Consider the following 45,129-nt stretch of genomic DNA (forward strand, 5'->3'; position numbering starts at 1 on the left):
GGTTCGGCATCGTGCACGTGGACTACGACACCCAGGTGCGCACGCCGAAGGCCAGCTTCCACTGGATGCGGGACTTCATCGCCGACCCGGTCGTCACCGCCCCCGTCACCGCCCGCCCCGCGACCACCGGCCCGGTCGACATCCTGGTCGCCGGCACCCCCAAGAAGGAACGCTGAGGACCGGGGCCGCTTTCCCAGGCGCCCGAGGAATCGACGTGACGGTCCCCAGCGTCGCCCGGATCTACGACCATCTCCTCGATGGCAAGACCGACTTCGCCGTCGACCGGGCGGCGGCCGAGAAGCTCATCGAGCTGACCGCTCCTCCCGATCGTGTCGCGCACAGCCCGCCGATCCGCCAAGGCCTACCGGCGGGCCGTGCAGGAAACCCTGCGCGGCCCGCACCGGGCGACCGGCCTCGCGTGCGGGTCGGCTGCCCATAGCCGGTCTGCCCTGTCTCAGATGTCGTCGACGGTCATCGCGCCCTCGTGGGGGCGCCGGGACAGGTCGATGCCGAGCTCCTCCGCCGCGCGGAAGACGTCCTCGTCGGTATCCCTCATCTCGATCGACATGCCGTCGCTGGAGAGAACCTCGACGTTCAGGCAGAGCGACTGCATTTCCTTGATGAGGACCTTGAAGGACTCGGGAATGCCCGCCTCGGGGATGTTCTCGCCCTTGACGATGGCCTCGTAGACCTTCACGCGGCCCAGCACGTCGTCGGACTTGATCGTCAGCAGCTCCTGCAGCGCGTACGCCGCGCCGTAGGCCTCCAGGGCCCACACCTCCATCTCGCCGAAGCGCTGGCCGCCGAACTGCGCCTTACCACCCAGCGGCTGCTGGGTGATCATCGAGTACGGGCCGGTCGAACGAGCGTGGATCTTGTCGTCGACCAGGTGCAGCAGCTTCAGGATGTAGATGTAGCCCACCGAGATCGGGTGCGGGAACGGCTCGCCGGAACGGCCGTCGAACAGCCGCGCCTTGCCACTGGGCATCACCATCCGGTCGCCGTCGCGGTCGACGAGAGTGCTGCCCAGAAGACCGATGATCTCCTGTTCTCCGGCGCCGTCGAACACCGGCGTGGCGACATTGGTCCAGGGCTCGACCCTGTCGATGTCCTTCTCGCGCAGGCGCTCGGCCCACTCCTCCCGCACCTCGCTGATGTCCCAGCCCTGCGCCGCGATCCACCCGAGGTGTGTCTCCAGCACCTGACCGACGTTCATACGCCCGGGGACGCCCAGCGGGTTGAGAATGATGTCGACCGGGGTGCCGTCCTCGAGGAACGGCATGTCCTCCACCGGGAGGATCTTGGAGATGACGCCCTTGTTGCCGTGACGGCCGGCGAGCTTGTCCCCATCGGTGATCTTGCGCTTCTGCGCCACGTACACCCGGACCAGCTCGTTGACGCCCGGAGGAAGCTCGTCGCCCTCCTCGCGGCTGAACACGCGCACCCCGATGACCTTGCCGGACTCACCGTGCGGCACCTTCAGCGAGGTGTCACGCACCTCACGCGCCTTCTCTCCGAAGATCGCACGCAGCAGCCGCTCCTCGGGCGTCAGCTCCGTCTCACCCTTGGGCGTCACCTTGCCCACCAGGATGTCGCCCGTCTCCACCTCGGCGCCGATCCGGATGATGCCGCGCTCGTCGAGATCGGCCAGCGCGTCCTCGGAGGCGTTGGGGATGTCGCGGGTGATCTCCTCGGGGCCCAGCTTGGTGTCGCGGGCGTCGACCTCGTGCTCTTCGATGTGGATCGACGACAGCACGTCGTCCTGCACCAGACGCTGGGACAGGATGATCGCGTCCTCGTAGTTGTGGCCCTCCCACGGCATGAACGCGACCAGCAGGTTCTTGCCCAGCGCCATCTCACCGTTGTCGGTGCACGGCCCGTCGGCGACGACCTGACCCTGCTCGACCCGGTCCCCTTCGGCCACGATCGGCTTCTGGTTGAAACACGTGCCCTGGTTGGACCGCTTGAACTTCGCCACCCGGTAGGTCGTCCGCGTGCCGTCGTCGTTCATCACCGTGATGTAGTCGGCCGAGACCTCCTCCACCACGCCGGCCTTCTCGGCCGTGATCACATCACCGGCATCGGTCGCGGCACGATACTCCATACCGGTCCCGACCAGCGGCGCCTCGCTCTTCAGCAGCGGCACCGACTGACGCTGCATGTTCGAACCCATCAGCGCCCGGTTGGCGTCGTCGTGCTCCAGGAACGGAATCATGGCCGTCGCCACCGACACCATCTGACGCGGCGACACGTCGATGTAGTCGATCTCCTCCGCACGCGCGAGCTCGGTCTCACCACCCTTCGTACGCACCAGGACGCGCGACTCGGCGAAGCTGCCGTCGGCGTTCAGCGCCGTGTTGGCCTGCGCCTTGACGTACTTGTCCTCCTCGTCCGCGGTCAGGTAGTCGATCTCGTCGGTCACCTTGCCGTCGACGACCCTCCGATAGGGCGTCTCGACGAAACCGAAGGCGTTGACCCGCCCGAAGGAGGCCAGCGAGCCGATCAGGCCGATGTTCGGCCCCTCCGGCGACTCGATCGGGCACATCCGGCCGTAGTGGGACGGGTGCACGTCCCGAACCTCGAAACCGGCCCGCTCCCGCGACAGACCACCGGGACCCAGCGCGTTCAGACGCCGCTTCTGCGTCAGGGCGGCGAGCGGGTTGATGTGGTCCATGAACTGCGACAGCTGCGAGGTGCCGAAGAACTCCTTGATCGACGCCACGACCGGGCGGATGTTGATCAGGGTCTGCGGCGTGATCGCCTCGACGTCCTGCGTCGTCATGCGCTCGCGCACGACGCGCTCCATACGGGCCAGGCCCAGCCGGACCTGGTTCTGGATCAGCTCGCCCACCGTGCGCAGACGGCGGTTGCCGAAGTGGTCGATGTCGTCGATCTCGACATCGGCCTCGCCGGCGTGCAGGCGCACGAGGTATTCGATGGTGGCGACGATGTCCTCGTCGGTCAGCGTGCCCTGGGTGATGTCGGCCTGGACGCCCAGCTTCTTGTTGATCTTGTAGCGGCCGACCTTGGCCAGGTCGTAGCGCTTCGGGTTGAAGTACAGGTTCTCCAGCAACGCCTGCGCCGACTCCTTGGTCGGCGGCTCACCCGGACGCAGCTTGCGGTAGATGTCCAGCAGCGCATCGTCCTGGCCGGAGGTGTGGTCCTTCTCCAGGGTCGCCCGCATCGACTCGTACTGGCCGAAACGCTCAAGAATCTGGTCGTTGGTCCAGCCGAGCGCCTTGAGCAGCACGGTGACCGGCTGCTTGCGCTTGCGGTCGACGCGTACGCCGACGCTGTCCCGCTTGTCGATCTCGAACTCCAGCCAGGCACCCCTGGAGGGGATGACCTTGCACCCGTAGAGGTCCTTGTCGGAGGTCTTGTCGGGATTCCGCTCGAAGTACACCCCGGGCGACCGCACGAGCTGGGAGACCACGACACGCTCGGTGCCGTTGACGATGAACGTGCCCTTCGACGTCATGAGCGGGAAGTCGCCCATGAACACCGTCTGGCTCTTGATCTCACCTGTGGTGTTATTGATGAACTCCGCCGTGACGAACATCGGGGCGGAGTAGGTCATGTCCTTGTCTTTGCACTCATCGACTGAGTACTTGGGCGGCTCGAACCTGTGGTCCCGGAACGACAGGGACATGGTTCCGGAGAAGTCCTCGATGGGACTGATCTCCTCGAAGATCTCTTCGAGACCTGATTGGGGCGGAATGTCCTTGCGCCCGGCCTGGCGAGCCGCCTCGACCCGGCCCTTCCATCTCTCGTTCCCCACCAGCCAGTCGAAGGACTCGGTCTGCAGGGCGAGAAGGTCGGGCACTTCGAGCGGCTCCCGGATGCGCGCGAAGGAGACGCGGCGGGGACCGGCGGGTACGGCGGAGGCGTTGCGCGAGGCTGCCAACAGATGTCCTTCCGGGGGATGGCGGACTGACGACACGCGCGCCGAACGACATCACAGCCGAAAACGAAGGAGTGGGATGCCGAGGGCGAGCATGATGGAAGGGCAGCATAAACCAAAAGGCAAACGAAAGTCCATCAATATCGAGCCAGTCAACCTCTATCCCGCAATCAGAATTCCACGCCGGCGAGGAATTCGTCAAGCCGAACTCGCGATTTCGCTAGTCGACGGCTGGCCCACCGGCGTCGCGGCCGGGTTCCGATGTGCCCCACGACAACTGGGCGGGCCGACGAGGATGAGCTCGCCGACCCGCCCAGGCAGCGGGAATGCGCGGTGGCCGGTTAGGTTAGGCGCAGTTGATGGCGGTGTAGGAGGGGTTGTAGGTCGAGGTGACCTGCCGGCCATCGATCGTCGCGGTCGCCGTCACGGTCGCACTGCCCGTGGCGATCTGCCCGGCCCTGGTGCTGAAGGACTGGTAGGCCTGCTTGCCTTGGGCGACGTCGGCCACGGCCTTCGAACCGTAGGGGGTGGTCAGCGTCACGTTCGCCGGCACGGCGGCGTTGTTGACCGCGGTCACGGCCACGTACGCCGTGGTGCCCACGCAGCGGGCGGTGGCGGTCACGGCCAGCGCGAGCTCCGGAGTGACCGGCACCGTGAATGACGCCGCAGCTTCCGACGCCTTCAGGTAGTCGAAGCCGAGGTACTCGGCCTTGACCGTCCGGGTGCCCGCAGGCAGACCCGCCGGCAGCGTGACCGTGGCCGCGCCGTCCTCCAGGTAGGCGAGCTTCGACCACGAGCCGACGCTGAACCGCACCTGACCGCCGGTCTCGAAACCGTCGGCCGCCTTGACCGTGGCGGTGGCCGTGGTCGTCTCGGCCCCGCTCGCGTACGGCTCGACAGCCACCTCAGTGGTGGTCGTGACGTCGCTGTTCGGGATCTTGCGGATGTCGTTCCACTCGCGGAGGGTGATCGGGGTCACGGTGCCGTGACGCGGACGGGCGACGCCCGCGTTGGTCATCGTGATCGCCTTGGCGTTCCAGGTCGGAGCCTCGATGTCGGCGTGGCACGCGGCCTGGTATCCACCACCGTTCGTGTACCGGTCACCCCAGAGGTAGAACTGGCCGGGGCAGGAGGTGTCACCAGGGTTGGCCTTGAAGACGATCGGCCCCTCGTATCCCTGGTTGGCGACCCACGTCGTGCGCCCCAGAGCCGGAGCGACCAACGTCCAGTTGTTGATGTTGCTGTCCAGGAAGTCGGTGTGCTTCTCCGAGAAGATGTCCGAGCCCTGGTTGCCGGCCTCGTTCTTGGTCACGCGGTAGTAGTGGTCACCGACCCGGATCGCGGTCGTGTCGATCCGCGACAGAGGGGCCGGGTTCTGCCAGACCTTGGGAGCGGAGAACGTCTGGAAGTCGCGCGTCGTGGCGTACCACATCTGCGCGTTGCCCTGACCGGTGCGGTTCACGGGGTCGTTCCACAGCGACTGTGCCCAGAACACGACGTAGGCGCCGATCTCCTCGACCCACAGCGACTCGGGCGCGAAGGCGTTGCCCGCGTTGTCTGGCGCGACTTTCACGTGCCGCTGAGGAGTCCAATGCACGAGGTCGTGCGACTCGAACACCTCGATGTACTGGGTGTCGTTGATGGCGTATCCGCCCTGGTCGTACCAGTTCAGGTCGGTGGCGATCATGTAGAACGTGTCGCCGTCGGGTGAGCGGACGATGTGCGGGTCACGAAGGCCCTGGTCGCCCAGCTGGGAGATGAGCGACGGCCGGCCTCCGGTCAGACCGGTCCAGTCCAGAGCGGTGTTTCCGTTGGACGTCGCGAACATGATCTGCTCGCCGTCGGCGATCCCCTCGCCCTTGAAGTACCCCAGGAAGTACCGCTCGTACTCCTCGGAACGGGGCTTGGCGGTGATGGTCACCGGGAACGACTTCGTCTTCGAGGCCGAGCCCTTGGTGATGGTCGCCGTCAGGACGGCCTCGACATCCGCACGGCCGAAGGCCGGGCGGGTCACCTCACCCTTCGGCGTGACGAGTTCGGTGCTCGACTTCCAGGTGATCGTGGATCCGAACTCGCCGGTTGCCGGGAGGTTGATGTTTCCGCGCACGTCGTCGGTGGCGTACAGGGACAGGTCGAACGTGTCCCGGTCGACCGCCTGCGCGTCGTCGAACTCGGCCTTCACCACGACGGGGATCTCCCGTGTGGCGACCTCCTGGGCGCCCTTGCGGACAGTCGCCGTGAGCGTGGCCTTCGCGTCGGGCTGCCCCTTCGCGGGTCGGGTGATCTTGCCGGTCACCGCGACCTTGCGTGCGCTGGGGAGGGCCGGCGGGGTGTAGACCTCGACGACCGACGGGTCCGAACTCGTCCACGTGATGGCCGAGCCCGCCACTGAGCCCACCTTGGGCAGAACGATGTCGTGCACGATCGCACTGGTCAGGCCGAGGTCGATGGCGGCGGCGTCGGCGCGAACGCCGTCGGAGACGGTCTTGTTCGCCAGGGCGAGTGTCTCGTCGAGGCTCACTGCCCGGTCGTAGACCCGGAAGTCCCGGAGCGTTCCGCGGAATGAGTAGTGGCCCGACGTCTGCGAGCGAGCGAGGAAGTTGCAGTTGGTCCCCGCGGCGTTCACCGACGGCGGCGTGGTCAGGTTCGTCGACGTCGCGTGCAGCACGCCGTCGAGGTAAAGACTGCCGGTCCAGCTCGTACCGTTCGCGTTCAGTGACTGCGTGTAGGTGACGTGCGTCCACGCTCCCTCGGGCATGCGGACCCGGTTCTGCTGGAGGTTCGCCGAACCCACCGCGACGCGGAACCGCTGGGTGTTCGACGCGAAGATGGAGCCCTGGGCGCCGGTGTCGACGTCGCACGAGCCGGATTTCGCGCCGAAGCTCCACATCTGGTGCTCGCCGACGTTCGCCGGGTCGATCCACACGTCATAGTCGACGGTGAGGTTCGACATGCCGGCGGTGAGATTGTTCGGCAGCGCCACGTACGCACCGTCGAGGGCGCTTTCGTAGGAGTCGGGGTTGAATCTGACTCCTTCGCCGGTCAAGGTCGCCTTTTCCGGATGCACGAGCATGGCGTTCGCCGCCGAGCCCGCGCTACCCGAGTTGACCAGCGTCGTCCCACCGGTCTCGTCGAGGGCGAAGTGGTGCACCAGGCCCTCGTTCAGCGTCTCCTCGGCAGCCTGCGAGGGCGTCGCCGCGAACGAGACCGAGAGAAGCGCGCCCAGTGCCAGGCCCGCGACACCTCTACCCTTGCGACTCAGCCTGTGACGCGACCTTTGCTGTCGCATTCTCAATTGATCCTCCTCGATCCGCTCGCTGTGGACACGTGGGGCACGGCCCGGTCAGGGGCGGGGCCGGACCCACGCGCGGGGCAGGCGAAGCCCGAAAGGGTGGTCAGCGTGCCGGCAAGGCCCGGCAGGATCAGGCCTCGTTGAGCGCTCTGACGAGACGAGGGCAGCACAGACAAAGGTTCACCTCGCTGTGGAGTGTGGGGGGTGGCGTGAACTGGGGTGGATGGGGCTATATGTCGCAGGTGTCCGGGTCTTGAATGCAGACCCTAACCTCCAGCCCCAGTGAAAGATAGCGCTAACATCAGTAAACTTTGTCAGTGGACTGATGAAAGCTACGTGAGGCCTGGATAAAGCTCTCACCCGATGCTGGTTGCCGGCTTCCTGCTGCTCACCGCATGACCGCTTGAGCCGACACGGCCGGCTGGAGCGACGAGTGGAGCGGCTGTCTGGGCGAGGCCTCGGAGTCCGCGGTACCGCGCTCGGCGAAGGCCTGGAGAGGACACGCGGCCTCGCAAACCCCCGCTCGGTCATGAGCTTGTTCACCGCGACCTCGGCCTCGCCGGACCGCGAAGTACGCCCGGCCCGGGAATTCGGGGACGGGGTCGCCGACAACAAGCCGGGCGCTCCCCTGCTCGTACGCCAGGTCACCTTGGCCTGGCCGCCACCGGGCATCTTGGCAACGACACCCGAAAACGGACTTTGACCCTGATTTCGCGCGTTGACCCGCCTCACTCGGCGAGGAGGACGCGTTTGCGTCCGTACCCGCCTGTTATCCCATTGAAGGGGTTGCCGTTCCAGGGCGCGACGTGAGGAGGCCCGTCGGGAAACCGTCTGATTCCGATTCCGACACCCCGAGAAGGCACCACAGCGCGGTACTGGATGAACCCTCCAGGCCCGTGGCGCGTCCCTTGGACATGCAGAGATCGCGTTGGATCGTCATCGCTGTGCTCGCGTCGTTGTGCGCCTGCGGCCAGTCTGGTGCTGGTCCGGTACTCACTGCGGCCGGGACCGAGACGATCGTGTTGCCGCGCATCACCGTCGAGGTCACGCTCTCCGCCGAATCGATCGCCGTTCGCCCGCAGTGAGAGTCACCGAAGCTTTTGACGGCGAGACCTGCGCGGAGCCACTCCACGCCGGGCAGGATGAGCGAACCTCCACCCGCGGGCTCATGCCGTCTCCTCCTCTGGGGTGATCAGCGCGTTGAGGCGCCGGGCCTGTTTGACGAAGGCGCTGCCGCCGGTCCGCTGCGCGACCGCGGCCAGCCGTGGGATCCGTAGGCGGGCGCCGGTGAGGGAGGCGGCCGTCGCGGCGACGATGAGCAGGTCGGTCGTGCCGGTGCGGGGTCGCTCCCCCGCTTCGGGGAGGAGCTCGGTGAGCATGCGTGCGACGGCGTCCCAGACCTGGGCGTGCGCATCGGCCGCAAGAGCGTCCGCGAGCGCGGGGACAGCGCGGCCGAGCCTGGCCGTGTCCGCCGCGACGAGCACGGCCAGGAATCCTCCGAGGTCGCCACCGTTCAGGTCGCCGTGGGCGGCGTGGACCAGCAGCGCGTCGACCGCGATGCCCCGCGCGCCGTCGTCCTCACAGGCAAGGCCGTGGGCGAGTGCGGCGGCGGTCACCGCGCCGACCGGCCCCTGGCCGCAGGCCAGCCGGTACAGCGGCGCCAGGTCGGCCCGGCGGGATCTGATCAGCGGGGGCAGTCGCGGCAGGATCCAGGCGGTGATCACCTCCCGGTGGGACGGCATGAGCAGGGGCCACCAGCCCATCGTCTGGGAGGCGGTGTTCACCGCATCGGCGGGATCGACGACGCACATGCGCCGGACGAGGTCCGGCAGGTCATCATCGCGAGACCGCACGGCGGGGAAGATCCGCGTCACGATCGTGGCGGAGCCTTCATGGGGATGCAGCCGCACGACCCGGTGGCCGATCACCGGGTCGGCGAGCCCGCCCCGCCGCAGCCACGCCGCCAGCTTCCGCCCCGCGGTCGATGTCAGCGTCCCGGCCCGGGCGACCGCCGCCGGGGGGATCGTCCGCGGTAGCCGCAGGAGCGCCTGCTGGAAGTCGGCTTCCAAGGGCTCGGCGCAGGCCGCTTCCAGCCGCTCCATACGCTTGACCAGGGTCATCGGGTCGATGTGCCCGGACGTGACGGTGGGCGTGGCCAGCAGTACCGGCACCTGCGCGGTTTCGAGCTCGCGGGCGATCTCCCGCAGGCGTGTCACGACGAGGACGTCGGGAGCCGGGTCCCAGTCGCGGAAGGGGTAGAACTTCACCAGGCCGCGGAGTTTTCTACCGGCATCGGGTGCCACCGCGGCGAGCACGGCGCGCATCGTCAGCAGATGCGGGTCGTCGTTCATCCCGCCGATGCCGTGGGCGGCGAGCTCGACGTCGAGCAGGAACGGGTAACTCGCGCGGAGCACCGGCTCGACGACCGCGCGAACCGCCTCGCGGTCGCGGTGGACGAGCGCCACCAGCCCGGCGAGCAGGCGTTCGACTGTCAACGGGTCCCGCGCGGTGACGGCCAGTTCGGCGAGTTCCTCGGGCGACTCGACGGCAGGGACCGGCTCAGCCTCCTCTGCCGGTGGGGCCGGCAGGGCGGCCGGCGCGGGAACCGGCCGCCCGTCCAGGTGAAAGGCCGGGGTCAACCGGTCCCGCAGGTCGGCGGGAAGGGCGTCCGCCGCCGCGCGGACGGCCGCATGACCGTCTTCGTCCGAGTGGCCGGCCAGCCGTGACGCCGCCGCGACGGCGCGTTCGGCGATGTCACGGTGAGCGCTGCCGAAGGCCGCGGCGAATGCTCGCAGAGCGGCGCCGGTCCGCTCCCGCCTGCCACGGGCGCCGGCCTGCGCCCAGGTGAGGGCCGCACGGACGATTTTCTTCTCCGGACGGAACATCAGTGTCTTGGTCGCTTCGGCGAACAGCTCGTCCGAGAGCAGCCCGGCGTCGTCCGCGCGCCGCAGCTCGCTCACCGCGAGCTGGACGACCGGTCCCGTGGCGGTGGGCACCAGCCGCGCCAGATCCCTGACAGGGATCTCCCGCGGGCTCGGCCGCAGGGCGGAGTAGAGGTCGGTGAACGGCCGGCTCTCACCGTCGAAGAACGCGCCTGCGCAGCCCTCCAGCAACGTGCCGCGCTCCAGGACGCCGTCGCCCGCCTGGTGCGCCACGGCGGCGGCCCATGCGGGAACCAGGTCTCCCGTTCCCCGCAGCCGCGCCGCCAGACCCCGGCTGCGCAGCAGGCTTCCGGCCAGATGACGGGTCAGCCGCTCATCGGTGACACCGCCACCGGAGTCGGCCACGGCATACAGCCAGCCGAGCACGAAGGCGGAATGGCCGGGCGGCTCGATGCCGGTTTCCGCCACCAGGCGGGCGGCCGGATACCACGCCGACAGCCGGTGCGCCCGTCCCCCATCGGCCTCGTCCCTCCACGCGTCCTCGTCCGCCAGCCGGCGGACGAGTTCCGCCCGCCACCGCGTCGACCGGCCGCGCACCACCCTGGCGATGCGGCGCGCGTCGTCGTCGTGCCCGTCGAACAACCACAGGTCGGGGAGGGTCAGCCAATATGCCACCTCGGCCGCGTCGTCGAAACAGGCCGCGCCGGCCACACGCAGCGCGGGCGCCTGCGGGTCATGCGGCGGACCGTCCCACCAGCCTCTCCCGAGCCCGCCCTGTGCGGCGAACGTCCGCAGGCGCCCGGCCAGCGCGCGCCTTGCCTCGTCATCCGCCCGCTCCAGTAGATCGGCGGCGCCTTCCGCATCCGCGGCCCTGATACGGCCCGGCAACCCGCCCGGCTGCCCGGCCCGCTTCACGATCGCAGCCCAGAAGCTCACCGGCTCACCTGCTGCTGAAGACGGCGGGCCTCCTGGACCAGCCGGCTGGATCCCCCGCGCGCCGCCACCTCGGCCAGCCCGGGAATCCCGGCACGTTCCCCGCTGAGGGCGGCCGCCTTGACCGCGACCGCGAGCACCTCCCCCAGCCCGGCACGGGGCTTGTCCCCTGTGCGCGGAAGCAGGGGCGGCAGTGCCGTGAGGAGAACACGCCACACAGCCGCGTGCGCGCCCGCCGCGGTCGCCTCGTCCAGGGCGGCGGTGATCCGGTTGAGCTTGACCAGACCGGCGTCGACCAGCCGCGCGACGGCCTGACCGAGATCGGCGGCGGGCAACTGCCCGCGCGCCGTCAGGGTGACGAGGGCGTCGACGGCCGCGCCCCGCTGTGCGGGGTGCTTGTTCCCCATCCCGACGGCGAGCGCGCTCGCGGTGGCCGCTCCGACCGGGCCGTCACCGTGAACCAGCGCCGCGAGGACCTCGCCCCCGCCGCCAGAGCTGTCGATGTCGAGGGTCAGGGTCTCCAGCAGGTGGGCGGCGACGACCTCCCTGTGGGAGGGCATGACGGCCGGCCACCACACCGTCTCCCCCGCGCCGTACAGGCCCGTCGCCGGCCCCGTGCAGAGCTCGGCGACGGGCTCGGGAACACCGGCCGGCGGCGCGATCCGCACGGACATCTCCCGCACGCTGATGTAGTGGTCCGGGCTGGTGTTCCAGTGCGCGTACGGCCGCTGCACCGTCTCGATGCCGACGGTCACCTCGGGGTCGGGCAGCCCGCCCCGCCGCAGCCACTCCGCCAGCGTCCGGCCCGCCCGCGAGGTCAGCCCTTCGGCTCGTACGGCGGCCCTCGGGTCGATCTCGCGCGGCAGCCGCAGCAGCGCCTGGTGGAAGTCGGCCTGAAGCGGCTCGGCGCCCTCCAGCCGCTCCATCCGCTCGATCAGCGTCTCCGCGTCGACGTGGCCGGTGGGGGAGGTCGGTGTGGCCAGCAGCACCGGCACGCTGCGGCCCGCCTCCAGCATCTCCATGACTTCCCGCAGCCGGCGCTGCACCAGCAGCTGGATCGGCGAGTCATGGTCAGGCCGGCCACGCCGGTAGTCCGCCAGCAGGGCCGACAGCTTCCTGCTGTCGGCGGGCGCGACGACCGCCAGCGCGCACCGGCTCATCAGCGCGTGGGTGCTCCGATCGAAGCCGCTCATGCCGTACACGTAGGTGGTCGGGTCGAACGGCTGCCGCCAGTGCTTGTGCGACCCCGGCCGCAGTGCCTGTGCCACGGCGTCCCGGTCGCGGTGGGTCAGTTCGACCAGCGCGGCGAGTATGCGCTCGAACTGCGGCGGCTCGTCCGGCCACCGCAGCGTCTCGAGTTCCCAGGCCAGGTCCTCCGGCGAGGTGAGCAGGGGCGGCAGGGCGGGCAGCGGGTTCACCGCAAGGGTGGCCGGGGCTACTGTCGGCGGCTCGGCGGCCTCCACTGGACCGGCGACCGCCGCGATCTTCTCGCGCAGGTCGGCGGGAAGCCAGCAGGCCGCCGTGCGGACCATGTCCAGGGCCGGGCGGGAGGCGTGCGGAGCGAAATTGACCGCCAGCCGCACGGCCCGGTCCCGCAGCGCGGGAGTGTCCTGGTCGAACACGGCCGCCAGTGCCGGCAGCACGCCGTCGGCCCTGGACGGCGCCGCGCCTGCGATCCAGCGCAACGCGGCCGTGACGTACTTCTTCTCCGGCCGGAACGCCAGCGCCGCGACCGCCTCGGCGAACGGCTCGTCACCCAGCAGGCCCGCCTCGTCGAGCCGGCCCAGCTCCTCCAGCGCGAGCTGGACGAACGGCGACGCGGCCGACGGCAGCAGCCGGACGAACTCGACGGCGGGAATCTCCCCCGGCTCGGGCCGCAGACCCCGCCACAGGGTCACGAACGGGGCGATTTCGCCAGCCTCCCCGCCCGCCAGGAACCGTTCCACACACCCGCTGACGAGCACCTGCCGCGGCACCCGGCCCTGCCCCGCGAGCGTGACCAGCGCGGCGACGACACCCCTGTCTTCGTTCCATCCGACGTCCCAGGTCAACGCCTGGGCGGCGCCTCCGGCCCGGAACGCCCGGGGCAGCAGGTGCCCGAGCAGTGGGTCCCCGGCGAGCGCGTCGGGCGTGCCCTGGTTCATCCAGTGCCGCCTGACCAGCCGCCACAGCCAGCCGGCGGTGAACGCGTCGTTGTCCGGCGGCTCGATGCCCGTCTCCAGCACCAGGCCCGCGGCCAGATCCCACCCCGGCACACCGTTTTCCATCAGCCCTGACGCGGACCCCGACGGCGGCCGCAACCGCTCCACCAGGCGAACGGCCAGATCTTCGCGCCATGCGGCCGGCCGGTCCCCGATCAGGGCCAGGATCCGGGCGGCGTCGGCCTCGGGCTCGCGCACCCAGCGCAGGTCCCGCCGGTTCAGCCATGCCGCGACCTGCGCGGCCCCCCTCAGGCAGGCCGCCCCCGCGATTCGGAACGCGTCCGTCCGGTCCTGCGCCCAGCGCTGGCCCTCCCACCCCTTGGCCAGCCGCTCGGACAGATATCCGGGCAGCCGATCGGCGACCGCCCGCCGGCCGTGCTCGTCGAGCGTCACCAGGAACGGCGCCAGCTTCCTGGCATCGCCCGCGTCGATACGGGCGGTCACCTCCTTCCAGGGATTCACCGCGTGCCGTCCTTCGGGTCCGTCTGGGCCTGGTCGCGCACCTGCTGGGCCGCCAGCACGTGCTTGCACGGGCCGCGGCTGCCTCGGAAGTCGGCGTACCAGGGGCACGTGCAGACCGGGCCGCCCGGGGTCAGCCGGACCCGCCGCTCCCCCACCACCGCGGTGTCGGGAGCGGTGAACCGGACGGCTCCTCGCTTCACCAGGTCCCGGGCCGCCTTGAGCCGGGGATTCATCGTTGCCACCCGGCCCGGGTCGTAGGGCAGCTCCCGATGGAAGTGCGCCGCCTCGGCCACGTCGTAGCCGACCCGGCCCGCCGTACCGAGCTGGGTCAGCGCGGCGCGGACCCGGTCCCTGGGCAGCCCGCACCGGTCCGCCAGCAGATCGGCGTCCAGGCGCGGCTCGAACGCCAGCATCGCACCGACCAGGTCGGCGTCCTCCTCCGCGTGCGCGGTGGCCAGGTCGTCCAGCACCGCGCCCTCCCCCGAAAATCCCCTGCGCGGCTCCGGCGACAGGGTCAACACGTAGCGCATGCCGGGCAGCTCCAGCTCCCAGGCGCTCGCGACCGCAAGCCCGTGCGCCGGGACGGCCGGGCCGTACACCCGCAGCCCGTCGGCGAAGCGCAGCAGAGGCAGCAGGGTGGCCAGCCGATCGGGGCCGGGCAGGCAGACCGCGCCCGCCGCAGGACGGGCCGACAGCCGCAGCGACCGGCCGGCGGGCACCGCCCACAGCACCCCGCGCCTGGGCAGCGACCGCAGGAATCGCACCGCCTCCGGCCCGGGCAGCTCCGCGCGCAGGTCGAACCCGGAGGCGATGACCTGCACCTCGGCGAAGCCCCGCACCCACCGCGTCGGCAGCGGCACCTTCTTCTCCACCACCGCGCCGTCGAGCGTGGTGGCCACCAGTTCCTCGACGCCTACCCGCAGATGCAGAGGGTCGTTCCCGCCGACCCGGACCAGCGCCCGCCGCAGCGGGTCGTTGACGTCCACGTTGGTGGTGCCGAGCTCGACGACCTCGCCGTCGAGCGCCTGCTGCAGGACATCCAGCCGGGCGTAGACGCCGCCGCAGGCGGAGAAGGACTCGAAGCGCAATCGGTCACCGTTGCACGTCACCACCGGATCACGAACGATCCCGGTGGGCCGGGCGTCGTAGTAGCGGGCCCTGGCCACGTCGGCGACCCCGAGCAGCCCGGCCGCCGCCGGCGCCGCCCGGGTCAGCAGGCCGCTGAAGAACGCGGGGTGGCAGGCAGGCCCGCTGGGGGTCACGCCCCCGGAGGTGGACAGGTCGAGCTGACCTGAGGACAGGTCGAGCCCGGAGGAACGCGCATAGGAGTACGCCAGCACCGCATCAGCCATGGCCCGGGACGCTACAGATCATGACCGACATTCCGCCGGCCTGACGGCGATCATGCCGGGCCTGACGAGGCGTCCCGGCCGGCCTGGGCCGTACACGTCGTCGGCTCGGCACAATTGCTGACGTGCGAGTCGGATTGCTCGGGCCGTTCGAGGTCCGGAACGGTGATGGGGCCGTGGTGGAGGTTCCCGGGATTCGGCTGCGCGCACTGCTCGCCGCGCTCGCCCTCGAACCCGGCCGGATCGTCACGCGTACGCGGCTGGTGGACTGGATCTGGGGGCGACGGCCACCCGCGGACGAGGCCAACGCCTTACAGGCGTTGGTGTCCAGGCTGCGCAAGGTGCTGCCGGACGGCGTGAGTGCCGTCCGCGACCAGTTCCCGGATGATCTCCCACATGGTGCGGCGGCTGCGCGGGTCGAGCCCGGTCGTGGGCTCGTCCAGGAAGATGACCTGCGGCTTGCCGACCAGCGTCATGGCGAGGTCCAGCTTGCGGCGCATGCCGCCGGAGTAGGACGCCGCCGGTCTGCCCGCCGCTTCGGCCAGGTTGAACCGGTCGAGCAACCGGCGGGCGACCGCTCTACCTCCTTGGGCAGGTGCAGGAGATCCGCCATCAGCAGGAGGTTCTCCTCGCCGGTGAGCAGGTCGTCCACCGCGGCGAACTGCCCGGTGACCCCGATGGCCGCGCGCACCGCCCTGGTCTCCGTGACCACGTCGTGCCGGCGACGACCGCTTTGCCGGCGTCGGGGGTCAGCAACGTGGTCAGCACGTTCACCGTCGTCGTCTTCCCCGCGCCGTTGGGCCCGAGCAGGGCGAAGACAGTGCCGGTCCGGACATCCAGGTCGACGCCGTCGAGCACGATCTTGTCTCTGTATGCCTTTCGCAGCCCCGAGGCCGTGATGGCTGATCCGTTCATGGCGTCCACGATCTCCGGCCGCCCTGACACCGGGCCGTCGCCGTGCTGACGCGGCCGCTGATACGCCGGGTCCGCGTGCGCTGATCAGGTCAGCCGAGGACCATCGGCAGTCTCGCGGCCAGCTCGCCCAGTTCCGCCTGCTCCGCGGCGGTCGGCGCACGCCGTCCCGTGCCGGCCAGCAGCGCGTCTTTGTCCGAGAACGACGCGGGGAAGGCACTCGCGGCGATCTTCTCGAGCATCTCGCGGGACCGGGCGAGTCCCTCTGCGGGCGGCTCCGGAGCGTGCGGCAGGTGCGCGACCAGGTCCAGGTGGTGCAGCGTCCACTCCAGGACGTACGCCGAAAGGTAGTCGCCCGCGGTGAGGACCTCCCCGCGGGTGCCGACCCGGAGGTCCGGGTCGGCGAGTTCGGCGGCGCGGCCCGCGGCGGAGCCGACGTCGTCGAGGTGGAACTTGAGCAGCCGGGGCTCCTCGTAGGCGGCGGCCAGCCGGACGATCAGCGCGTCGAGCGGGTCGTCGCCGCTCGGCGGCGTTCGGGCGACGTCCCAGTAGGTGATCGCGTCGCGGGTCGGTTCGGTGCCGGCCGGGGTCACGAGGGTGATCAGGACGTCCTGGGCGTCGATCACCAGATGGCACACCAGGTCCCGTACGAGCCAGCCGGCACAGCCGGACGGCCGCGCGAAGTCCTCGTCCGGTAGTTCGGCGACCACCCTGCGCAATGCCGTCCACGAGCGCGTGAAGAGATCCACATTCGGCACGGTAGTGCGCGGCGCGACGGGCCCGCCACCTACGTCGACCGGCGACTCGGCGATCAGCCGCCCGGCGCGACCCACAGGCGGACCGCCAGGCCGAGGCCGATCAGGGCGACCAGCCAGCGCAGCAGCCCGGCCGGCAGGCGCCGGGTGACCCGGGGACCGAGCGTGGACCCGGCGAACAGGCCCGCCGCGAGAGGGGCGACGGCCGCCCAGTCGACGGGCCCGAAGACGGCGAACCCGGCGGCGGAGACCAGGGCGCCGGCGCCGAGCAGCATGTTCTTCAGGGCGTTGGCGGCGGGCAGCGTCGGCTCGGAGGTCACCAGAAGGAGGGCGAGGATCATCACCCCCGATCCCGCGCCGAAGTATCCGTTGTAGACCGACAGGGCGGTCAGCCCGAGCAGGAGGACGGCGTCCGCGGTACCACGCCGCTCGTGACGTACGGCGAGCCGGGGCTGCGCGAGCAGCGCCAGCGAACCCGCGGCCACGAGGAAGGGCACGACGCGGGCGAAGACACCGGGCGGGGTGGACAGCAGCAACGCCGACCCCGCCGCCCCGCCGAGCGCCGACAGCGGCAGCCACCGCCGCAGCCAGGGCCCCTTCCCGCGCAACTCGGGCCGTGAGGCGAGGGCCGAGCCGGGCCAGCAGGCCACGAGCGCGACGATGTTGGCCACGTTCGCCGCGAGTGCGGGAAGGCCCGCCGCGAGCAGCGCCGGATAGGAGATGAGGGAGGTGATGCCGCCCGCGGTGCCGACCAGCCCGGCGAGGACCCCGGCGGCGGCCAGCAGCGCGAGGTCCCCGACGCCGGTCACGCCCCGGCGTGGGTCCCGCGCGCCGAGCGCCGCCAGGCGTCGATCACGGCACGCTCCTCGGCCGGGTCGAGCCCTGGCGGGAACGCGGGAACCTCCCCGGACCCGCTCAGCCACGCCCAGGTGTCGGCGACGGTCTCCACCACCGGGCGGCACCGCAGCCCCGTGGCCACGGCCCGGCCGACGTCGGTCCGGATGAGCCCCGCCAGCGCGGGCCCGGGCGGGATCCATCCCGGCAGCGCCGCCCAGCGGTCGATCCCGGCGGCCTCGATCGCGTCGGGCTCGACCCACACCGGCTCGGCGAGCCCGCCGGTGACCGCGACCGCGGACTCCAGCAGGTCGCGGGTCGTGCAGTGCCCCTCCGGGTTTACCAGGTTGACCGGACCCCGCACGCCGCCCTCGGCCGCGTCGAGGAGCCAGGCCGCGAGGTCCCGCACGTCCACGTAGCGGAACGGCTGGGCGGCCGGGCCGGGGGCGAGCATCTCCCCACCCCGCGCGGCCCGCAGCAGCCAGTGCGGCAGCTGCCCGGGAAGCTCATGCGGGCCGAGGATCAGCCCGGCCCTGGCCAGCACGGCGCGGTCGCCGAAGGCCTGCTCCACCGCGATCTCGCCGCCCCGCTTGTTGGGGGCGTAGTCGACGTCCTCGGCGTCCGCCGACGCCTCGACCGTGGGCCAGTCCTCGTTCAGGCCGGCAGGCATCGGAGGGGCGTACACCGCCCTGCTGGAAACGTACACGTACCTGTCCGCGCTCCCGGCGAGCGCGCGGGCGCTGTCCCGTACGACCCGGGGCGCGCCGGCCCAGGTGTCCACCACTGCGTCCCACCGGCTCTCCGCGAGCGGGGCGAGGTCGGCCGGGCGCAGCCGATCGCCGGTCACCGCCTCGGCCGCGGGGTGGGCCCATCCGGCCAGCCCGCGGGTGAACGTGGTCACGTGCCAGCCGCGCTCCACCGCGGCCGTGACCACCCACCTGCCGACGAACGTCGTGCCGCCCAGCACCAGCAGTCGCATGGCGCTCACCCCTGCCTGCGGACGCGGTACAGGACGTGCCGGCGCAGCGGGTGTCCCTCGGGGAGCACGGGGTGGTCGAAGTCCCCCGCGGGGTCGTGGGTCATCCCGATCCTCCGCATCACGGCCTGCGAGCGGACGTTGGGCACCGCCGTGAACGAGACGATCTCGGTCAGGCCGAGGCGGCCGAACCCGTCCTCCAGCGACGCCCGTGCCGCCTCCGAGGCGTACCCATGCCCCCAGGCGGAGCGGGCGAGACGCCAGCCGATCTCCACGCACGGCGTGAAGTGCGCGGTGAACCTGGGGACCTGCAGTCCGGTGAAGCCGATGAACTTCCCGTCCGCCTCGACCGCCCACCAGCCGAACCCGCGCTCGTCGAACCCGGCGTCGGCGCGCTCGGCGAGCGCGTCGCTCTCCTCGCGGGACAGCGTGGCCGGGAAGTGCTCCATGACGACCGGATCGGCGTTCAGCGCCGCGAACGGCTCCTTGTCCTCCTCGCGCCACCGCCGCAGCACCAGGCGTGCAGTATTGATCGAATTCGTCACCCGCCGACGATAGTGCACGCGGGCTTCTTGGGGCGCTGATGACGGACCCCGATGCGGGGGGCGGGAGAAAGCAGGGGCGGAAGTCGGCTAGAGTCGTTCATGGCCGATGTGGTTTGTGTCCCCCGGGCCGCAATCACCGCCTTCACGGAATACCGTTCGGCTGGAGCCGTGTTGTGCATCTCGCCGAGGAGGCGACCGCCACATCGGCCCTCGACGTGGACGCCCCGCGAGACTCGGTCTCGCGGGGCGTCGTCTCGTTCCGGGGCCGTCACCAGGTCCGGCCCGCGGGCAGGCTCGTCAGGCCGGGCGCGGACAGGTGCAGCACCTCGTAGCGCTCGGCGTCTCCGTGGAGGCCCGGCGCCTCCCGCTCCCACAGCGCGAACGTCATCAGCCGCCAGTCGTGAGGGTCCACGGCGAGGGCCGCGGTGTGCAGGCCGCCCTCGCCGCCCAGCTCACGCAGTCCGGTGAGGGCGGCCGCCACCTGCTCCGTCAGGTCGGCCGAGTGGGGCAGCGAGACCAGCCGCCGCGACGCCGCGCGGGGCGCCGTCCCCCTGGCCGGGCCCGCCTCGACGGCCAGCCCCGTCCAGTGCCGCACGGCCGGGCGGCCGAAGTCGGCGACGATGCCCTGGAAGCCGCCCCCGCCGACCAGGAACTCGCCCATCCTCCCGGCGTCGTTCCAGAGGTAGAACGGCGCGTACTGGTTGACCGGGGAGCCGGCGGCGCCGCGCTCGCGGACCAGGTAGGCCTTGAGCCCGAGTCCGGGCCGGTCGTCGAGGGCGTGGCCGCGGGTGGCCACCCGCTCCCGGATGATCGTCATGTCGTAGTCGGCGGGCAGAGTGATCTCGTACTGCATCGCGTACACGGGCGGTTCTCCTTGTGCGCTCAGGCGCGGGACAACAGGGCGAGCACCCCGTCGACGGCCTGGTGGAACGGCTCGGGCGAACCGGCCGCGCGGGCCAGGACGTAGCCGCCCTGCAGCACCGCAACGACCGTCGCGGCGGTCCGCGCGGGATCGAGGCCCGCGTCGAGCTCGCCCCGGTCGCGGCCCTCGGCCAGCACCGCCGCGAGCCGGTCGCGCAGCCACCCGAACGTCTCCTCCAGCGGCCGCCGCAGCGCCGGATCGGCCATGATCTCGGGGTCCTGGGTGAGTCGGCCGATCGGACAGCCCCGCAGCACCTCCCGCTCGCGCCGCAGGTAGGCCGACACCCGCTCGACGGCCGTGCCCGGGCCGCCCAGGATCTCCTCCACCCCGGCGCGCATCTCCTCCGCCGTACGGCCGATCGCGGCCAGCGCGAGGTCAGGCTTGCCGGAGAAGTGGTGGTACATGCTGCCCTGCCCGGCTCCCGCCCGCTGCTGGATGGCCCGTGGGCTGGTCCCGACGTAGCCGCGCTCCCACAGCAGTTCGCGGGTGCTCTCGATCAGGCGGTCCGATGTGCTCATGCCGTACATACTAGTAGGTACAGACGGGCCATGGTGAAGCCGCACAAAACACGAAGGGCCCCGTTGCAGGGGCCCTACACCTGTGCGGGGGTCAGGTCGCCCTAGGGTATGTGCGTCGGACCGGAGAAGGAGAGGCCGTGCTCTACCCCGCCCTGAAGCTCGTCAGCGTTCCCGTCATGCACGCGCTGTGGCGGCCGCGGACGGAAGGACTCGAGCACGTTCCCGCGCACGGGCCCGCGATCCTCGCCTCCAACCACCTGTCCGTCCTCGACTCGTTCTTCATGCCGGCCGTGGTGCCGCGGATGGTGCGGTTCGTGGCGAAGAAGGAGTACTTCACCGGCAACCCCGTCGTGGCGGCATGGATGCGCTCGATGGGGGCGATGGAGATCGACCGCGAGAACGTCACCGCCGCCCAGGACATGCTCGACGCCGCGGTGGAGGTGCTGAAGGCCGGCGAGTTGTTCGGCATCTATCCCGAGGGCACCCGCTCCCCCGACGGCCGTCTCTATCGGGGGAAGGTCGGCGTGGCCTGGCTCACGCTGACCACCGGCGCCCCGATCGTGCCCGTCGCCATGCTGGGCACCGAGAAGGTGCTGCCGCCCGGCGCGTCGGTGCCGCGCCTGCACAGCATCGGCGTGCGGTTCGGAGAGCCGCTGATCTTCACCGGCGACGCGGGCAACGCCCGGGACCGGCGGCGGGTGACCGACGAGGTCATGGCCGCGATCCAGCGCCTGTCCGGCCAGGAGTACGTCCCCCGGTACGGCGCCAGCGTCAAGAGCGCCGGGGAAACAGGAGTGTAAATAACGATTTGGCCCCGCTAGGCTCTGGTCCCGACCGCAAGGCCGTCATTGGGGGTGCACGTGCCGCGAGGACGTACTGTCGCGATCTCGGCCGCCGTGGCCGTCGTGCTGGTGGGGGCCGCCGCCGGCGGCGCCTACTACGTGCTGCACACACGCGGCACGCCGCAGGAGACCGCTGCGCGGTTCACCGCGGCCTGGTCGCGGGGCGACCTCGCGGCGATGAAGGCCGAGCTGGCCGCTCCCGCCCCCGGCTTCGACGCGGCGTACGCCGAGCTCACCAAGAACCTCGCGGTGGCGAAGGTCTCCGTCCGCGACGTGCGGGCCGGCGCGGCGAAGGACGACAGGGCGACCGCGTCCTACACCGCCACGGCCACCGTGAAGAACGTCGGCGACTGGACCTACCGGGGCTCGCTGAAGCTGGTGGTCAAGGACCACTACTGGAAGGTCGACTGGTCGCCGGCCGCGGTCCACCCCGCGCTCGACGGGACCAACCACCTGGCGCTCAAGACGTCATGGCCGCAGCGGGCCGCCATCACCGGCGCCGGCGGCGGCCGCATCGACGGCGGCGACGTGGGCGGCTCGGTGCAGCAACTGGTCGGCTTCCTGGACAAGGCGACGGACAAGGACGTCGAGAAGCTGGGCGCCGCCTACAAGAAGGGCGACGCTGTGGGCCGCGGCGGCCTGCAGGAGACGTTCCAGAAGCAGCTCGCCGGCACGCCCACCACCGAGATCCAGGTGGTGGGCGAGAGCCGCGAGACCCTGCACGCCGTCGAGGGCTCCCCCGGCAAGGACCTGCGGACCAGCCTCGACCTCAAGGTGCAGGGCGCCGCCGCCGACGCGGTGCGCGACCTGGACAAGCCCGCGTCGCTCGTCGCGGTCAGGCCCTCGACCGGCGAGATCCTCGCCGTCGTCAACAACAAGGGCGGGTTCAACCGCGCACTGGACGGCAAGTACGCTCCCGGGTCCACGTTCAAGACGATCACCGCTGCCGGGCTGCTGGCCGAGGGACTCACCCCGTCGAGCCGCGTGACCTGCCCGAAGGAGGCGGTCGTCGGCGGGCTGAAGATCCGCAACTCCGACCACGAGGCGTTCGGGTCGCTGTCGTTCCTCGACTCCTACGCCCACTCCTGCAACACCACGTTCGCCCCGCTCGCCGCCGACAAGCTGGGCGCGGCCAAGCTGTACGACCTGGCGACGGACCTGGGCTTCAACCAGCCGCTGCGCATCGGCGTCCCGGCGACCGCCGGCAGCATGCCGAAGGCCACCAGCGACGCCGACCTGGCCGCGGAGTCGTTCGGGCAGGGCAGGATCACCGCCAGTCCCCTGGTGATGGCGACCGTGGCCGCGGCGGTGGCCGACGGCTCCTGGCGGCCGCCCACACTGGTCCCCTCGCTGAAGCAGAAGGCCGCTCCCAGGGAACTGCCGGGCGACGTCGTCACGGGCCTGCGGTCGATGATGAGAGCGGTCGTCACCAAGGGCACCGCCCACGCCGCCGGGCTGCCCGCGGGGACGGCGGGCAAGACCGGGACCGCCGAGTTCGGCACCGGGCCTGAACTCGACTCGCACGCGTGGTTCATCGGGTATCGCGGCGACCTGGCCTTCGCCGTCGTCGTGGAGGCGGGCGGCATGGGCGGCGGCGTGGCCGCGCCGGTCGCCGCGCGCTTCCTCAAGGGCCTGTCCTGACCCCGCGCGAGTGAGATGACGCCGGCGCTACACGGGGAGAGCGGCCGCGTCGTGCCGCAGGGCCATGACCAGCAATGTCGCGATCAACGTGGCGATGAGCAGCCAGCTCACCGCGATGATCACGGTCGAGCGGCCCGGCCGGCGGCCGGAGGCCCGCTCCTGCCGTCCACGCTCCGCACGGTGGTTGAACGACTCGAGCCTGGCCGCGAGCTTCGGATCCTCGTCCGTGAGGTGCCGCTCGATCATCGCCAGCATCCGCTCTTCGTCCTGCGACCAGGCCATCGCGCAACACTCCCAGAACGCAAGGTATGTGCCGACGTTCTGCCCAGCGATGAAGATCGTTAGCCGTTTCCAGGCTCGCGATTTACGACGTGTTGCATGTTGCGATCTCGATCGAACCTCTGTTCTAATCAGGGGGTGCGATGGGACGGGCTGCGCCTCGAGACCGACGAAGGCGGGCAAAGGGAGACGACACCCCTGTTCGCCCGGTCGGCCGTGATGAGGACCTTCGACACCCCCGAGTTCCGCGGCGTCACCTTCTACGAGATCCACGCGCGGTCGATCGTCAACCGGGTCCCCGCGGCGAGCCGGGTCCCGTTCGAGTGGACCGTCAACCCCTACCGCGGCTGCACCCACGCGTGCACGTACTGCTTCGCCCGCAGGACGCACGAATACCTCGACCTGGACTCCGGGCGCGACTTCGACTCGAAGATCGTGGTGAAGGTCAACGCCCCCGACCTCGTACGCAGGGAGCTGGCGGCGCCCCGGTGGCGCGGGCAGCCCATCGCGATGGGGACCAACGTCGACTGCTACCAGCGGGCCGAGGGCCGCTACCGGCTGATGCCCGGCATCCTCGGCGCCCTGCGGGACGCCCGCAACCCGTTCTCCATCCTGACCAAGGGCTCGCTCATCCTGCGCGACCTCGATCTGCTCGCCGAGGCGGCCGAGGTGACCGACGTGAGCACGGCCGTCTCGATCGGGTTCACCGACGAGTCGCTGTGGCGGGCCGTCGAGTCCGGGACCCCCGCGCCGCGCAAGCGGCTGGAGGTGTGCGCCGCCCTCAACGAGCGCGGCGTCGCGTGCGGCGTGCTGATGGCGCCGATCCTCCCCTATCTGTCCGACTCGCCCCGGGCACTGGAGACCACCGTCCGCCGCATCGCCGAGGCCGGCGCCACGCACGTGACGCCGATCGTGCTCCACCTGCGGCCCGGCGCGCGCGAGTGGTTCATGGCCTGGCTGTCCCGCGAGCACCCCCGGCTCGTCCCCCGCTACCTGGAGCTGTACGGCAGGGGCGCCTACGCCCCCAGGGCGTACCAGGAGCGGATCGGCGAGACCGTGCGGGCGCTCGCCCGCGAGCACGGCGTGGGCCGGTCGGCCCCGCGTGGCGCTCGTGCCGCGCGACGGCTCGGCGAGCGGTCGGTCCGCCCGCCCGCGGCGGCCGAGCAGCTCACGCTTCTGTGACCCGGAGGCGTGGCCCGTGCGGATACGATCGGCCACCGTGCAGGACGACGCCGGGAACACCGGAAACGCCGGGGATGCCGGGGATACCGAGGAATTCGTGCGCGCGCACACCGGGCTCGCGGCCGTGCCGTACGTGCCGGAGATACGGCTGCATGTGATCGCCACGCATACCAAGCGGGGCGCCGGTGAGGACGACCGCGTGTACGAGCTGTGGGAGCGCGCCGGGCGGCTGCCCTTCTGGGCCTGCCCCTGGGCCGGTGGGCAGGCGCTGGCCCGGCACGTGCTCGACCATCCCGAGATCGTGCGGGGGCGTACCGTTCTCGACCTCGCCACCGGCTCGGGACTGGTCGCGGTCGCCGCGGCGCTGGCCGGAGCCGCCCTGGTCGTCGCCAACGACGTCGACCCGTACGCGCTGGCGGCCGTCAGGCTCAACGCCCGCGTCAACGGCGTCGCGGTGCGGGTCGCCGGGGGCGACCTGCTCGACGGGACGCCGTCCCAGCAGGTCGTGCTGGCCGGGGACGTCTACTACGAGGAGCCGCTGGCCCGGCGGGTCACCCCGTTCCTGTCCCGCGCGGGCGGCGACGTCCTTATCGGGGCCCCCGGCCGCGCCTGCTGCTATCTCCCGGACGGCGTTTTCGAGCCGGTCGGCGTGCATGAGGTGCCCGCCGCGCTGGAGGACACTCCCAGCAAACGGACGACCATATATCGGCTTTCATGCACAACGTGACTTAGATCACAACAACGAGGCAACTGCCGGTTACGTCATAGGGAAAGGGGATCTTCGTCTGACACGAACGGGGCGTGACTGTGTCTTCTCTTCACCGCAGGGTGGCCAGGAAAGCGGCCAGGGTGGTCGTACGGGCGCTGGAGGCCCGTGACCGGCAGCGTGCCCGGTCTGCGCCGCCGCCCGACGGTCGCGAAATCCGCATCCTGCTGCTGCACGCCAACGGCATGGGCGGCACGATCCGCACGGTCTTCAACCTCGCCGGGTATCTGGCGCGCACCCACGACGTCGAGATCGTGAGCGTGGTGCGGGAACGCGAGGAGCCCTTCCTCCCCGTGCCCCCCGGAGTGCGCGTCCGCTACCTCGACGACCGGCTGCCTCGCCGCAGGGGCCTGCTGTCGCGGTTCCCGAGCAGGCTGGTGCCGAAGGACGAGGCGGCCTACCACTGGTTCACCCTGCGCACCGACCTCAAGCTGGTCCGCTACATCCGCTCCCGCCGCCGGGGCATCCTCATCGGGACCCGGCCCGGCCTGAACCTGATCGCCGCGCGCTTCGCGCCCCCGGAGATCATCACGGTCGCGCAGGAGCACGGGAACCTGTCCTCGCACCAGCCGCTGGTACGCAAGCAGATCACCCGCAGGTACGGCAGGCACGACGCGGTCGTCACGCTCACGCAGGCCGACCTGCGCACCTACGAGCGGTCCTTCGAGAAGGCGCGCAAGGACCTGCCCGCCGTGCTCGCGCAGGTGCCCAACGCGACGCCCCGCCTGAGCGGCGGCGTCTCGCCGCTCACCGCGAAGACCGTCGTCACGGTGGGCCGGCTGACCTGGGGCAAGGGCTACGACCTGCTCATCCGCGCGTGGGCCCACGTGGCGGAGCGGCACCCGGACTGGACGCTTCGCATCTACGGCGGCGGTCCCCGGCAGGAGAAGCTCCAGGCGTCGATCGACAAGCGCGGGCTGTCCGATCGGGTGTTCCTCGAGGGCCCGGCCGAGGACGTCGGCGCCGTCCTCGCGGACGCCTCGATGTTCGTGCTGAGCTCCCGCCACGAGGGCATGCCGATGGTCATCCTGGAGGCCATGAGCAAGGGCCTCCCCGTGGTCAGCTACGACTGCCCGACCGGACCCAAGGAGATGATCACCCACGGTCACGACGGCCTGCTGGTGAAGCCGGAGAAGATCCACGCGATGGCCGACGCCATCTGCACGCTCATCGAGGACGAGGACCTGCGCCGCCGGATGGGCGCCACCGCGCTGAAGACGGCGGCGCGCTACGACCTCGACGTCATCGGGGCGCGGTGGGAGGACCTGCTGTCCGGGCTGGTGGCCCGGCGGCGCGGTCTCCCGCCCGGCGGCCAGCTCGCGAACGGGGCGGCCCGGACGGGCGAGCACGACGCCGGGGAGCGGCCGGGTCCTCTCGACGCCGCCGCGCTGGACGTCGGCCGTACGCCGGAGGGCCGGACGGCACCCCTCAGCCAGAACGCGTGAGCGGCGCGAAGAGCACTGTCACCGTGGGTGGTCGGCGTCCGAGGGCCGACCGGCCCACTCGTGCAGGCGGCGGGCGAGCGCGCGCACCTCCTCGTTCAGTTCCGGCGGCCCCACCACGGTGAACGGCACGCCGAGGCCGGCCAGCATCTGCGCCATTCCGTCCAGGCGTTCGGCGCGGCCGGTCACCCGGACGCCGCCGTCCGCCGGGGCGAGCGCGGCCACCGTCGGCGGGATCCGCCGCCGCGCCTCCTCCATCGTGGTGGCCAGCACGACCTCGATCTCATGCCGGTACGGCACGCCCGCCAGCGACTCCATCACGTGGGCGACCGGGTCGAACTCCCCCGGCGCGGGAAACTCCTCCTCCGTCGCCGCCGCCTGGCCGATCCGGTCGATCCGGAACGTCCGCACCTCGCCCCTGCGGTGGTCGTGGCCGGTCAGGTACCAGCGGCCGGCGTGGAACACCAGCCCGTAGGGATCGACCGTCCGCTCGCTGTTCTCGCCCCGGTACGACCGGTAGGCCAGCCGCACGCGACGCCGGCGGCGGGCGGCATCGGCGAGCGTCAGCAGCGTCGCCCCGCTTGGCCGCAAGGCCATGGCGGCGGATCGGGCGGATCGGGAAGTCAGGCCGACCATGTCCTCGACGGCGCCGACCCGGTCGCGCAGGGCGTCGGGCAGCATGCGCCGGATCTTCGCGAGCGCGCTCTCGGCCGCCCCCTCGCCCACCGTCATGCCCGCCCGGCGGCCCGCGAGCAGCCCGAGCACCACGGCGACGGCCTCGTCGCCGGTCAGCATGAGCGGCGGCAGCCGGTATCCCGGCATCAGCCGGTAGCCGCCGTAGCGCCCCCGCTCGGCCTGCACGGGAATGCCGAGGTCCTCCAGTCTCCGCACGTAGCGGCGCACGCTGCGCACGTCCACCTCCAGGCGCTCGGCGAGCTCGGGGCCGGTGAGCCCGGGCCGGGCCTGCAGCAGTTCCAGGAAGGCGAGAACGCGATTGGTCGACATATCAGGACCGATTCTGCCCTGTTTCGGCTTTAGCGTCGACGCATGACGACTTACGTACTGGTTCCCGGATTCTGGCTCGGCGCGTGGGCGTGGCGGGACGTGACCGCCGCACTCCGCGGGATGGGCCACGAGGCATATCCCCTGACCCTCACCGGCCTGGCCGACCGCGCCCACCTCGCCTCCCCCGCCCTGGATCTGGACACTCACATCCGCGACATCACCGGCCTGATCGAGGCCGAGGCCCTGCACGACGTCGTGCTCGTCGGCCACAGCGGCAGCGGCGCCGCGGTCACCGGAGCCGCCGCCCGCGCGGCCGGCCGGGTGAGCCGGGTCGTGTACGTCGAGAGCGGCCCGGTGCCGGACGGCATGGCCCAGATCGACCTCACCGGGCGGGAGTTCGTCGAGAAGCGCCTCGAGGACGGCTGGCGCTATCCCATGCCCTCCTGGAATGAACTGGAGGAGTCGGGCGCGAGCCTCGACGGGCTGGGCGAGCGGGAGCGGGCGCTGATGGCCTCCCGGGCCACCGGCCAGCCGCTCGGCACGATCACCCAGCCCCTCGCTCTCGGCGGGGACGCCGCCGCGTTCGCCGCGCTGCCGAAGACGGTCGTGAGCTGCTCGTTCCCGCTCGCGCAGGTCAAGGAGCTGATCTCGGCCGGACATCCGTTCTTCGCGCCCCTGAGCGGGCCGGAGTGGGAGCTGCGTGAGTTGTCGACCGGTCATTGGCCGATGCTGTCCCGCCCGGTGGACCTGGCGGAGGTCCTCGCTCAGGTTTCGTAACAGGCCAGCGCCTTTACATTGTAGATCTCCGGGTGGGACATTTGTCCCGCCCGGGGCCGTATCGATCGATCTACTCGGGTCGGCGGCGCCCGCCTACCGTCGTCCCCGTGACCACGAACACCCTCGACGCCGTGTCCCTGACCTCGGCGACCAAGCACTTCGGCCGCGTACGGGCCGTGGACGGGCTCACGCTCGCCATCCCCCGCGGCCAGACCGTGGCGCTGCTCGGCCCCAACGGCGCGGGCAAGTCGACCACCATCGCGCTGCTGCTCGGGCTGCTCGCGCCCGACTCCGGGCGGGCCGTGCTGTTCGGGCTCGACCCCGAGCAGGCCGTGCGGCGTGGCCTGGTCGGCGCGATGCCGCAGGAGGGCGGCCTCGTCCCCCGGGTGACGGTCCGCGAGTTGCTGGCCTTCGTGGCCGGGACCTATGCCGCTCCCCTCCCCCTCGACCGGGTGCTCGCGCTGGCCCGGATCGAAGACCTGCGCGACCGCCGGGTGGACCGGCTGTCGGGCGGGCAGGCGCAGCGCGTGCGGTTCGCGACGGCCGTGTGCGGCGACCCCGACCTGATCGTCCTCGACGAGCCCACCGCCGCGCTGGACGTGGAGGCCAGGCGCGAGTTCTGGCACGGCATGCGCGGGCTGGCCGGCCAGGGCAAGACGATCCTGTTCTCCACGCACTATCTGGACGAGGCCGACGAGCACGCCGACCGCGTCGTCGTGCTCGGTCACGGCCGCGTGGTCGCCGACGGCACCAGCGCGGAGATCAAGCGGGCGGCGGCGCTGACCACGGTGAGCGTGACGGCCGACGGCGAGTCCGCCTGGCTCGCGGCCCTGCCGGGCGTGCGCCACATGGAGATCAAAGGCGGCCGGGTCCATCTGCGCAGCGCCGACTCCGACGCCACCGTCATGGCCCTCGCCCGCGCGGGCGCCGTACGCGAGCTGGAAGTCGTTCCGGCGGACCTGGAGGACGCCTTCGTCGCCCTCACCGCGAAGGAGAACGCGTGATGTGGGGATACGTACGGCTCGAACTGATCAGGACCATGCGCGACGGCGGCTACGTGATCTTCGGAATCGCCATGCCGGTCGTCATGTACCTCCTCTTCACCAACCTCGGCCTGGCCCCCGGCGACCGGCACGACGCCGCGATCTACACGATGGTCGGCATGGCGGCGTACGGCGCGCTGGGCGGCGCGTTCAACAACGGCAGCGGCATCGCCGAGGACCGCGCGGCGGGATGGCTGCGCCGGTTGCGGCTCACCCCGCTGCCCCCCGCCCAGGTGGTGGCCGGGAAGGTCGTCACGGGGATCGTCGGCGTCGTGCCGAGCATCGCGGCCGTGCTGCTGGCCGGCGGGCTGGTCAACCACGTCACGCTCGCGCCGCAGCGGTGGCTGGCGATCGTCGTGCTCCTGTGGGCGGGGACCGTGCCGTTCTCCCTGCTCGGCCTCGGCAACGGCTACCGCCTGTCGGGTCAGTCGGCCGCGATGGCCAACATCGCCACCATGCTGACGCTGGCCGTCCTCGGCGGCCTGTGGGTGCCGATCGCGAACTTCCCGTCCTGGCTGCGCGCGGTCGCCGAGTGGATCCCGTCGAACAGCTACGCCGGTCTGTCGTGGCGGGTCGCGTTCGGCGAGGTGCCCACCGTCCGCCAGGTCGCGATCCTGTCGGCCTGGCTGCTCGTCTTCGGCGCCTACGCGGTGCACGGCTATCGCCGCGCCGGCCGCCGGGCCTGACCGCTAATGTGACGTTCCCCATGACGACAGAACGCGGCACCTGGCTCGACCCACTGCGCGAGGGCGAGCGCGGCCCCGACGCCAAGGGCATGTACATGTGGGTGGCCGTGACGGCGGCGCCCGTGTGGGACATCGCGCACGGCCGGTCCCATCCCCTCTGGCTGGCCTGGCCGGCCGCGCTGGCCGCCGCCGGGCTCTACGTGGTCACCACGCACTTCGCCTTCGCCGACCGGCGGCGCGCCCTGCCGGCGCTGGGACTGCTCGCGGCGGTGGTCCTGGCGGCCGCCGCCGGGTTCGAGGGCAACTGGCTCTACCTGATCATGATGCTGGCCGTCGCCACCGGGATCACCGTGCGCGGCAAGATCCTGCCCGTGGTGCTGCTCGCCGAGTGCGCCGCCGCCTTGGCCGTGGCCGTAGCGGCCGGCGCGTCCCTCACCGGCGTGCTCTCCATGATCTGGGGCACGTTCACCGCCGGCCTCATTCCGGCGATCATCATCCGGCTGTGGGAGGCCATCAACGAGCTCAAGGCCACCCGCGAGGAGCTGGCCCGTGCCGCGGTGACCGAGGAACGGCTGCGCTTCTCCCGCGACCTGCACGATCTGCTCGGTCACACGCTCTCGGTGATGGTCGTCAAGGCCGAGGCCGTACGCCGGCTGGCGCGGGTCGACGCGGACGAGGCGGCCGGGCAGGCGGCCGACATCGAGCGGATCGGGCGGCAGGCGCTGACCGAGGTGCGGGCCGCCGTCACCGGTTACCGCGGCAGAGGGCTCACCGCCGAGCTCGACTCCGCACGCGCCGCCCTCGCGGACGCCGGCGTCGAGGCGGCCGTCCGCGTGTCCTCCGTACGGCCCGCTCCCGAGACCGACGCCCTGCTCGGCTGGGCCGTGCGCGAGGGCGTGACCAACGTCGTACGGCATAGCCGCGCGGCGGCCTGCGCGATCGTCCTGCGCGACGACGGCGGGCACCTCGTGCTGGAGATCCGCGACGACGGCCCGTCCGTGAAACCGTACGGCGAGGGCAACGGCCTGACCGGCCTGCGCGAGCGGGTGGAGGCCGCGGGCGGCGCCCTGGAGACCACGGCGCCGCCGGGCGGAGGCTTCCTCCTCCGGGTGACCATGCCGTACGCGAAGGAGGACGGCGAGTGATCAGGGTGCTGCTGGCCGAGGACCAGGGCATGATGCGCGGCGCGCTGGCCCTGCTCCTCGGCCTGGAGGAGGACATCGAGATCGTCGCCCAGGTCGGCCACGGCGACGAGGTGGTGGACGCCGCGCTGCGCGCCCGGCCCGACGTGGCCCTGCTCGACATCGAGATGCCGGGCCGCGGCGGTCTGGAGACCGCCGCCGACCTGCGCGAACACCTGCCCGGCTGCGCCGTGCTCATCCTCACGACGTTCGGGCGGCCCGGCTACCTGCGCCGCGCGATGGAGGCCGGGGCCCGGGGGTTCCTGGTCAAGGACGGGCCGGTCGAGGAGCTCGCCGACGCCGTCCGCCGGGTGCTGCGGGGCGAGCGGGTCATCGATCCCGCTCTCGCGGCGGCGGCGCTGAGCACCGGCCCGAGTCCGCTGACCGACCGGGAGCGCGACGTCCTCGCCGCGGCGGCCGACGGCTCGACGATCTCCGACATCGCCGCCCGCCTCCACCTGTCGGAGAGCACCGTGCGCAACTACCTGTCGTCGGCCATCGGCAAGACCGGCACCAGGAACCGCATCGAGGCCGCCCGCCTGGCCCGCCACAACGGCTGGCTGTAGGGGTTCACTGCACGTCGAACTCGTTGCCCTCGGGGTCGGCCATGGTGACGTGGTGGGTGCCCGGCTCCTGCACGGTGCGCAGCACGGTGGCGCCGAGCGCCTTGAGCCGGTCCACCTCGGCGTCCCTGCGCTCGGGGCCCGCGTGCAGGTCGATGTGCAGGCGGTTCTTGCCCGCCTTCGGCTCGGGGACCGCCTGGAAGAGGATCCGGCGGCCGAGGCCGGTGCCACTGTGCGGGTCGAACGGGTCGTCCGGGTGCCGCACGGCCCGCAGCGTCCGGAAGGCCGTCCGGTCGGGGGTCGCCTCCGCCTCCCCCAGCACGCCGGCGTCCAGGAGCCGGCCGACCAGCGCGCTGTTGTCCTCCACCTCGTAACCCAGGGCCTGCGCCCAGAACGCCGCCTGCGCGTGCGGGTCGACGCAGTCGATGACGAGCTTCCATTCGAGAGCCATGTAACCCTTTATAGTGGTTACATGAGCCTGACGCTACATCCGCGCGACGGAGTCTCCTTCCGTTTCGACCCGGGTGCCCTCTGCCTGGAGTTCCTCGTGAGCGGTGGCGTGGGGGTCTACGCCCACTACGAGACGCTGCACGAACCGGACGACCTTGCCCGGTGGGCCGCCGCGTCCCGGCTCGGCCTGGAGGGGGTGGACGCGACGGCGGAGGACCTCGCCCGCGCCAAGCTCCTGCGCACCGCCCTGTGGGGGTTCGCCGGCGACCGCGCCCACGGACGCACGCCGAGGCAGGCCGACGTGGACGCGGTCAACGCTGCGGCGTCGGCGCCCCCGCTGACGCCCGTGATGTCGGCCGACGGGCTGAGGTCCTGGGCCGCCCCCGCCACCGGGGCCCAGGTGGTCGCGACCGTGGCGAGGGACGCCGTCGAGCTTTTCACCGGCCCGTACGCGCACCGGGTCCGGGAGTGCGCGGGAGACAACTGCGCCCTCGTCTTCGTCGACACCTCACGCCCGGGCAGCAGGCGCTGGTGCTCGATGGAGCGGTGCGGCAACCGCCACAAGGTCCGTGCGCACCGCTCGCGTGAGGGTTAGCCCGGTGTTCCGGCCGACAGCCGGCGCAGCGCCTGCATCGCCTCCCTCTCGATGCGCGAAAGATCGTGGAGAATCACGCCGGCCTCATCGAGGTGCCCCGCGTCGCCGGTCTCTCCCGCCTTCGCGATCAGACTGGACACCCGCGTCCACAGGACCGCGGCCTCGGCGTACAGCCGGTGACCGGCGCGGAGGTCGTCGTCGTCGATCAGACGGGTGCACTCGTCGAGGAAGTCCCGGTAGAGGGCGCGGAAGAGGGCGCCGCCGGTGCCGCCCTGCTCCATGAGGAGGGCGGCCTGCGGCAGGTCCCGGCTCGGGTCGCCAGCGCGCCGCAGCCAGCCGGGCACCTGCTTGCCGGCTTTCTCTATGCCGCGATGGCCCAGATTCGCGATGGGCGCGGCGAGGAAGGCCTCGGCGCAGTCCCTGATCGCGGGGACGATCCGGTCCTGCCAGGAGAGCGGGTGAGCGGGCAGGGCGATGGTGAAGGATCGGTTCCTGGCGGTCATCGGGCCGCGTTCGGCCCGTGCCCTAGCCAGGCCGGCCCGGCCGGTGCGCACCGCTCCTCCCTGCTGATCGGTGTCCACGAGGTAGGCGTCGTGCTCGTCGTAGCCGTACATGGCGACGACATGACCACCGAAGTGCACCTGGGAGCGGAAATAGTCCAGGTGGTAGCAGTCGAGCTGGAGGCCGACCGGCCGGCCGGCCTCGATAGGGGCGGCCACGTTCTCCCACGCCTTGCGGGGTGAGGTGGTCTCCTCCGTCGTCAACGTCAGTCCCAGCCTGGCGGCCAGGTTCCTGGTGAGCTCGAAGGGCTTGACGCGGCCCCCGAGGAAAGGGAACGGCATGCCCTTGCCGTCCCAGTAGACGAAGGACAGACCCGAGCCCAGCCCGAACAGCATGGGCTCGGACAGGTCGAGTCCCTCGTGCCGCAGCAGCACGCCCAGGGCCGTCGTCTCGCAGTGGTGCGTACCACGGGCCTCGACGCCCTTCACCATGGCCATGATCGCTCTCCTCATCCTCACCGGGACCGCCGGGAGGAGCATGCGACCTCCCACAGGGGGAGAGTCCAGCCGGTCACTCCCCCGGTTCACTCGGCCAGTGCGCGGTTGACGGCGGCGAGCACGGCCCGGGCGAACGCCGCCGCGGCGCCGGCGTCCTCGCCCGCGCCCCACACGGAGGCGCCGCCCACCCGGCACCGGGCGTAGGCGACGGCGCCGCCCTCCACCGGGTGCCCGTCCCGTTCCAGCACCTCCACCGGGGTCCCGGCCGCCGCCAGGGCGGCGACGAGGGCGTCCGCCGGTTCGGCGCCGCTTCCCTCGTACGCCGCCGCACCCCGGCGCAGGACGCAGCGGACCCCGCCGCCGTCCGCCGTCCACGACGCCAGAGTGACCGGCCCGGCCTCCGCCGTGTACGCGGCGCGGAACAACTCGAGCAGGTCCTTCGGCGTGGCCTCCCGGCCGCTGCGGTCCGTCGCGTCCTGGACGACGCGGGAGAACTCGGCACGCAGCGCCTTGGGCAGGTCGAGCCCGTGGTGCACGCGGAGGAGGTGGGCGACGCCCCCCTTGCCCGACTGGCTGTTGACCCGGATCACCGCCTCGTACGTCCGGCCGACGTCGGCCGGGTCAATCGGCAGGTACGGCACCGCCCAGGGCGCCTCCCCCACCGGCACGCCCCGCTCGGCCGCCGCCCGCTCGTGGTGGGCGAGCCCCTTGCTGATGGCGTCCTGATGCGTGCCGGAGAAGGCCGTGTAGACGAGGTCTCCGCCGTACGGATGACGGACGTGGACCGGCAGCCGGTTGCACTCCTCGACGGTCCGCCGGATGACGTCGATGTCGGAGAAGTCGACCATCGGGTCGACCCCCTGCGCGTACAGGTTGAGCGCGAGCGTGACGAGGTCGACGTTCCCGGTGCGCTCGCCGTTGCCGAACAGGCAGCCCTCGACGCGCTGCGCCCCGGCCAGGACGGCGAGCTCCGCGCAGGCCACCCCCGTGCCCCGGTCGTTGTGCGGATGGACCGAGAGGATGACGGCGTCGCGCCGTTCCAGGTGGCGGTGCATGTACTCGATCTGGTCGGCGTACAGGTTCGGCGTGGCGATCTCGACGGTGGCGGGCAGGTTGTGGATCACCGGCCGGTCGGGCGAGGCGTCCCACAACCGGGTGAGGCCGTTGCAGACCTCCAGGACGAAGTCGGGCTCGGTGCAGTTGAACACCTCGGGCGAGAACTCGAACCGCACAGCCGCCCCCGGCATCGCGTCGGCGAGCCGCGCGATGTGACCGGCGGCCTCCCGGATCAGCGCGTGCAGCCCGGCCCGGTCCTGCCCGAGCACGACGTCCCGCCAGACCGGCGCGGTCGCGGTGTACAGGTGCACCACCGCCCGCGGCATGCCCTGGATCGAGGCGAAGGTCTGCTCGATGAGGTCGCGGCGGGCCGCGGTGAACACCACGGGGGTCACGTCGTCCGGCACCGCGCCGCTTTCGGCGAGGTGACGGACGAAGTCGAAGTCGGTCCGGCTCGACGACGGGTAGCCGACCTCGATCTCCTTGAACCCCATCGCGACGAGGAGGTCGAACATGCGCCGCTTGCGTGGCGTGTCCATGGGTTCTGCCAGCGCCTGGTTGCCGTCGCGCAGGTCGACGGGCACCCACAGCGGGGCGCGCTCGATCCTGCGGCCCGGCCACGCGCGCGGGATCTCGGGGATCTCGACCCGCTCGTGGGCCGGCCGGTAGCGGTGGTGCGGCATCGCGCTGCCCCGCTGGGGATTCCAGGCGGGAGCCCCGGCGGGCACCGGGCCACGCGGGGTGCGGATCGTGGGGAAGGCGGTGAGAGCAGTGGAGGCGGTGGTCACGGAGGTGATCCTTCGGTCAGGAGGGCGACCGGCGGCGCGGAACCCCGCGGCGGGGTGCCGGTCATCGGATCAGGCCCCGCCGCGGCGACCGAGAAGGAGAAAGCCGAACGGCGTCATGGGCGGTAGAGTAACCACACGACAACTCCTCAGACAAGCTGAGAACCCGACAAGCTGAGAGGTGAAGCCCGATGGCGCTCGGCGCGCTTCAGCGCAGTCCCCTCGTCGACCAGGCCGTCGAGAGCCTGCGCGCGCAGATCGAGGAGGGCCGCTGGCCGGTCGGCACCCGGCTGCCCGGCGAGACGACCCTGGCCAAGACCCTGGGCGTCGGCCGCTCCACCGTCCGCGAGGCCCTGCGCGCACTGGCCGGGGCCGGGCTGGTCCAGGCACGTCAGGGCGCCGGGGTCTTCGTCATCGCCGACAGGCCCGCCGAGGACTGGACGGCCCGCCTGCGCCGGGCCGCCGTGGCCGACGTCTACGAGGTGCGCATGCTGGTCGAAGTGCAGGCCGCCCGGCTTGCGGCGCTGCGCCGCACGCCGGACGACGTGGCGGCGCTGCACGCGGCCCTGGAGGCCAGGCGGGCCGCCGCGCGAGACGGCGACGCGGCCTTCGTTGACGCCGACATCGCTCTGCACGCGGCCGTCGTCGCCGCCGCGCACAACCCGGTGCTGACCGACCTGTTCGCCGAGTTCGTCCCCCGCCTGCGGGAGGGACTGGTCGCCCTGGTCGACCTGCTCGGCCTGCGGGCCGACGACCCGAACCCGGGAGACGACTCCCATGCGGCGTTCGTCGGCGCCGTCGAGCGCGGCGACGCCGACGGGGCGGGCCGCGTGCTGCAGGAGGAGCTGGAGCAGACCCTCGGCCGTCTCCGCCGCACCCGCTGAGAGATCAGGGTTCGACGGCGTCGGAGAAGAGCCGGGGATCGAAGGTGATCTTGGCGAGGGCCTTCTGCCCGTCGGCGTTGGGGTGAAAGTAGTCCCAGGCGCTCACCTGCTTGAGGGTGAACGGATAGGAGAAGACCGCTCCCCCGTCGTAGCGGCAGGCCGGGCCGTACCTCGCACACGCCTGCCCGAGCTGCTCGTTGTAGTCCATCACCCGCTCGCGCACCCGGTCGCGCCTGGCCTCGTCCTTCTTGGCGGTGGACGTCGGGTTGGCCAGCATCGACTGGCAGATGCGGCCGATCCCCCAGAAGACGCGTGCCCACCCGTTGTCCTTGCCCACCCGCCACAGGCGCTTGACGTCCGGGATGCTCGCGACGAAGACCCGCGCGCCGGTGGGCCGCAGCACGTCGAAGGCCGCGTCGATGTTGCGCCGGAACGTTCCCACCGGCGTCATCTCCTTCTCGGAGCCCACGCAGGCGTCCTGCGCGCCGATGAGGACGGTGACGTAGCCCGCGCCGGCCTCGGCGGCCTGCCGCGCCTGCCCCCGCAGGTCGGCGCTGGTCGACCCCGGGACGGCGAAGTTCAGGTTGTGCCCCTTGATCCCGCTCCCCATGGCGAGCAGGCGCAGGTAGTGGCTGTTCACCGACGGGAAGTCGCCCGCCGACCACGAGCGGGACGTGCAGGCGACGTACCAGCCGCAGGCGTTGAACCCCGCGCTGATCGAGTCCCCCAGCGCCGCCATCACGGCGGGCGTCGTACGGGCGTGGGCGCCGGTCGGCACGAGCAGGACGCTCGTGACCAGGACCGGTGTGATCTTCTTGATCATGGGCACCTCCGGGAGATCAAAGGTAGGGATCGCGTGGAGGTACGCTCTATCGCCACCAGGGAAGGCGAGCCTTCCATGACCAGATTCCTATCGCGGCTTGACAGAGGGCGGCGCGATCGCATGGGGGGCCTCTTGTCGAACATGTTCAGATCCTGCGTAGAGTGAGTCGGGTGACTGTCGCTCTTATCCGGCCCCTCGTGGTTCGCACGGTCGCGGTGAGCGACCCTGACGATCTGCTGGCGCGTCTGCCCGACGCCGCGCCGTACGCCTGGATCAGGCACGGTGAGGGACTCGTCGGCTGGGGGGAGGCGGCGCGGGCCGCGGTGCCGCCGGGCCCCGGGCGGTTCGACTGGGCCCGCGGCTGGCTCTCCTCGCTGTTCGCCGGAGCGCGCATCGAGGACGAGGTCGGCGTGCCGGGCTCGGGACCGGTCGCCTTCGGCTCATTCACCTTCGACGCCGACGCCGCGGGGACCGTGCTGGTCGTCCCCCGCGTGGTGCTCGCCCGCCGGAACGGCCGCGCCTGGCTCACCACGATCGGCGACGACGCCTTCGACCTGGTCACCCCGCCTTCGGCACCCGGCCGCATCCGGTACGGCGACGGCTCGCTGTCGGCGCCGCAATGGGAGCACCGGGTCGCGCGAGCCGTACGGCGGATCAGGGACGGCATGCTGGACAAGGTCGTGCTCGCCCGCGACCTGACGGCCGTCGCCGAGCGGGACATCGATCCCCGCGTGCTGCTGGAACGGCTGGCCGAGCGCTACCCCGAGTGCTACACGTTCTCGGTGGACGGGCTCGTCGGCGCGACGCCGGAACTGCTGGTGAGGCACACCGGCCAGGCGGTCGAGTCGCTGGTCCTCGCGGGCACGACCCCGCGCGGCGCCCACCCCGCCGACGACGCGGCCCGCGGCGCCGCCCTCTACGCCTCGCAGAAGGACCGCCACGAGCACGCCTGCGCGGTCGCCTCGGTCCGCGAGGCTCTCGCGCCCCTCTGCTCGGCGCTCGACGTGCCCGACCGCCCCGAGTTGCTGGTGCTGCCGAACGTCCATCACCTGGCCAGCCGGGTCACCGGACGGCTGTCCGACGGCGCGTCGGTGCTCGACGTGGTGGCCGCGATGCACCCCACGGCCGCGGTCGGCGGAACGCCCACCGGCGCCGCGCTCCGCGTGATCCGCGAACTGGAGGGCATGGACCGCGCGGGTTACTCCGGGCCGGTCGGCTGGATCGACTCGCGCGGCGACGGCGAGTGGGGCATCGCGCTGCGCTGCGCGTACGTCTCCGGCAGGCGTGCCCGGCTGTTCGCCGGCTGCGGCATCATGGCCGGGTCGGACCCCGCCGCCGAGCTCGCCGAGGCGCAGGCCAAGCTCCGCGTGATGCGGTACGCCCTGGAGGGGTGACGGCCCGGCGTCGCCCGCTCAGCGGGCGAGGTGGACCGTGCCGCCGAGCGCGGTCTCGGCCCGCCCGGCGGTGACCGCCGCGATCCACTCCTCGAAGACGGGCAGCCGGTCCTCGGCCACCGCCACCTCGAAGGCGACCCTCGCGCCGTAGTCGACACCCCGCAGCACGTACGGCGAGGCGCGCAGGTCGCTTTCCAGCCTCCCGGCCTGGGCGTGGCCGACCGACACGGTCACGACCGCCGCGGGGACCATCTCGACCACCCCCGCCCGGTCGAGCGTCTCCCCCACCGCGCCGCCGTACGCGCGGGCGAGGCCGCCCGCGCCCAGGAGCACCCCGCCGAAGTAACGGGTGACGACGGCGGCCACGTCCGCGAAACCGCGCCGGGTGAGCATCTCCAGCATCGGCGTCCCGGCCGTGCCGCCCGGCTCCCCGTCGTCGTCCGCCCTGCGGACGCCCTGACCGATGACGTACGCCGAGCAGTTGTGGGTCGCGTCGGCGTAGAGCCGCCTGCGCTCGGCCACGAACTCCCGCGCGGCCTCCTCCGTGGCCGCCGGGGCGAGCGCGCAGATGAAGCGTGATCGGCGGATCTCGATCTCGTGCTCGATGGTGTCCCTGATCGTCCGGTACGGCGCTGCCACGGGATCAGCTTATTCAGCCGCCCCCCTTTACAAAGTAAGGTAAGGTCTTTGGCCAGCTGCACGAAGATTGCCCGCTCTTTGGTGCGATCGGACGAACTGCCGCACTCCTTCCCTGCCGTACTGTCAGCGAAGTGCCAGCCCACCTCCACCACACCGCCGTCGTCGCGGACACGCACAACGACCTGCTGATGGCCGTCGCCGAACGCCCGCCGGCCCGGTGGGCGTCCTTCTTCCGCGAACGATGGCTGCCCCAGCTGCGGGACGGCGGCGTGGACCTGCAGGTGCTGCCGGTCTTCGTGGACGACCGCTACCGGCCGGAGGGCGCGCTGCGCCAGACCCTGCGGATGATCGAGTGTGCCCACACGCTGGCCGAGGGCAACGCGGACGCCGTACGGCTCTGCCTGGACGGCGCGCAGGTCGACCGGGCGCTCGACGACGGCGTGATCGCCCTGGTCCTGGCACTGGAGAGCATGCCCGGCCTGGACTCCTCCGTCGAACTGCTGCCCACCCTGCACCGGCTCGGCGTACGGGTCGCCTCGATCGCCCACTGGGGGCGCACGCCACTGGCGGACGGCAGCGGCGAGGACGCCACCGGCGGCAGGCTCACCCACGCCGGGGTGGCGGCCGTACGGGAGATGGAGCGGCTCGGCATGATCTTCGACGTCTCCCATCTGGGCGCACGCGGGGTCGAGCACGTGCTGGAGCTGGCCACACGCCCGGTGATGGCGACCCACTCCTCCGCCCGGGCCCTGCGCGACCACCACCGCAACCTCACCGACGACCAGATCCGCGGCGTCGCCGCCACCGGCGGGGTCGTCTGCGTGAACTTCTTCCCCGTCTTCCTCGCCGAGGACCCCGCCGATCACACGCTGGACCGGCTGGTGGAGCACATCGAGCACGTGGCCGCGGTCGCCGGGATCGACCACGTGGGGCTGGGGCCCGACTTCGTCCGCGAGGTGCTGCACGACGTCACTCCCCCGTGCTGTGAGGACTTCGGCTTCGACGGGATCGACCCCGGCGCCGCCCTGCCCGGGCTGGACGGGCCGCGCGGGCTGCCCCTGGTCACCGAGGCGCTGCTGCGGCGGGGACTGGCGGAAGACGACATCGTGAAGATCCTCGGCGGCAACGTGCGACGGCTGTTCCGCGCCGAGCTGGGCAGGCCGCTGTGAAGACCACTGTGAAGAGCACTGTGAAGAGCACTGCGACGACGGCGGGGGACCTCTCCGCCATGCTCGCGGACCTGGAGGAGCTCGTCTGCTGCGAGTCGTTCTCCGCCGATCACGAGGCGGTGGCCCGCAGCGCCGCCGTGGTCGCGGACCAGGGGCGCCGCCTGCTCGGCGCACCTCCGGAGACGATCGTGATCGACGGCGTGACGCACCTGCGGTGGAGCTTCGGCGAGCCGCGTGTGCTGCTGCTCGGTCACCACGACACGGTCTGGCCGATCGGCTCCCTGCGCTCGCGGCCGTGGTCGGTCACCGGCGGCATCGCGCGGGGGCCCGGCGTGTTCGACATGAAGGCCGGGCTGGTGCAGATGTTCCACGCGCTGGCCGCGCTCCCCACCCCCGACGGCGTGTGCGTGCTGGTCACCGGGGACGAGGAACTCGGGTCGCCGTCCTCCCGCGCCCTGGTCGAGGAGTCGGCGCGCGGCCTCGCCGCCGCCTTCGTGCTGGAGGCGAGCGCCGACGACGGCGCGCTCAAGACCGCGCGCAAGGGCATCTCCACGTACGAGATCGTGGTGCGCGGCCGGGCCGCCCACGCCGGCCTCGATCCCGGCAAGGGGGCCAACGCGGGAGTCGAGCTCGCCCATCAGATCCTCGCCGTCGCCGCGATGGCGAGCGCGGACTCCCCGGACGGGGTTCTGGACGGCACGACGGTCACGCCGACGCTGCTGTCCGGCGGCACCACGATCAACACCGTGCCCGCGCTGGCCCGCTTGGCCGTGGACGTCCGCGTGCCGACCGTCACGGCCCAGCTCCGCGTGGACGCGCTGATGCGGGCGCTGACGCCCCGGACGCCCGGAACCCGCCTGGAGGTTCTCGGCGGCCCCAACCGCCCGCCGCTCGAACCGGCCTCGGCGGCCGGCCTGTTCGCGCTCGCCCAGCGGGTCGCCGCCGGCCTCGGACTCGCTCCCCTGCCGGGTTCGGCCGTCGGGGGCGCGTCGGACGGCAACCTCACCGCCGGCGCCGGCTGCCCCACCCTGGACGGGCTCGGCGCGGTCGGCGGCGGCGCGCACGCCGACGACGAGCACGTGGTCGTGGCCGAGATGCCACCCCGTGCCGCGCTGCTGACGGGCCTGGTCGAGGCGGTGCGTGGATGAGCGGCCCCGGCGAGCTGCGGCTGCGCGAATTGCACACGATCGAGGAGTTCGAGGACGTCTGCCGCCTGTTCGCCGGCATCTGGCGGCCGGATCCCGGGGGCGCTCCGGTCACGGCGGAGATGATGCGCGCGCTCTCCCACGCCGGCAACTACGTCGCCGGGGCCTACCGCCATGACCGGCTGGTCGGCGCGTCGGTCGGGTTCGTCGCGGCCCCGCCGCGGCGGGCGTTGCACTCCCACATCACCGGCACTGTCGCCGGGCAGGGCGCCGGTTTCGCGTTGAAGCTGCACCAGCGCGAGTGGGCGCTCGACCGCGGCCTGGACACGATCACCTGGACGTACGACCCGCTGGTGCGCCGCAACGCCCACTTCAATCTCGCCAAGCTCGGGGCCCGGCCGGAGGAGTACCTGCCCGCCTTCTACGGCACCATGGCCGACGCGATCAACGCCGGGGACGAGAGCGACCGGGTGCTCGCCGTCTGGCGCCTGACCTCGCCGCACGTGCTCGCCGCCGTACGGCATGAGCCGTCCCCGATGCAGATCCCGCCGGGCGCGGTCGCCGGGCTGGACGACGACGACGGCCGGCCCGTGCGGGGCCGCACCGACGCCGAGACGGTGCTGGTCGCCGTGCCCGGAGACATCGAGACCCTGCGCGTGACGGATCCGGCCGCGGCCCGCGCATGGCGGCTGGCTCTGCGCGAAGTGCTCGGCGACCTGCTGCGCGACGGCGCGCGGGTCACGGGATTTCACGACAAGACCTGCTATGTCGTACGCCGAAGCGCGTTCCGCGAACAACTGACATGAAGACCACGGGTATGGGAACCACGGGCATGAAGATCACTGGTATCGAACTGCGGCGGATCGCGATGCCGCTGGTGGCGCCGTTCCGCACGTCGTTCGGCACCGAGACACGGCGTGACGTGCTGCTGCTGCGGGTCGTCACCCCCGACGCCGAGGGCTGGGGCGAGTGCGTGGCGATGTCCCAGCCGCTGTACTCCTCCGAGTACGCCGAGGGCGCGGCCGACGTGCTGCGCCGTTTCCTGATCCCCGCGCTGCCCTCGCGCCCCGGCCCGTACGCCGTCAACGAGGCGCTGCACCCGATCAAGGGGCACCGCATGGCCAAGGCGGCACTGGAGACGGCCGTGCTGGACGCCCACCTGCGTGCCACCGGGCAGTCCCTCGCGGCCTTCCTCGGAGCCACCAGAACCCGGGTGCCGGCCGGGGTCTCGGTCGGCATCATGAACTCCGTCGCCGAGCTGCTCGACGCCGTCGCGGGCTATCTGGACGAGGAATATGTCCGTATCAAGCTCAAGATCCAGCCCGGCTGGGATCTGGAGCCCGTACGCGCCGTGCGCGAGCGATTCGGCCCAGAACTGCCGCTGCAGGTCGACGCGAACGCCGCCTACACCCTTGCCGACGCCCCGCACCTGGCGCGCCTGGACGAGTTCGGTCTGCTGCTCGTCGAGCAGCCGCTGGCCGACGACGACATGGTCCAGCACGCCCGGCTCGCCCGGTCGATCCGCACGCCGGTCTGCCTGGACGAGTCGATCGAGTCCGCCGAGCACGCGGCGGCGGCCATCTCCCTCGGCGCCTGCTCGGTCGTCAACATCAAGCCCGGCCGGGTCGGCGGTTACCTCGAGGCCCGGCGCATCCACGACCTGTGCCGCGCCCACGGTGTCGCCGTCTGGTGCGGCGGCATGCTGGAGACGGGCATCGGCCGCGCCGCGAACCTCGCCCTGGCCGCGCTGCCAGGTTTCACCCTGCCCGGCGACACCTCCGGCTCCCGCCGCTACTACAGCACCGACATCACTCCGCCCTTCGAGCTCCAAGACGGTCATCTGACCGTGCCCACCGGTCCGGGCATCGGGGTCGAGCCGATCCCGTCGCTGCTGGACGAGGTCACCGTCGCCAGCGAGTGGATCCCCCTCTGACGGCCCACCGCACCGCCACGGGGTCCCGGATGATTCGGGCTGTCATTCCCGTGACCTCCGGGCTCCCGCCACGCGGTGATAGGTGAAGGCCCAGCGGTCTTCGCCGACCTTGCGGCGGGTGTAGCGGTCGGGGTGTTGGTAGCGGTCGCGGTTGTGGAACTGGCAGGCCGGGCCCAGGAGTTCGAGGTCGGTCAGGCCGCCGGTGCTCCAGTTGTCGGCGTGGTCGATCTGGCATCTGGTGGCGGGCAGGGGACAGCCGTCGATCCAGCAGGTGGCGTAGCGGGCGAAGATCGCCCGCCGCTGGGCCGGGGTCGCCAACCTGACCTTGCGGCCCATGTCCAGCACCTGACCCTCGGCATCCATCACCAGGCGCACGAGGGTGGAGGTGCGGGCCAGCCGGTGCACGCCGGAGACGGGCAGCACCTGCCCGGTCGCCAGCAACAACCCCGGCGCCGTCCCCAACAGCGGACCCAACACCGTCCCCGGCAGCCCTCCCGGCAGCCCGCCAGACGCTGCTTCCGGTGACGACCCCGGCTCCGCTCCCAGCGCACTGGACACCTCCGGCGCTGTGGACGAGCACTGCGCCCTATCCCCGCACTCGCACACGCCCTCGCCGAACGAGCACTGCACCCTACTGCCGCACCCGCGCTCACCCTGGCCGTGCCACTGGTGCTCGTGGCCGTCATCCTCAGGCGTAGCGTGCGCACGGCGGCAGTCCCCCGCAGACCGAGGCCCAGCGTGGGGATGAGAGGCAGAGGGGTCTCCGGGAGGATCAGGCGATCGCCACTCGCCCCACCGTGACTCCCACGAATGCGACTCCTGCCGCTGCGACGTGCTTCCCTGTGCCTCCCTCCGCTTCGGCGAGTTGCTCTGCTGTGACTCGCCCTGCTGTGGCGCGCTGTGCTGTGGCTCCTGCTGCGACTCGCTCCGCCGGCTGCTCTTCACCTGCGCGCGTCCGGTCACGCCATCGCCGGGCTGCACGTCACGGGGCCCTGTCGCCGGGTCGGCGCTGTTGGCGGTGCGCTGGTCGGCGTTCTCGACGGCGTTCTCGACGGTGCTCTCGGCGGCGGCCTCAGCGGTTACATCGGCATCGGGTCCGGGGTTGGCACCTGCCGCAGCATCGGCTTCCTCGGTGTCCCGAGTGTTCCGGGCGCTTCCGGTGTGCCGGGCAGCCTGAATGTCTTCGGTGTGCCCGGCGGCCTGGGTGTCCTTGGTCTTCTGGGTGTCTTCAGGAGTCTCGGGGTGGTCGGCGCTTGCGGGGTCCTTGGGGTGGTTGGAGGTGGGGTCGGTGGGGAGGGATTCGGCGTTGACCAGGACCAGGAGCTCGGCGGCGATCTTCTCCTCCAGCAACGCCATGAACGCATCCGCC

General features: G+C 71.9%; 38 protein-coding genes and 2 pseudogenes. 20 read left to right on the plus strand and 20 right to left on the minus strand.

Translation table 11 applies throughout. The features are described 5' to 3' along the window. Nucleotides 1-214 precede the first annotated feature (214 nt). On the plus strand, nt 215-439 hold the full coding sequence (locus ACWEQG_RS37935; protein ID WP_452292335.1) for an SAM-dependent methyltransferase: 225 nt from the start codon (nt 215-217) through the stop codon (nt 437-439). 15 nt (nt 440-454) lie between these two features. Here the strand turns inward: ACWEQG_RS37935 and rpoB are convergent, their stop codons facing one another. Both rpoB and ACWEQG_RS37945 read right to left on the minus strand, forming a co-directional pair. Then, on the minus strand, nt 455-3,904 hold the full coding sequence (rpoB, locus tag ACWEQG_RS37940; RefSeq protein WP_452292337.1) for a DNA-directed RNA polymerase subunit beta: 3,450 nt from the start codon (nt 3,902-3,904) through the stop codon (nt 455-457). Nucleotides 3,905-4,247: 343 nt separating this feature from the next. Then, a complete protein-coding gene (locus tag ACWEQG_RS37945) occupies nt 4,248-7,190 on the minus strand; it encodes an immunoglobulin-like domain-containing protein (protein WP_452292338.1) in 2,943 nt (980 codons plus the stop codon). 911 nt (nt 7,191-8,101) lie between these two features. Between ACWEQG_RS37945 and ACWEQG_RS37950 the strand changes: the two genes are divergently transcribed. After that, nucleotides 8,102-8,278 carry a hypothetical protein gene (locus tag ACWEQG_RS37950; protein WP_452292340.1) on the plus strand — a complete coding sequence of 59 codons (177 nt, stop codon included), beginning with the start codon at nt 8,102-8,104 and terminating at the stop codon, nt 8,276-8,278. 81 nt (nt 8,279-8,359) lie between these two features. Here ACWEQG_RS37950 and ACWEQG_RS37955 read toward each other — a convergent pair whose 3' ends face one another. The 10 genes and pseudogenes from ACWEQG_RS37955 to ACWEQG_RS38000 form a co-directional block, all read right to left on the minus strand. Beyond that, nucleotides 8,360-11,011, minus strand: a complete 2,652-nt coding sequence (locus tag ACWEQG_RS37955) for a DUF7824 domain-containing protein (protein WP_452292342.1) — start codon at nt 11,009-11,011, stop codon at nt 8,360-8,362. Then, complete coding sequence (locus tag ACWEQG_RS37960) at nt 11,008-13,671, minus strand: DUF7824 domain-containing protein (protein WP_452292344.1); 2,664 nt, start codon at nt 13,669-13,671, stop codon at nt 11,008-11,010. Before ACWEQG_RS37960 ends, ACWEQG_RS37955 begins: the two co-directional genes overlap by 4 nt. After that, entirely contained in the window at nt 13,668-15,023 is a 1,356-nt protein-coding gene (locus tag ACWEQG_RS37965; RefSeq protein ID WP_452292345.1) for an SWIM zinc finger family protein, read from the minus strand. The genes ACWEQG_RS37960 and ACWEQG_RS37965 overlap by 4 nt, the downstream gene beginning before the upstream one ends. 359 nt (nt 15,024-15,382) lie before the next feature. Then, nucleotides 15,383-15,935: pseudogene (locus ACWEQG_RS37970) on the minus strand (ABC transporter ATP-binding protein); the annotation flags it as partial. Nucleotides 15,936-16,024: 89 nt separating this feature from the next. Further along, nucleotides 16,025-16,681, minus strand: coding sequence for a maleylpyruvate isomerase N-terminal domain-containing protein (locus ACWEQG_RS37975; RefSeq protein ID WP_452292347.1), 657 nt, complete (start codon nt 16,679-16,681; stop codon nt 16,025-16,027). A gap of 62 nt (nt 16,682-16,743) precedes the next feature. Next, entirely contained in the window at nt 16,744-17,496 is a 753-nt protein-coding gene (locus ACWEQG_RS37980) for a sulfite exporter TauE/SafE family protein (RefSeq protein ID WP_452292349.1), read from the minus strand. After that, a complete protein-coding gene (locus ACWEQG_RS37985; RefSeq protein ID WP_452292351.1) occupies nt 17,493-18,500 on the minus strand; it encodes an NAD-dependent epimerase/dehydratase family protein in 1,008 nt (335 codons plus the stop codon). Before ACWEQG_RS37985 ends, ACWEQG_RS37980 begins: the two co-directional genes overlap by 4 nt. 5 nt (nt 18,501-18,505) lie before the next feature. Then, nucleotides 18,506-19,042 carry a GNAT family N-acetyltransferase gene (locus tag ACWEQG_RS37990; RefSeq protein WP_452292353.1) on the minus strand — a complete coding sequence of 179 codons (537 nt, stop codon included), beginning with the start codon at nt 19,040-19,042 and terminating at the stop codon, nt 18,506-18,508. A 268-nt stretch (nt 19,043-19,310) separates the two neighbouring features. Continuing rightward, nucleotides 19,311-19,895: a DUF4865 family protein gene (locus ACWEQG_RS37995; protein ID WP_452292394.1), complete on the minus strand. Its 585-nt coding sequence runs from the start codon at nt 19,893-19,895 to the stop codon at nt 19,311-19,313. Between the two features lie 29 nt (nt 19,896-19,924). Further along, a complete protein-coding gene (locus ACWEQG_RS38000) occupies nt 19,925-20,482 on the minus strand; it encodes a TetR/AcrR family transcriptional regulator (protein ID WP_363467755.1) in 558 nt (185 codons plus the stop codon). 137 nt (nt 20,483-20,619) lie between these two features. Here ACWEQG_RS38000 and ACWEQG_RS38005 point away from each other — a divergent pair, with 137 nt between their 5' ends. Both ACWEQG_RS38005 and ACWEQG_RS38010 read left to right on the plus strand, forming a co-directional pair. Next, on the plus strand, nt 20,620-21,282 hold the full coding sequence (locus ACWEQG_RS38005) for a lysophospholipid acyltransferase family protein (RefSeq protein ID WP_363467752.1): 663 nt from the start codon (nt 20,620-20,622) through the stop codon (nt 21,280-21,282). Between the two features lie 60 nt (nt 21,283-21,342). Further along, nucleotides 21,343-22,965: a penicillin-binding transpeptidase domain-containing protein gene (locus ACWEQG_RS38010; protein ID WP_452292355.1), complete on the plus strand. Its 1,623-nt coding sequence runs from the start codon at nt 21,343-21,345 to the stop codon at nt 22,963-22,965. Nucleotides 22,966-22,992: 27 nt separating this feature from the next. Here ACWEQG_RS38010 and ACWEQG_RS38015 read toward each other — a convergent pair whose 3' ends face one another. Then, the gene (locus ACWEQG_RS38015; RefSeq protein WP_363467748.1) at nt 22,993-23,247 is read right to left on the minus strand and encodes a DUF3040 domain-containing protein; all 255 of its coding nucleotides are present in this window, start codon (nt 23,245-23,247) and stop codon (nt 22,993-22,995) included. Between the two features lie 135 nt (nt 23,248-23,382). Here ACWEQG_RS38015 and ACWEQG_RS38020 point away from each other — a divergent pair, with 135 nt between their 5' ends. The 3 genes from ACWEQG_RS38020 (at nt 23,383) to ACWEQG_RS38030 (ending at nt 26,637) form a co-directional block, all read left to right on the plus strand. Then, a complete protein-coding gene (locus ACWEQG_RS38020) occupies nt 23,383-24,426 on the plus strand; it encodes an Rv2578c family radical SAM protein (protein WP_452292357.1) in 1,044 nt (347 codons plus the stop codon). A gap of 16 nt (nt 24,427-24,442) precedes the next feature. Further along, nucleotides 24,443-25,153, plus strand: a complete 711-nt coding sequence (locus ACWEQG_RS38025; protein ID WP_452292359.1) for a class I SAM-dependent methyltransferase — start codon at nt 24,443-24,445, stop codon at nt 25,151-25,153. 80 nt (nt 25,154-25,233) lie between these two features. Then, the gene (locus ACWEQG_RS38030) at nt 25,234-26,637 is read left to right on the plus strand and encodes a glycosyltransferase family 4 protein (protein WP_452292361.1); all 1,404 of its coding nucleotides are present in this window, start codon (nt 25,234-25,236) and stop codon (nt 26,635-26,637) included. An 18-nt stretch (nt 26,638-26,655) separates the two neighbouring features. Here ACWEQG_RS38030 and ACWEQG_RS38035 read toward each other — a convergent pair whose 3' ends face one another. Beyond that, entirely contained in the window at nt 26,656-27,639 is a 984-nt protein-coding gene (locus ACWEQG_RS38035) for a helix-turn-helix transcriptional regulator (protein ID WP_452292363.1), read from the minus strand. A 42-nt stretch (nt 27,640-27,681) separates the two neighbouring features. Here ACWEQG_RS38035 and ACWEQG_RS38040 point away from each other — a divergent pair, with 42 nt between their 5' ends. The 5 genes from ACWEQG_RS38040 to ACWEQG_RS38060 all read left to right on the plus strand — a co-directional run bounded on the left by ACWEQG_RS38040 (nt 27,682) and on the right by ACWEQG_RS38060 (nt 31,892). Then, nucleotides 27,682-28,416 (plus strand): alpha/beta fold hydrolase, encoded by a 735-nt coding sequence (locus ACWEQG_RS38040; protein WP_452292365.1) that lies wholly within the window; start codon nt 27,682-27,684, stop codon nt 28,414-28,416. Between the two features lie 107 nt (nt 28,417-28,523). Continuing rightward, nucleotides 28,524-29,420 carry an ABC transporter ATP-binding protein gene (locus ACWEQG_RS38045; RefSeq protein ID WP_452292367.1) on the plus strand — a complete coding sequence of 299 codons (897 nt, stop codon included), beginning with the start codon at nt 28,524-28,526 and terminating at the stop codon, nt 29,418-29,420. Then, entirely contained in the window at nt 29,420-30,145 is a 726-nt protein-coding gene (locus tag ACWEQG_RS38050) for an ABC transporter permease (protein WP_452292396.1), read from the plus strand. Before ACWEQG_RS38045 ends, ACWEQG_RS38050 begins: the two co-directional genes overlap by 1 nt. Nucleotides 30,146-30,165: 20 nt before the next feature. Continuing rightward, the gene (locus ACWEQG_RS38055; RefSeq protein ID WP_452292369.1) at nt 30,166-31,290 is read left to right on the plus strand and encodes a sensor histidine kinase; all 1,125 of its coding nucleotides are present in this window, start codon (nt 30,166-30,168) and stop codon (nt 31,288-31,290) included. Then, nucleotides 31,287-31,892, plus strand: coding sequence for a response regulator transcription factor (locus ACWEQG_RS38060; protein ID WP_363473571.1), 606 nt, complete (start codon nt 31,287-31,289; stop codon nt 31,890-31,892). The genes ACWEQG_RS38055 and ACWEQG_RS38060 overlap by 4 nt, the downstream gene beginning before the upstream one ends. A 4-nt stretch (nt 31,893-31,896) precedes the next feature. Here the strand turns inward: ACWEQG_RS38060 and ACWEQG_RS38065 are convergent, their stop codons facing one another. Continuing rightward, nucleotides 31,897-32,340: a VOC family protein gene (locus ACWEQG_RS38065; protein ID WP_452292371.1), complete on the minus strand. Its 444-nt coding sequence runs from the start codon at nt 32,338-32,340 to the stop codon at nt 31,897-31,899. A gap of 21 nt (nt 32,341-32,361) precedes the next feature. Here ACWEQG_RS38065 and ACWEQG_RS38070 point away from each other — a divergent pair, with 21 nt between their 5' ends. Next, a complete protein-coding gene (locus tag ACWEQG_RS38070; RefSeq protein WP_452292373.1) occupies nt 32,362-32,934 on the plus strand; it encodes a CGNR zinc finger domain-containing protein in 573 nt (190 codons plus the stop codon). Here ACWEQG_RS38070 and ACWEQG_RS38075 read toward each other — a convergent pair. After that, nucleotides 32,931-33,932 (minus strand): BtrH N-terminal domain-containing protein, encoded by a 1,002-nt coding sequence (locus tag ACWEQG_RS38075; RefSeq protein ID WP_452292375.1) that lies wholly within the window; start codon nt 33,930-33,932, stop codon nt 32,931-32,933. The two genes, ACWEQG_RS38070 and ACWEQG_RS38075, sit on opposite strands and share 4 nt — an antisense overlap. Before the next feature lie 86 nt (nt 33,933-34,018). Further along, nucleotides 34,019-35,671: a 2-isopropylmalate synthase gene (locus ACWEQG_RS38080; protein ID WP_452292398.1), complete on the minus strand. Its 1,653-nt coding sequence runs from the start codon at nt 35,669-35,671 to the stop codon at nt 34,019-34,021. 293 nt (nt 35,672-35,964) lie between these two features. Between ACWEQG_RS38080 and ACWEQG_RS38085 the strand changes: the two genes are divergently transcribed. Beyond that, nucleotides 35,965-36,657 (plus strand): FadR/GntR family transcriptional regulator, encoded by a 693-nt coding sequence (locus tag ACWEQG_RS38085; RefSeq protein ID WP_452292377.1) that lies wholly within the window; start codon nt 35,965-35,967, stop codon nt 36,655-36,657. Nucleotides 36,658-36,661: 4 nt separating this feature from the next. On the opposite strand, the gene ACWEQG_RS38090 is transcribed toward ACWEQG_RS38085, so the two are convergent. Continuing rightward, a complete protein-coding gene (locus ACWEQG_RS38090) occupies nt 36,662-37,480 on the minus strand; it encodes a GDSL-type esterase/lipase family protein (RefSeq protein ID WP_452292379.1) in 819 nt (272 codons plus the stop codon). A gap of 170 nt (nt 37,481-37,650) precedes the next feature. Between ACWEQG_RS38090 and ACWEQG_RS38095 the strand changes: the two genes are divergently transcribed. Beyond that, nucleotides 37,651-38,874 carry an isochorismate synthase gene (locus ACWEQG_RS38095; protein ID WP_452292381.1) on the plus strand — a complete coding sequence of 408 codons (1,224 nt, stop codon included), beginning with the start codon at nt 37,651-37,653 and terminating at the stop codon, nt 38,872-38,874. 18 nt (nt 38,875-38,892) lie between these two features. On the opposite strand, the gene ACWEQG_RS38100 is transcribed toward ACWEQG_RS38095, so the two are convergent. Further along, nucleotides 38,893-39,513, minus strand: a complete 621-nt coding sequence (locus tag ACWEQG_RS38100; protein ID WP_452292383.1) for an IMPACT family protein — start codon at nt 39,511-39,513, stop codon at nt 38,893-38,895. A gap of 131 nt (nt 39,514-39,644) precedes the next feature. On the opposite strand from ACWEQG_RS38100, the gene ACWEQG_RS38105 reads away from it, so the two are divergent. Genes ACWEQG_RS38105 through menC form a run of 4 tightly spaced genes read left to right on the plus strand, consistent with a single transcriptional unit; the run spans nt 39,645 to nt 43,760 of the window. Beyond that, nucleotides 39,645-40,682, plus strand: a complete 1,038-nt coding sequence (locus ACWEQG_RS38105; RefSeq protein ID WP_452292385.1) for a dipeptidase — start codon at nt 39,645-39,647, stop codon at nt 40,680-40,682. A 20-nt stretch (nt 40,683-40,702) separates the two neighbouring features. Then, complete coding sequence (locus ACWEQG_RS38110) at nt 40,703-41,830, plus strand: M20 family metallopeptidase (RefSeq protein ID WP_452292386.1); 1,128 nt, start codon at nt 40,703-40,705, stop codon at nt 41,828-41,830. Continuing rightward, nucleotides 41,827-42,633 carry a GNAT family N-acetyltransferase gene (locus ACWEQG_RS38115; protein WP_452292388.1) on the plus strand — a complete coding sequence of 269 codons (807 nt, stop codon included), beginning with the start codon at nt 41,827-41,829 and terminating at the stop codon, nt 42,631-42,633. The genes ACWEQG_RS38110 and ACWEQG_RS38115 overlap by 4 nt, the downstream gene beginning before the upstream one ends. A 26-nt stretch (nt 42,634-42,659) precedes the next feature. Then, the gene (gene menC / locus ACWEQG_RS38120; protein WP_452292390.1) at nt 42,660-43,760 is read left to right on the plus strand and encodes an o-succinylbenzoate synthase; all 1,101 of its coding nucleotides are present in this window, start codon (nt 42,660-42,662) and stop codon (nt 43,758-43,760) included. 42 nt (nt 43,761-43,802) lie between these two features. Here the strand turns inward: menC and ACWEQG_RS38125 are convergent, their stop codons facing one another. Continuing rightward, entirely contained in the window at nt 43,803-44,234 is a 432-nt protein-coding gene (locus ACWEQG_RS38125) for a DUF222 domain-containing protein (protein ID WP_452292392.1), read from the minus strand. 426 nt (nt 44,235-44,660) lie between these two features. Between ACWEQG_RS38125 and ACWEQG_RS38130 the strand changes: the two are divergent. Then, nucleotides 44,661-45,129, plus strand: a pseudogene (locus tag ACWEQG_RS38130) (hypothetical protein); the annotation flags it as partial.

Source organism: Microbispora sp. NPDC004025, assembly GCF_053604425.1.

Excerpts from the sequence above, each read along its gene's own strand:
- ACWEQG_RS37965 (WP_452292345.1), bottom strand. The coding sequence starts at position 15,023 with ATGGCTGATGCGGTGCTGGCGTACTCCTATGCGCGTTCCTCCGGGCTC.
- ACWEQG_RS37995 (WP_452292394.1), bottom strand. The coding sequence starts at position 19,895 with ATGCAGTACGAGATCACTCTGCCCGCCGACTACGACATGACGATCATC.
- ACWEQG_RS38035 (WP_452292363.1), bottom strand. The coding sequence starts at position 27,639 with ATGTCGACCAATCGCGTTCTCGCCTTCCTGGAACTGCTGCAGGCCCGG.
- ACWEQG_RS37945 (WP_452292338.1), bottom strand. The coding sequence starts at position 7,190 with ATGCGACAGCAAAGGTCGCGTCACAGGCTGAGTCGCAAGGGTAGAGGT.
- ACWEQG_RS38115 (WP_452292388.1), top strand. The coding sequence starts at position 41,827 with ATGAGCGGCCCCGGCGAGCTGCGGCTGCGCGAATTGCACACGATCGAG.
- ACWEQG_RS38055 (WP_452292369.1), top strand. The coding sequence starts at position 30,166 with ATGACGACAGAACGCGGCACCTGGCTCGACCCACTGCGCGAGGGCGAG.
- menC (WP_452292390.1), top strand. The coding sequence starts at position 42,660 with ATGAAGATCACTGGTATCGAACTGCGGCGGATCGCGATGCCGCTGGTG.
- ACWEQG_RS38085 (WP_452292377.1), top strand. The coding sequence starts at position 35,965 with ATGGCGCTCGGCGCGCTTCAGCGCAGTCCCCTCGTCGACCAGGCCGTC.
- ACWEQG_RS38065 (WP_452292371.1), bottom strand. The coding sequence starts at position 32,340 with ATGGCTCTCGAATGGAAGCTCGTCATCGACTGCGTCGACCCGCACGCG.
- ACWEQG_RS38070 (WP_452292373.1), top strand. The coding sequence starts at position 32,362 with ATGAGCCTGACGCTACATCCGCGCGACGGAGTCTCCTTCCGTTTCGAC.
- ACWEQG_RS38000 (WP_363467755.1), bottom strand. The coding sequence starts at position 20,482 with ATGAGCACATCGGACCGCCTGATCGAGAGCACCCGCGAACTGCTGTGG.
- ACWEQG_RS38040 (WP_452292365.1), top strand. The coding sequence starts at position 27,682 with ATGACGACTTACGTACTGGTTCCCGGATTCTGGCTCGGCGCGTGGGCG.
- ACWEQG_RS38090 (WP_452292379.1), bottom strand. The coding sequence starts at position 37,480 with ATGATCAAGAAGATCACACCGGTCCTGGTCACGAGCGTCCTGCTCGTG.
- ACWEQG_RS38050 (WP_452292396.1), top strand. The coding sequence starts at position 29,420 with ATGTGGGGATACGTACGGCTCGAACTGATCAGGACCATGCGCGACGGC.
- ACWEQG_RS38015 (WP_363467748.1), bottom strand. The coding sequence starts at position 23,247 with ATGGCCTGGTCGCAGGACGAAGAGCGGATGCTGGCGATGATCGAGCGG.
- ACWEQG_RS38080 (WP_452292398.1), bottom strand. The coding sequence starts at position 35,671 with ATGCCGCACCACCGCTACCGGCCGGCCCACGAGCGGGTCGAGATCCCC.
- ACWEQG_RS38075 (WP_452292375.1), bottom strand. The coding sequence starts at position 33,932 with ATGGCCATGGTGAAGGGCGTCGAGGCCCGTGGTACGCACCACTGCGAG.
- ACWEQG_RS37985 (WP_452292351.1), bottom strand. The coding sequence starts at position 18,500 with ATGCGACTGCTGGTGCTGGGCGGCACGACGTTCGTCGGCAGGTGGGTG.